General features: G+C 73.8%; 47 protein-coding genes (1 of these 47 only partly in view). 20 read left to right on the forward strand and 27 right to left on the reverse strand.

The features are described from left to right. The 4 genes from ROT00_RS05110 to ROT00_RS05125 all read right to left on the reverse strand — a co-directional run. Nucleotides 1-613 carry the 5' portion of a hypothetical protein gene (locus ROT00_RS05110; protein WP_404772876.1) on the reverse strand. The gene continues 134 nt to the left of window position 1, outside the view, so only the first 613 of its 747 coding nucleotides appear in the window; the start codon lies at nucleotides 611-613; its stop codon lies off the left edge, out of view. Between the two features lie 330 nt (nucleotides 614-943). Then, nucleotides 944-2,905, reverse strand: a complete 1,962-nt coding sequence (locus ROT00_RS05115) for a hypothetical protein (protein ID WP_404772877.1) — start codon at nucleotides 2,903-2,905, stop codon at nucleotides 944-946. 234 nt (nucleotides 2,906-3,139) lie between these two features. After that, nucleotides 3,140-3,799, reverse strand: a complete 660-nt coding sequence (locus ROT00_RS05120) for a DedA family protein (protein WP_404772878.1) — start codon at nucleotides 3,797-3,799, stop codon at nucleotides 3,140-3,142. Nucleotides 3,800-3,895: 96 nt separating this feature from the next. Continuing rightward, complete coding sequence (locus tag ROT00_RS05125) at nucleotides 3,896-4,678, reverse strand: IclR family transcriptional regulator (RefSeq protein WP_404772880.1); 783 nt, start codon at nucleotides 4,676-4,678, stop codon at nucleotides 3,896-3,898. Between the two features lie 159 nt (nucleotides 4,679-4,837). Between ROT00_RS05125 and hutH the strand changes: the two genes are divergently transcribed. Next, entirely contained in the window at nucleotides 4,838-6,406 is a 1,569-nt protein-coding gene (gene hutH, locus ROT00_RS05130; protein WP_404772882.1) for a histidine ammonia-lyase, read from the forward strand. Nucleotides 6,407-6,738: 332 nt separating this feature from the next. Here hutH and ROT00_RS05135 read toward each other — a convergent pair whose 3' ends face one another. Next, entirely contained in the window at nucleotides 6,739-7,170 is a 432-nt protein-coding gene (locus tag ROT00_RS05135; protein WP_404772883.1) for a hypothetical protein, read from the reverse strand. On the opposite strand from ROT00_RS05135, the gene ROT00_RS05140 reads away from it, so the two are divergent. Beyond that, entirely contained in the window at nucleotides 7,142-8,167 is a 1,026-nt protein-coding gene (locus tag ROT00_RS05140; protein WP_404772885.1) for a M23 family metallopeptidase, read from the forward strand. The two genes, ROT00_RS05135 and ROT00_RS05140, sit on opposite strands and share 29 nt — an antisense overlap. 86 nt (nucleotides 8,168-8,253) lie before the next feature. On the opposite strand, the gene ROT00_RS05145 is transcribed toward ROT00_RS05140, so the two are convergent. The 4 genes from ROT00_RS05145 to ROT00_RS05160 all read right to left on the reverse strand — a co-directional run bounded on the left by ROT00_RS05145 (nucleotide 8,254) and on the right by ROT00_RS05160 (nucleotide 11,976). Next, entirely contained in the window at nucleotides 8,254-9,126 is an 873-nt protein-coding gene (locus ROT00_RS05145) for a transporter substrate-binding domain-containing protein (RefSeq protein WP_404772887.1), read from the reverse strand. Between the two features lie 137 nt (nucleotides 9,127-9,263). Beyond that, a complete protein-coding gene (locus tag ROT00_RS05150; protein ID WP_404772889.1) occupies nucleotides 9,264-10,118 on the reverse strand; it encodes a helix-turn-helix domain-containing protein in 855 nt (284 codons plus the stop codon). Beyond that, nucleotides 10,115-11,053, reverse strand: a complete 939-nt coding sequence (locus tag ROT00_RS05155) for an amino acid ABC transporter ATP-binding protein (RefSeq protein ID WP_404772890.1) — start codon at nucleotides 11,051-11,053, stop codon at nucleotides 10,115-10,117. Before ROT00_RS05155 ends, ROT00_RS05150 begins: the two co-directional genes overlap by 4 nt. Beyond that, nucleotides 11,050-11,976: an amino acid ABC transporter permease gene (locus tag ROT00_RS05160; protein WP_404772892.1), complete on the reverse strand. Its 927-nt coding sequence runs from the start codon at nucleotides 11,974-11,976 to the stop codon at nucleotides 11,050-11,052. The genes ROT00_RS05155 and ROT00_RS05160 overlap by 4 nt, the downstream gene beginning before the upstream one ends. 332 nt (nucleotides 11,977-12,308) lie before the next feature. On the opposite strand from ROT00_RS05160, the gene ROT00_RS05165 reads away from it, so the two are divergent. The 3 genes from ROT00_RS05165 (at nucleotide 12,309) to hutI (ending at nucleotide 16,051) form a co-directional block, all read left to right on the forward strand. Beyond that, nucleotides 12,309-12,791, forward strand: a complete 483-nt coding sequence (locus ROT00_RS05165; protein WP_404772893.1) for a cupin domain-containing protein — start codon at nucleotides 12,309-12,311, stop codon at nucleotides 12,789-12,791. Nucleotides 12,792-12,965: 174 nt separating this feature from the next. Next, nucleotides 12,966-14,672, forward strand: coding sequence for a urocanate hydratase (gene hutU / locus ROT00_RS05170; protein ID WP_404772895.1), 1,707 nt, complete (start codon nucleotides 12,966-12,968; stop codon nucleotides 14,670-14,672). A gap of 14 nt (nucleotides 14,673-14,686) precedes the next feature. Next, nucleotides 14,687-16,051, forward strand: a complete 1,365-nt coding sequence (gene hutI, locus ROT00_RS05175; RefSeq protein ID WP_404772896.1) for an imidazolonepropionase — start codon at nucleotides 14,687-14,689, stop codon at nucleotides 16,049-16,051. 97 nt (nucleotides 16,052-16,148) lie between these two features. Here the strand turns inward: hutI and ROT00_RS05180 are convergent, their stop codons facing one another. Both ROT00_RS05180 and ROT00_RS05185 read right to left on the reverse strand, forming a co-directional pair. Continuing rightward, on the reverse strand, nucleotides 16,149-16,628 hold the full coding sequence (locus ROT00_RS05180; protein WP_404772898.1) for a SixA phosphatase family protein: 480 nt from the start codon (nucleotides 16,626-16,628) through the stop codon (nucleotides 16,149-16,151). A gap of 112 nt (nucleotides 16,629-16,740) precedes the next feature. Beyond that, nucleotides 16,741-17,682, reverse strand: coding sequence for an arginase family protein (locus ROT00_RS05185; protein WP_404772900.1), 942 nt, complete (start codon nucleotides 17,680-17,682; stop codon nucleotides 16,741-16,743). Between the two features lie 101 nt (nucleotides 17,683-17,783). On the opposite strand from ROT00_RS05185, the gene ROT00_RS05190 reads away from it, so the two are divergent. Then, nucleotides 17,784-18,602: a hypothetical protein gene (locus tag ROT00_RS05190; RefSeq protein ID WP_404772902.1), complete on the forward strand. Its 819-nt coding sequence runs from the start codon at nucleotides 17,784-17,786 to the stop codon at nucleotides 18,600-18,602. Nucleotides 18,603-18,785: 183 nt separating this feature from the next. On the opposite strand, the gene ROT00_RS05195 is transcribed toward ROT00_RS05190, so the two are convergent. Continuing rightward, complete coding sequence (locus ROT00_RS05195) at nucleotides 18,786-19,808, reverse strand: NAD-dependent epimerase/dehydratase family protein (RefSeq protein ID WP_404772903.1); 1,023 nt, start codon at nucleotides 19,806-19,808, stop codon at nucleotides 18,786-18,788. Nucleotides 19,809-20,163: 355 nt separating this feature from the next. On the opposite strand from ROT00_RS05195, the gene ROT00_RS05200 reads away from it, so the two are divergent. After that, on the forward strand, nucleotides 20,164-22,404 hold the full coding sequence (locus ROT00_RS05200; protein WP_404772968.1) for a copper-translocating P-type ATPase: 2,241 nt from the start codon (nucleotides 20,164-20,166) through the stop codon (nucleotides 22,402-22,404). Nucleotides 22,405-22,406: 2 nt separating this feature from the next. On the opposite strand, the gene ROT00_RS05205 is transcribed toward ROT00_RS05200, so the two are convergent. The 4 genes from ROT00_RS05205 to ROT00_RS05220 form a co-directional block, all read right to left on the reverse strand. Then, nucleotides 22,407-23,204, reverse strand: a complete 798-nt coding sequence (locus tag ROT00_RS05205; RefSeq protein WP_404772904.1) for a GntR family transcriptional regulator — start codon at nucleotides 23,202-23,204, stop codon at nucleotides 22,407-22,409. A gap of 252 nt (nucleotides 23,205-23,456) precedes the next feature. Continuing rightward, nucleotides 23,457-24,077 (reverse strand): DUF305 domain-containing protein, encoded by a 621-nt coding sequence (locus tag ROT00_RS05210; protein WP_404772906.1) that lies wholly within the window; start codon nucleotides 24,075-24,077, stop codon nucleotides 23,457-23,459. Between the two features lie 85 nt (nucleotides 24,078-24,162). Beyond that, on the reverse strand, nucleotides 24,163-24,732 hold the full coding sequence (locus ROT00_RS05215) for a hypothetical protein (protein WP_404772908.1): 570 nt from the start codon (nucleotides 24,730-24,732) through the stop codon (nucleotides 24,163-24,165). A 10-nt stretch (nucleotides 24,733-24,742) separates the two neighbouring features. After that, a complete protein-coding gene (locus ROT00_RS05220; RefSeq protein WP_404772910.1) occupies nucleotides 24,743-27,943 on the reverse strand; it encodes an efflux RND transporter permease subunit in 3,201 nt (1,066 codons plus the stop codon). A gap of 196 nt (nucleotides 27,944-28,139) precedes the next feature. On the opposite strand from ROT00_RS05220, the gene ROT00_RS05225 reads away from it, so the two are divergent. Then, a complete protein-coding gene (locus ROT00_RS05225) occupies nucleotides 28,140-29,285 on the forward strand; it encodes a hypothetical protein (RefSeq protein WP_404772911.1) in 1,146 nt (381 codons plus the stop codon). 110 nt (nucleotides 29,286-29,395) lie between these two features. Then, entirely contained in the window at nucleotides 29,396-30,796 is a 1,401-nt protein-coding gene (locus ROT00_RS05230) for a hypothetical protein (protein ID WP_404772912.1), read from the forward strand. 236 nt (nucleotides 30,797-31,032) lie between these two features. Here the strand turns inward: ROT00_RS05230 and ROT00_RS05235 are convergent, their stop codons facing one another. Further along, nucleotides 31,033-33,876 carry an esterase-like activity of phytase family protein gene (locus ROT00_RS05235; protein ID WP_404772913.1) on the reverse strand — a complete coding sequence of 948 codons (2,844 nt, stop codon included), beginning with the start codon at nucleotides 33,874-33,876 and terminating at the stop codon, nucleotides 31,033-31,035. Nucleotides 33,877-34,204: 328 nt separating this feature from the next. Here ROT00_RS05235 and ROT00_RS05240 point away from each other — a divergent pair, with 328 nt between their 5' ends. Next, a complete protein-coding gene (locus tag ROT00_RS05240; RefSeq protein ID WP_404772915.1) occupies nucleotides 34,205-35,068 on the forward strand; it encodes a hypothetical protein in 864 nt (287 codons plus the stop codon). Here ROT00_RS05240 and yczR read toward each other — a convergent pair. Continuing rightward, nucleotides 35,065-36,525: a MocR-like transcription factor YczR gene (gene yczR, locus ROT00_RS05245; protein ID WP_404772916.1), complete on the reverse strand. Its 1,461-nt coding sequence runs from the start codon at nucleotides 36,523-36,525 to the stop codon at nucleotides 35,065-35,067. The genes ROT00_RS05240 and yczR overlap by 4 nt on opposite strands. Before the next feature lie 63 nt (nucleotides 36,526-36,588). Here yczR and yczE point away from each other — a divergent pair, with 63 nt between their 5' ends. Then, nucleotides 36,589-37,260, forward strand: a complete 672-nt coding sequence (gene yczE, locus ROT00_RS05250) for a membrane protein YczE (RefSeq protein WP_404772969.1) — start codon at nucleotides 36,589-36,591, stop codon at nucleotides 37,258-37,260. Between the two features lie 326 nt (nucleotides 37,261-37,586). On the opposite strand, the gene ROT00_RS05255 is transcribed toward yczE, so the two are convergent. After that, nucleotides 37,587-38,345 carry a MerR family transcriptional regulator gene (locus ROT00_RS05255; RefSeq protein WP_404772918.1) on the reverse strand — a complete coding sequence of 253 codons (759 nt, stop codon included), beginning with the start codon at nucleotides 38,343-38,345 and terminating at the stop codon, nucleotides 37,587-37,589. Between the two features lie 183 nt (nucleotides 38,346-38,528). Here ROT00_RS05255 and ROT00_RS05260 point away from each other — a divergent pair, with 183 nt between their 5' ends. The 4 genes from ROT00_RS05260 (at nucleotide 38,529) to crcB (ending at nucleotide 40,995) form a co-directional block, all read left to right on the forward strand. Continuing rightward, entirely contained in the window at nucleotides 38,529-39,416 is an 888-nt protein-coding gene (locus ROT00_RS05260; protein ID WP_404772920.1) for a DUF4097 family beta strand repeat-containing protein, read from the forward strand. Further along, entirely contained in the window at nucleotides 39,413-40,027 is a 615-nt protein-coding gene (locus ROT00_RS05265) for a PadR family transcriptional regulator (protein WP_404772922.1), read from the forward strand. Before ROT00_RS05260 ends, ROT00_RS05265 begins: the two co-directional genes overlap by 4 nt. 174 nt (nucleotides 40,028-40,201) lie before the next feature. Continuing rightward, on the forward strand, nucleotides 40,202-40,621 hold the full coding sequence (locus tag ROT00_RS05270) for a fluoride efflux transporter FluC (protein ID WP_404772924.1): 420 nt from the start codon (nucleotides 40,202-40,204) through the stop codon (nucleotides 40,619-40,621). Beyond that, on the forward strand, nucleotides 40,618-40,995 hold the full coding sequence (gene crcB, locus ROT00_RS05275; RefSeq protein WP_404772925.1) for a fluoride efflux transporter CrcB: 378 nt from the start codon (nucleotides 40,618-40,620) through the stop codon (nucleotides 40,993-40,995). Before ROT00_RS05270 ends, crcB begins: the two co-directional genes overlap by 4 nt. Before the next feature lie 261 nt (nucleotides 40,996-41,256). On the opposite strand, the gene ROT00_RS05280 is transcribed toward crcB, so the two are convergent. Together ROT00_RS05280 and ROT00_RS05285 are read right to left on the reverse strand one after the other, a co-directional pair. Beyond that, entirely contained in the window at nucleotides 41,257-41,907 is a 651-nt protein-coding gene (locus ROT00_RS05280; RefSeq protein WP_404772927.1) for a copper resistance CopC family protein, read from the reverse strand. A 75-nt stretch (nucleotides 41,908-41,982) separates the two neighbouring features. Further along, nucleotides 41,983-42,612 carry a hypothetical protein gene (locus ROT00_RS05285; protein ID WP_404772929.1) on the reverse strand — a complete coding sequence of 210 codons (630 nt, stop codon included), beginning with the start codon at nucleotides 42,610-42,612 and terminating at the stop codon, nucleotides 41,983-41,985. 128 nt (nucleotides 42,613-42,740) lie between these two features. Here ROT00_RS05285 and ROT00_RS05290 point away from each other — a divergent pair, with 128 nt between their 5' ends. Continuing rightward, complete coding sequence (locus ROT00_RS05290) at nucleotides 42,741-44,840, forward strand: APC family permease (RefSeq protein WP_404772931.1); 2,100 nt, start codon at nucleotides 42,741-42,743, stop codon at nucleotides 44,838-44,840. A gap of 54 nt (nucleotides 44,841-44,894) precedes the next feature. Next, nucleotides 44,895-45,791, forward strand: a complete 897-nt coding sequence (locus ROT00_RS05295; protein ID WP_404772932.1) for an EamA family transporter — start codon at nucleotides 44,895-44,897, stop codon at nucleotides 45,789-45,791. A 3-nt stretch (nucleotides 45,792-45,794) separates the two neighbouring features. Here ROT00_RS05295 and ROT00_RS05300 read toward each other — a convergent pair whose 3' ends face one another. Beyond that, complete coding sequence (locus ROT00_RS05300; RefSeq protein ID WP_404772934.1) at nucleotides 45,795-46,979, reverse strand: NAD(P)-binding domain-containing protein; 1,185 nt, start codon at nucleotides 46,977-46,979, stop codon at nucleotides 45,795-45,797. 170 nt (nucleotides 46,980-47,149) lie between these two features. Here ROT00_RS05300 and ROT00_RS05305 point away from each other — a divergent pair, with 170 nt between their 5' ends. Beyond that, nucleotides 47,150-47,356, forward strand: a complete 207-nt coding sequence (locus ROT00_RS05305) for a DUF3073 domain-containing protein (protein ID WP_404772935.1) — start codon at nucleotides 47,150-47,152, stop codon at nucleotides 47,354-47,356. Between the two features lie 133 nt (nucleotides 47,357-47,489). Here the strand turns inward: ROT00_RS05305 and ROT00_RS05310 are convergent, their stop codons facing one another. From ROT00_RS05310 to ROT00_RS05320, 3 genes are read right to left on the reverse strand one after another with little or no spacing between them, the layout of a single operon-like run. Then, on the reverse strand, nucleotides 47,490-47,978 hold the full coding sequence (locus ROT00_RS05310; RefSeq protein WP_404772937.1) for a DUF3237 domain-containing protein: 489 nt from the start codon (nucleotides 47,976-47,978) through the stop codon (nucleotides 47,490-47,492). Then, a complete protein-coding gene (locus ROT00_RS05315; RefSeq protein ID WP_404772938.1) occupies nucleotides 47,975-48,481 on the reverse strand; it encodes a MarR family winged helix-turn-helix transcriptional regulator in 507 nt (168 codons plus the stop codon). Before ROT00_RS05315 ends, ROT00_RS05310 begins: the two co-directional genes overlap by 4 nt. A 50-nt stretch (nucleotides 48,482-48,531) precedes the next feature. Beyond that, nucleotides 48,532-49,866 carry a flavin-dependent oxidoreductase gene (locus ROT00_RS05320; protein ID WP_404772940.1) on the reverse strand — a complete coding sequence of 445 codons (1,335 nt, stop codon included), beginning with the start codon at nucleotides 49,864-49,866 and terminating at the stop codon, nucleotides 48,532-48,534. Between the two features lie 128 nt (nucleotides 49,867-49,994). Here ROT00_RS05320 and ROT00_RS05325 point away from each other — a divergent pair, with 128 nt between their 5' ends. Together ROT00_RS05325 and ROT00_RS05330 are read left to right on the forward strand one after the other, a co-directional pair. Then, a complete protein-coding gene (locus ROT00_RS05325; protein ID WP_404772942.1) occupies nucleotides 49,995-50,855 on the forward strand; it encodes an alpha/beta fold hydrolase in 861 nt (286 codons plus the stop codon). Then, a complete protein-coding gene (locus tag ROT00_RS05330) occupies nucleotides 50,852-51,322 on the forward strand; it encodes a GbsR/MarR family transcriptional regulator (RefSeq protein ID WP_404772943.1) in 471 nt (156 codons plus the stop codon). The genes ROT00_RS05325 and ROT00_RS05330 overlap by 4 nt, the downstream gene beginning before the upstream one ends. A 33-nt stretch (nucleotides 51,323-51,355) precedes the next feature. Here the strand turns inward: ROT00_RS05330 and ROT00_RS05335 are convergent, their stop codons facing one another. Beyond that, complete coding sequence (locus ROT00_RS05335; protein WP_404772944.1) at nucleotides 51,356-52,564, reverse strand: sensor histidine kinase; 1,209 nt, start codon at nucleotides 52,562-52,564, stop codon at nucleotides 51,356-51,358. Then, a complete protein-coding gene (locus ROT00_RS05340; RefSeq protein WP_404772945.1) occupies nucleotides 52,561-53,235 on the reverse strand; it encodes a response regulator in 675 nt (224 codons plus the stop codon). Before ROT00_RS05340 ends, ROT00_RS05335 begins: the two co-directional genes overlap by 4 nt. Nucleotides 53,236-53,500 lie beyond the last annotated feature (265 nt).

A 53,500-nucleotide genomic window follows, 5' to 3' on the forward strand; every position in this document is an offset into this window, starting at 1 on the left:
CCGACCGCGTGGCTGGTGAGGTGATCTCCCCTTCGACGTCTGCACTCCAGACGGCTTCTCCGCTTCGCAGATCGACGGACGCCAGTTGCGTCGTTCCCTGACCCGTGTACCGAAGGAACGCAGCGAACGGACCTCCCCCACATCCCGGATTGAAGTAGGCGAGGCTCTGGCCTCGCCCGAGATCGACGATGCTGCCAGAATCGAGGTCGACGACTGCTCCCCAACCACCTCCGAGGAAGCTGGCTTCATCGTTCGTAAATGAGCGTGGGCCGTATACGACGGCCAGAAAGCTCCCACTCGGATCGATGCAGCTGTTGGCCACCCACATATCCGAGTCACTCGACTTCGCCGGCAGGAGCGCGATGCTGCGCCAGGCATAGCCGTCGCTCGCATCCGCGCGCAGGATGGCGATACCGTCCGGGCCGGCCATGGTCGTATACGCCACATCAGTCTCGACGTCGCCGATCAGCTTCGGGCGATCCTCAGGCGGCACTCCCGTTTCCGGGATTTCCTTCGGATCCAGCTCGTCCGTTTGAGAATCCGGCGACGGCTTGGAAGCCGACGGGATCGTCGAGGCAGCGGCGCCTTGAGCAGTCCCTACGAGCAAGAGCATGGCAACAGCGCCTGACAACACTGCTCCAACCGACCCCGATGCCCTCCAACGTCCCATCTGCTGCCCCATCCCTTGGCGAACGCACGGTTAGGGCGACCGTAGCCAGGAGCATCGAGGCATCGGTATGGGCCGTTCGACCCATTCTCATTCACCGACACAACTCAGGAACATCCGGGGCTTCTGCACCCCGAGGCATCCGCCGATCCGCGGAGGCTCGGGCCTCGCCGGGTGCGACTTCCTGAGTTCTGAAGACGCGGGGTGAGGGAACCCGACGCCGCAAGCGCGAAGAGGGGCCCGGCTCTCGCCGGACCCCTCATCGAGCGGATGCCGCTACGCGCGCTTGCGACGCAGGATCAGCTGCACGGCGAGCGCGAGCGCCCCGGCCAGCACGAGGCCGCCCGCGACCGCGATCGCGGGGCCGCCGGCGAAGCCGGTGCTCGCGAGCCCCTGCCCGTCACCGTCGCCCGAGGCGACCGGAACCGGGGTGCCCGGGGTGCCTGCCGGCTTCGACGCGGGGCCGCAGCCGACGACGGCCGGCGGGTACTCGAGGTCGATCGACAGCTCGGGGTTCACCTCGATGAACGCCGAGGTGAGCGAGTGGGTCCACCCGAAGTTCTCCTCGGTGACGACCCAGCGACCGTTCGGCAGCTGCTTCCAGCCCGGCCACGCGGTCGGGGCGCCGGCCTCGTCGATCTCGGCGCCCGGCCAGAGCACGCGGCCGTCGATCGTGCCGTCCTCGCGGAGCGGGCCGAGCTCGACCTTCTCGGTGTTCGTGCCGTCGCTCAGCACGAGGTAGGCGGTGTGCCCGGTCGACTGCTCGTCGGGGTCGGTGAGGACGACGTCGAAGTCGATCCACGGCACGTTCGCGACGCAGAGCGCCGCGGCGCTCGAGCCGTCGAGCGTGGGCGTCACGCACTCGGTCTGGTCGAACTCGAAGACGAAGCGCTCGACCGTCTCGCCGCTCTCGAAGACGTGGCCCTCGGCAGCGGTCGCGACGGCGGTGGCGGTGCCGGTGCCGGCGTCGCCCTCGAGGGTCCAGCTCACGGTGTCGGTGTCGGCGGGCAGCACGACCTCGTCGCCATCGACGCCGCAGAGGTCGATCGCCGCGGGCTTCGCGGGCACCGGCAGCTCGATCGGGCAGGGCTCGTCGGTGAACGAGAGCTCGAAGCGGCGCTCGGTGGTGCCGTCCTCGAAGGTGTAGCCGTCCTTCGTCTCGACGACGGCGGTCGCGGAGCCGCTCGAGGGCTCGCCCTCGACGCGCCAGACCAGCTGCTCGGTCTCCTCGGGCAGCACGACGTCGTCACGGTCGACGGAGCAGAGGTCGACGATCTCCGGCGCGACCGGCTCGGGCACGATGACCGGGCAGGGCTCGTTCGTGAACGTGTACTCGTAGCGCTGCTCGGTCGCGCCGCCGGGGAAGGCGTGGTTCTTCGCCGCGGTGGCGACGGCGGTGGCGGCGCCCGTCTTCGGGTCGCCCTCGATCGTCCAGCTCACGGTGTCGGTGTCGTCCGGCAGCTCGATCGCGTCGCCGTCGACGCCGCAGACGTCGCTCGCGGCCGGCTTCGGCGGCACCGGGATCTCCACGATGCACGGGACGTTCGTGAATTCGAGGTCCCAGCTCTTCAGGGCCGTGCCGTCGGTGAACACGTAGCCGGGCTTCGCCGTGGCAGTGGCCTTCGCCTTCCCGTCGACGATCGGCGAGATCGACCAGCTGACCCCCTCGGCGGCGCGGGGCTCGACGACGTAGTCGCCCGAGGTGCCGCAGACGTCCACGATCGACGGCTGCACCGGCACCGGGATCTCCTTCGGCTTCGGAGCCGAGCAGTCGCCCTTCAGACCCTCGATGCGGCCGTCGGAGCCCTTGCCGAACCCGTCGCTCCAGCTGGTGTAGGCGTAGACCCAGGGGCCGCCGCCCTTCGTCGTGCCGGGCAGGCTCTCGGTGCCGAGCGTCAGGGTCGTGTTGCCCTTCGAGCTGATCGGGCCGCGGTCCATGCCGCTCGCGCTGTTCGGCGTGCCCTGGAACGAGGTGGTGCCGACGCGCCACTTCGTGGTGCCGGTCAGCCCGCTGCCGACGTTCGTGAGCTTCAGCGTGTACGTCACGTCGTACTCGCCGGTGGTGGTGTTGCACACCGCCTTCGCGAGCAGGTCGCCGGTGTGGGCGCTCGCGGGGGCGGCGGCGCCGACGACGGCGAGACCGGCGCCGAGCGCGAACGCGGCGACGGCCGCGAGGATGCGGCGCAGGGGTCGTTGACGGGAATTGGACAGCGCGGTGCGCGCACCGGAGCTCTTCATCGGGTCGGGATCTCCATCGGGTCCTCGGTGTGAGGCGGGCCCGATTCGGAAGCGCGCGGGTACGGCTTCGCACGGCCCAGCCGCGCGGGTCAGGCGCAGCGAGACCGGGGAGGTTCGGGTAATGCGTTCGGGTCCGCAGGTGCCCGGAGGGCACGAAGACTCAGCATGACGGCTCACTCCGTTTCATGTCCACACTTTGGAGGACACTTCTGGAAAATGACCCTCGAACGGGGGTCAGGCGTCGGTGGCGATCCGCTTCATCCGACGCGCCTCGCGGACGCGCCGCGCGATGAGCACGACGACGGCGATCGCGATCGCCGAGTAGACGACGAGGTCGAGGTACTCGAGCCACTGCTCCAGGAGGTGGTGCTGGGTGCCGAGCGCGGCCCCGACTCCGATCAGCAGCGTGTTCCAGAGCCCGGAGCCGAGCACGGTGAAGAGCGAGAACACGAGCAGCGGCATCCGGTCGGCGCCCGCCGGGAGCGAGATCAGGCTGCGCACGCCCGGGATGAGCCGCCCGACGAGCACCGACCACTTCCCGAACCGGTGGAACCAGTCGGCTCCGCGCTCGAGATCGGAGAGGCTGACGAGGCGGGTCCAGGCGATCCAGCGGATGGCCCGCTCGAGCCCGATCGCGGCGCCGAGGCCGTAGAGCACGAGCGCCCCGGCGAGCGAGGCGACGGTGCTCCAGACGATCAACCAGCCGAGATTCAGCTCGCCCGCCTGGCTGAGGTACCCCGCGAAGGGCAGGATCACCTCGCTCGGGATCGGCGGGATCAGCACCTCGAGGAACACGAGCACGCCGACGCCGATGTCGCCGAGGGCGTTCAGCACGTCGGCGGCGAATCCGGTGAGCCCGGTGAATCCGTGGTCGGCGGTCGTCAGGGCGGTCATGGCGGCTCCCGTCGTCGTGATCGTGCCCGGCGTTCGGCCACGCTACGCGGCCCGGATGAACGCGAGCTGGGACGGGTCAGCGCGAGCGGGGACGGGTCAGCGGGAGCGCGCGGCCCCGATCCGGCGGCCGAGCTCGGCCGCGGCGGCCGTCACCGCGGCGGCGAGCTCCGCTGCGGGCCGGGTGCCGGGCGAGTCATCCGGATAGGTGACGGCGATCGCCGCCGCCGGCCAGCCGACGTGATCGAGCACCGCGACGCCGACCGAGGCGAAGCCGGGGGTGATCTCGCCCGACTCGGCCGCCCAGCCGGTCTCGCGCACCTCGTGCAGCACCTGCTTCAGGCGCGAGGCGCGCCACTCGCCGGCTGCCTCCGGATCGCCCCGCCAGGCGAACGCCGCCCGGTCGGGGTAGAGCGCACGGAGCTGCGCCGGCGGGAGGGCGGCGAGCATCGCCCGCCCGGTGGCCGTGAGATGGGCGGGCAGGCGCACGCCGACGTCGGTCACGAGGGAGGGCCGCCGCGGCGCGCGCTCCTCGACGAGGTAGAGCACGTCGCGCCCGTGCAGCACCGCGAGATGCCCGCTCTCGCCGAGCCGGTCGACGAGGCCCGCGACGAGCGGACCGCCGAGGCGGGCGAGCGGCTGCTGGCGGCTGAAGCCGCTCGAGAGCTCGAAGGCCGCGACGCCGAGGCCGTAGCGGCGCTCCTCCGGCAGGTGCACGACGAAGCCGCGCTCCTGCATGACGGCGAGGAGGTGGTAGACGGTGGAGCGCGGCAATTCGAGCGCGGCGGCGATCGTCGCGGCCGGCACCGGCCCGCGCTGGTGCGCGAGGTGGCTGAGGATCGCGAGCGTCTGATCCGCCGCGGGGACCTTCGCTTTCGGCATCCGTCTCCTCCGTCTCCGCTGTCTTCGAGTTGCCCGAATTTCGGGAAAGTCGGGCGACTCGGCGCTTGGAGGCGAGCGTACCGCGCATCGTCTGGGATCGCAGACGGATGCCGCGCCGAGCGCCTCGCGGCGGGGCATCCGAGCCGCTGGAATCGAAGCATGAGCACGAGCGCGCCCACGAGCACCCCCGCCACGGTCACCGTCGGCATCGCCGGCCTCTCCATCGAGGAGGTCGTCGCCGTCGCGCGCCAGGGCGCCGCGGTCGTCCTCGACCCGACCGCCCTCGAGGAGGTCGAGCGCAGCCGCGCCATCGTCGACGGGCTCGCCGCCGACCCGCACCCGCACTACGGCATCTCCACCGGCTTCGGCGCGCTCGCGACCACCTTCATCGCCGCCGACCGGCGCGCCCAGCTCCAGGCGAGCCTCGTGCGCTCGCACGCCGCGGGCTCCGGCGCCGAGGTCGAGCGCGAGGTCGTGCGCGCGCTCATGCTGCTGCGCCTGTCGACCCTCATGACCGGCCGCACCGGCGTCCGCCGCGCCACCGTCGAGACCTACGCCGCGATCCTGAACGCGGGCATCACCCCCGTCGTGCGCGAGTACGGCTCGCTCGGCTGCTCCGGCGACCTCGCTCCGCTCGCGCACTGCGCGCTCGTCGCCATGGGCGAGGGCGAGGTGCGCACCGCCGACGGCGAGCTCGCGGATGCCGGGGCCGCCCTCGCCGCGGAGGGCATCGAGCCGCTGCAGCTCGGGGAGAAGGAGGGGCTCGCCCTCATCAACGGCACCGACGGGATGCTCGGCATGCTCGCCCTCGCGATCACCGACCTGCGCATGCTGCTCACGACCGCCGACATCGCCGCATCGATGAGCGTCGAGGGGCTCATGGGCACCGACGCCGTCTTCGCCGCCGATCTGCAGGCACTCCGCCCGCAGCGGGGGCAGGCGCTCGCCGCCGCGAACTTCCGGTCGGCGCTGGCCGGCTCGCCGATCGTCGCCAGCCACGCCGGGCCCGAGGACGGCCGCGTGCAGGATGCCTACTCGCTGCGCTGCGCCCCGCAGGTGCACGGCGCCGCCCGCGACACCGTCGCCCACGCGGCATCCGTCGCCGACGCCGAGCTCGCGAGCGCCGTCGACAACCCGGTGCTCACGACGGACGGCCGGGTCGAGTCGAACGGCAACTTCCACGGCGCGCCCGTCGCGTACGTGCTCGACTTCCTCGCGATCGCCGCAGCGGACGTCGCGTCGATGAGCGAGCGGCGCACCGACCGCTTCCTCGACCGGGCGCGCAACCAGGGCCTGCCGCCGTTCCTCGCCCACGAGGTCGGCGTCGACTCGGGCCTCATGATCGCCCAGTACACCGCGGCGGGCATCGTCTCCGAGCTGAAGCGGCTCGCCGTCCCCGCGTCGGTCGACTCGATCCCGTCCTCGGCGATGCAGGAGGACCACGTGTCCATGGGCTGGGCCGCGGCGCGGAAGCTCCGCCGGGCGATCGACGGCCTCGCCCGCGTGCTCGCGATCGAGATCATGACCGCCGGGCGGGGCCTGCAGCTCCGCGCCCCGCTGCAGCCCGGACCGGTCACCGGCGCGGTGGTCGAGCTCATCGCGGCCGAGGGCTCGGTGCCGGGCGAGGACCGCTTCCTCTCCCCCGAGATCGAGCGGCTCAGCGAGCTCGTCGCCTCCGGCGAGGTGCTCGCGCGGGCGTCGGCGGCAGCCGCCGCCCCGCTCGTCTGAGGGGCGCGCCGGGGTCCCGGCGGCGTTCGCCGAGATCGCCCGGCGCGGGCGGCTCGGCGCGGTCCGCATGGCTCCGACACGCCGGGCGCGGTCCGAAGTCCGCCCCGAAAAGGTGACAATAGCTCACTGGATGAGCGTTGTGCCCGCGCGGATGCGGTGCGAGACTGAGCCACGTCGGTACCCGAAACCGACACCCTTGGAATGTCGATGAAGCCATCAATGGACGAAGCGCCGCACCCTGGACGCCGGGCCCTGAGCCCCCGGCGCGCGGGATTCGCTGCGGCCACCGCCGTGACTGCCGTACTCCTCGGCGTCACCGGCGCCACGCCGGCCTATGCCGACGATGCCGCCCCGGTCGCCGACCCAGGCACCGACCCCGCCGCGGTCTCCGCGCCCGCTCCGGCCCCGGCCGACACGGACGCGAGCACGACGAGCGAACCTGCGCCGAGCGACCCGCCGCCGAGCGATCCCCCACCGGATCCGGGCGAGACCACCCCACCGGATCCGGGCACCGATCCGGGCACGGATCCAGGGACCGACCCGGGCACGGATCCCGGCACGGATCCGGGCACCGACCCGGGGACGACCCCGCCCACGACGCCGCCGGTGACGACTCCGCCGACCACACCGCCGACCACCACGCCGACCCCGACGACCCCGCCGACCACGACGCCGAAGCCCACCACGCCGAAGCCGACGACGCCGAAGCCCCAGGCCCCCGCGCCGAGCGGGAGTGTGACGAAGCCCGGGCCCCGGCCGCTCATGCTGAGCGGGGACATCCTCGCCACCGGATCGCGCGTCTCCGCGGAGATCCTGCAGGCGCAGCGGGTGCTCAGCGAGGCGACGGCCGCGCTCCGCGCCGCGCAGGACGAGCTCGCCGCGGCACGCGACACCCGCGACGCCGCCCGCTCGACCGCGATGGAGCTCGACGAGCTCGCGGCGACCGCGCGCGAGCAGGCCGACGAGGCGGCGCGCCTCTACATCGGCGCCGTCCGCGGTGACGGCGATGCCCTCGGCTCACTCGATGCCGCGGTGAAGCCCGGAGGCGACCTGCTCGCCGGGCTCGGCAGCATGCAGCGCGTCTCCGAGCTCACGGGCGACGTGCAGGGGCTCCGCGAGTCGGCCGACCGGCTCGACCGCGACGCCGACGCCGCCGAGGCGCGCGCCGAGGCCGCCTGGGCGAAGGTCGACGCGGTGCCGGTCGAGCGACTCCAGCAGAGGGTCGACGACGCCGAGGCCGCGGTCGCGAAGGCGCGCGACGCCCTCGCCGCCGTGCGCACCCAGCTCGCCGCGTCGAGCGTCACCGTCATCGAGAACCTGCCGACGGACTCCGGCCAGCTGAGCGATCAGGGCTGGTCGCTCCCGGTCGGCGGCCACCTCACCGACGGGTTCGGCCCCCGACCCGATAAGCCGGTCGCCGGGGTGAACGAGTTCCACCGCGGCACCGACCTCGCCGCGAGCTGCGGTTCGCCGGTGTTCGCCGCGACCGGCGGCACGGTCATCGAAGCCGGCCGCAACGGCAGCTACGGCAACTGGATCCTCATCGACCACGGTGACGGGGTCTCGACCGGCTACGCGCACCTCGTCGACGGCGGCATCCTCGTCTCGGTCGGCGACCGGGTCGAGGCCGGCGGGCTCATCGGCGCGGTCGGCTCGACCGGCGCCTCGACGGGCTGCCACCTCCACTACGAGGTCCGGCTCGGCGGCGTCGCGATCGACGCGGTGCCGTTCATGGCCTCGCGGGGCATCCGCCTCGGCTGAACGCCCGACCACCGACCGAGTCGCCCGACCGGCGACACCGAGTTGCCCGGCGTTGATGAACGTCGGGCAACTCGGTCGTTGGGCGCCTACTGCTGGAGGTTGATGCCCGGTGCGACGGGCTTCACGCCGTACTTCGCGAACAGCTCCTCGGTCGTGCCGTCCTCGTAGAGCGTCGTCATCGCGGCGAGCACGGCGTCGACGAGCTCGGGCTTCGCGGAGTTCATCAGGCTGCCCACGTAGAAGCCGCCGTCGAAGGGTTCGGCGACGATCTCGCGGTTCGCGCCCTGCTCGATCGCGTACGCGGCGCCGGCCTCGCTCTGGATGCCGAGCGCGGTGCGGCCCGACTCGAGGGCGAGCTCGGCATCCTGCTGCGTCGGGTACTCGGTGACCTGCATGCCGGGCTTCCCGGCCTCCTCGCACTCCGCGGTGAGGGCCTCGGCGTAGCTCACGTCGGTCGTGCCGCGGATCGTGGCGATCGTCTGGCCGCAGGCGTCGAGGCGGGTGGCGTACGCGCCGCCGTTGCCCGCGGTCGTGATGAGCGTGGCCTGCTCGGTCATGAAGTCGACGAAGGTGCCCGCCTGCTGGCGCTCGAGCGTGTCGTAGAGGCTGCCGCCGTAGATGTCGTAGCGCCCGGCGGCGACGCCCGTGATGCCGCCCTCCCACGCGACCGGGATGAACTCGATCTCGAGACCGAGCTCCGCGGCGACCGCGTCGAGGAGGTCCTTCGTGATGCCGGACTGCGGCACGTTGTCGGCATCGGGGATCATGTACGGCGCGTCGGGCAGGGTGACGCCGACGCTCAGCACGCCCGGCTTCACGAGGCCGTCGAGGCCCGCGGCGGCGCCGTCCGACGGGCCGGCGTCCGTGCCGGCGGCGTCGAAGGTGCAGGCCGAGAGGGCGAGGGCGGTGGCGGCGGCGAGCGCGAACGGCAACAGGCGTCGTCGGATGCTGCTGGTCATCGGGGGATCCTTCCGGTCGGGTGGGACGCCGGCACCGCCGGCTCCCCCGACGGTAGGAGCGGCGCCGGGCCGCCTCCAGGGACCGCTCGCGGCATCCGTTGCACTTTCCGCGGATGCCGCGAGCGGGGCATCCGCCGTCAGGCTGCGATGCCGAGCTGCGCCCGGCGGAACGCCGTCGGGGTGAGCCCGCACTCCCGCCGGAAGAAGCGCGAGAAGTACGAGGCGTCGTCGAAGCCGAGGCGGCCCGCGATCTGGGCGCAGCTCAGCTCGGTGCGCGCGAGCAGCCGCTGCGCCTCGCGCACGACCTCGGCGCGGATGAGCTCACCGGGGCTCCGCCCCGCGTGCTGGCCGACCGTCTCCGCGAGGTGCCCCGGGGTGATGCCGAGCGCCTTGGCGCACTCCGCGACGGTGAGCGTCGCGGAGGCGCGCTCGCGCACGAGCCGCTCGAACGAGGCCGACAGGCCGCGCGGCGGGCCGGCGGTCGGGTCCGGGGCGAGCCGCCGGAGCTGCAGGAGCAGCAGCGAGAGCAGCGTGCGGATCGCCCGCGCCTGCAGGGCGTCGGGCTGCTCGAGCTCCGCCCGCAGCTCGGCGAACACGCGCTCGAGCCGTCGCCGCTGGGCGTCGGTGGGACGGAGCCGCGCGCTCGACCAGCCGGGCAGCCCCGGTTCGGGGCCGCCCTCCCCCGTGAGGAAGTCCTCGCCGAACAGCACGATCGTGCCGGTCACGGGCGCCGTCTCCTCCCAGTGGTGCAGCTGCCCGGGCGCGATGAGGAACAGCTGCGGCGCGGCGATCGCGATCGACTCGGTGTCGATGTGGTGGAACCCCGCGCCGCCGGTGACGAGCACGAGCTCGACGAAGTCGTGCCGGTGCGGGCGCCCCGCCCACGGTCCCGGCCCGAGCGTCTCGAGCGGGCCGATCAGGAAGTCGCCGGCGAGGCTCGCGGGCGAGACGCTGATGCGGTGCGTCGGCGGCGCCGCGGGACGGACGCTCACGGCGCACCCGGCCCCGGCGCGGCCGCGGGCGGCTGCGCCTCCGCGGCATCCTGCGGGGCTGCCTGGTCGGCATCCCGTCCCGCATCCTGCGCGGCCGCATCCTGCTCGGCATCCCGCCCCGCGCCCTCGGCCCGCGCGCTCCCGCCGGCCCGCCGGAGGAACGCCGCCGTCCGCGGCGAGCGCGGCGCGTCGAAGAGCTGCGCCGGCGGGCCCTGCTCGACGACGACCCCGCCCTCCATGAAGACGACGGTGTCGGCGACCTCTCGGGCGAAGCCCATCTCGTGAGTGACGACGACCATCGTGGTGCCGCTCGCCGCGAGCGACTTCATGACCGCGAGCACCTCGCCGACGAGCTCGGGGTCGAGCGCGCTCGTCGGTTCGTCGAAGAGCAGGATCGCCGGTTCCATGGCGAGGGCGCGGGCGATCGCGACGCGCTGCTGCTGCCCGCCGGACAGCTGCCCGGGGTACTTCGCCGCGTGCTCGCCGAGGCCGACCGAGGCGAGCAGCTCGCGCGCCCGCCGCTCGGCGTCGGCCTTGCGGCGGCCGAGCACCTTCACCGGACCGATGGCGACGTTCTGCAGCGCGGTGAGGTGGCCGAAGAGGTTGAACTGCTGGAAGACCATGCCGAGGTTCCGCCGCACCCGGCTCGTCTCGCGGTCGCTCGCCTCGGTGAGGTGCCCGGCGTGGGCCGTGTAGCCCACGAGCTCGCCGTCGACCGCCACGACGCCGCCGTCGAGCGACTCCAGCTGGTTGATGCAGCGCAGGAGCGTCGACTTGCCGCCGCCGGAGGGGCCGACGAGGCAGACGACCTGCCCCGGCGCGACGTCGAGGTCGATGCCGCGGAGGATCTCGGTGCCGTGGAAGGACTTGCGCACGCCGCGCAGGGCGAGGGCGCCGCGCGCGGACGTGCGCGCCGCCGGGATCGCGGCGCTCACTGCGCCGCCTCCGTCCGGACGGTGCGTCGCCGGCTGCGGTCGAGGCTCCGCTCCAGGAAGTGCTGGCCGATGGTCGCGAGGGTCACGAGGGCGAGGTACCAGATCGAGGCCACGACGAGCATCGCGATCACCTGGTAGTTCTGGCCGTAGATCTGCTGCGCCATGGTCATCAGGTCGCCGCCGCCGATGACCGAGACGATCGCGGTGGCCTTCAGGATGTCGATGAACTGGTTGCCGAGGGGCGGCAGGATGACGCGGACCGCCTGCGGGATCACGATGAGCCGCTGCGCCTCGAGGCTCGTCATGCCGATCGCCTTCGCCGCGTCGGTCTGTCCCGGCGGCACGGCGAGGAAGCCGCTGCGGACGACCTCCGCCATGTAGGCGGCGGTGTGCAGCACGAGGCCGATGAGGGCCGCGAGGAAGGGGGTGACGAGCTCGTTCGTGCTGCCGCCGATGGTGAGGCCGAGGGCCGGGATGCGCACGCCGATCACGGGGAAGATCAGTGCGAGGTTGAACCAGAACACCAGCTGGACGAGGAGCGGCGTGCCGCGGAACAGCCAGATGTAGCCGTCGACGATGACGCGGAGCACGGGGTTGCCCGACTGGCGCATGACCTCGAGCACGATGCCGAGGAGCAGCCCGAGCACGAAGGTCAGCACCGTGAACAGGAGGGTCGTGCCGACGCCGGCGAGGATCCGCGGGCTGAACAGGTACTGCGCCACGACGGGCCAGTTCATCGCGGGCGCGGAGACGAAGGCCCAGCCGATCGCCGCGGCGAGCGCGCCGACGACCACGGCGGGCACCCAGCGGCTGAGGATGCGGGAGCGGCTCCGGAGCGGCAGCCCCGCGAGACGGCGCAGCGGATCGGCCGAGACGCCGGCCGCGGTGCCGGGCGGATCGGTGAGGAGAGGGGAGGAGGTCATGGGGTTCATTCCAGGAATCGGGGGTGCGGCCGGCAAGGTGTTCGCCGGCTCTGCTATCCGGTATCCCAGACCGCACCCGTTCCGGGAGCGATCGTGCGCCCTGGATCAAGGCCGGGGCGTTCCCGGTCAAGCCCCGCGGCGGCTCGCCCGGCCCCGCACCGCGACCACGGCGCGGCGACCGTGCGTCGGCGGTGCGTCGGCGGCGCACGGGGTATCCGCGAGGAGTCACAGCATCCCCGCCGCGCGTCCATCGACGCCGCGCCGGGGCATCCGTAGCGTCGCCAGCGGCCGGCGCACCGTCGGCCGACCGACGACGAACTGGAGGATGGCCGATGGCCGGAAAGTACGAGCACCTCTTCGTGCGACACATGGGCGACTCGAGCGCCGACCTCGTGAACGAGGGCGCCGTGGCGACGGGCGTGCCGCGCCCGGCGCACATCGGCGACGCCTTCGCCCTGATGCGGGCCGAGGACGTGCCCGAGTCGAAGATCCACATGACCTACTCGTGGATCGGGCCGACCGAGGAACCCTCGCACTGGGTGAACGAGCACGAGCACGACTACGACGAAGTGCTGATCTGGACGGGCTCCGACCCGGAGAACCCGCACGACCTCGGCGGCGAGATCCTCATCGACATCGAGGGCGAGACGTACAGCGTGACCACCTCGGGCGCGCTCTACATCCCCGCCGGCCTCCGGCACTGCCCGCTGGACTTCAAGCGGGTGACCCGGCCGATCCGCTTCAGCGCGCTGTCGCTCTCGGGCGACGGCGCGTACTCCTCGGACGAGGACGTCCCCCGCGAGGCCACCGCCTGAGCGCACCCCGCGCCGCGCGCGCGACGAGTTCGATCTCGACTTGCCCGACTTTCATCGAAGTCGGGCAAGTCGCGTTTCGGGGCGGCGGATGCCCCGGGCCGCATGTCCGGGATCGCAGACACGCGCCCCGCGGCATCCGTTGTCGCCGGCGCCCCGCTGCGCGAACCTGGGGACATGACCGATGCACCCTCCACCGAAGCGCGCGGCGCCCGCACCGTGCGCGCCGCCCGCGGCTCGAAGCTGAGCGCGAAGAGCTGGCAGACCGAGGCGCCCCTGCGCATGCTGATGAACAACCTCGACCCCGAGGTCGCCGAGCGCCCCGAGGACCTCATCGTCTACGGCGGCACGGGCAAGGCCGCCCGCAACTGGGAGTCGTTCGACGCGATCGTCGCGACGCTCGAGCGACTCGAGGACGACGAGACCCTCCTCGTGCAGTCGGGCAAGCCCGTCGGGGTGTTCCGCACGCACGCCTGGGCGCCGCGCGTGCTCATCGCGAACTCCAACCTCGTCGGCGACTGGGCGAACTGGCCCGAGTTCCGCCGCCTCGAGTCGCTCGGCCTGACCATGTACGGGCAGATGACCGCGGGCTCCTGGATCTACATCGGCTCGCAGGGCATCCTGCAGGGCACCTACGAGACCTTCGGCGCCGTCGCCCGCGTGCTCGCCGAGCGCCACGGCCGGACGCCCGACGAGGTCGCCCAGGCGAGCCTCGCCGGCACGCTGACCCTCACCGGCGGCTGCGGCGGCATGGGCGGCGCGCAGCCGCTCGCCGTCACCCTGAACGGCGGCGCCGTTCTCATCGTCGACGTCGACGAGACCCGCCTCGCCCGCCGCGTCGAGCACGGCTACCTCGACGAGTACCACCCCGATCTCGACACCGCGCTCGCCCGCGCCGTCGAGGCGAAGGAGGCCGGCATCGCCCGCAGCGTCGGCGTCGTGGGCAACGCCGCCACGATCTTCGCCGAGCTCCTCGACCGCGAGGCGCCCATCGACATCGTCACCGACCAGACGAGCGCCCACGACCCGCTCTCCTACCTGCCCGAGGGCATCTCGGTCGCCGAGTGGCACGAGCTGGCCGCCTCCGACGCCGAGGAGTTCACCCGGCTCGCCCGCGCCTCGATGGCGAAGCAGGTCGAGGCGATGGTCGGCTTCCAGTCGCGCGGGGCCGAGGTGTTCGACTACGGCAACTCGATCCGCCGCGAGGCGGAGCTCGGCGGCTACGCGCACGCCTTCGACTTCCCCGGCTTCGTGCCCGCGTACATCCGGCCGCTCTTCGCCGAGGGCAAGGGGCCGTTCCGCTGGGCGGCGCTGTCGGGCGACCCCGCCGACATCGCGGCCACCGACCGGGCCATCCTCGAGCTGTTCCCCGAGGACGAGCACCTGCGCCGCTGGATCACCCAGGCCGGCGAGAAGGTGCACTTCGAGGGCCTGCCCGCCCGCATCTGCTGGCTCGGCTACCAGGAGCGCCACCTCGCGGGCCTGAAGTTCAACGAGATGGTCGCTTCGGGCGAGCTCAGCGCGCCCATCGTCATCGGCCGCGACCACCTCGACTCGGGCAGCGTCGCGAGCCCGTACCGGGAGACCGAGGCGATGGCCGACGGCTCCGACGCGATCGCCGACTGGCCGCTCCTGAACGCCCTGCTGAACACGGCGTCGGGCGCGAGCTGGGTGTCGATCCACCACGGCGGCGGCGTCGGCATCGGCCGGTCGATCCACGCCGGGCAGGTCGTCGTCGCCGACGGCACCGAGCTCGCCGCCGAGAAGATCGCGCGAGTCCTCGTGAACGACCCCGGCACGGGCGTCATGCGGCACGTGGACGCGGGCTACGAGCGGGCGATCGAGGTGGCGCGCGAGCGCGGCCTCGACGTGCCGATGGCCTGAGCGGAGGGCAACGGATGCCTCGGACGATCCTCTTCACGAACATCGGCGAGCTGACCACGAACGACCCCGGGCCCGGTCGCGAGGGCGGCCCGCTCGGGATCGTCCGCGACGCGGCGCTCCTCGCCGTCGACGGGCGGGTCGCCTGGGTCGGAACGGCCGCCGCCGCGGCATCCGCCGCCGCGGCATCCGCCGCCGGGGCATCCGCCGCCGCGGGAGGAGATTCGCGCCCCGGGAGGGCGCCGCACGCCGCGGAGGCCTCCGACGGCGACGATCTCCTCCCCACCGGCACCCCCGAACCCGCGGGCACCCCCGTGCCCGTGCCCGCCGCCGCCCTCGCGCCGGACGAGGTGGTCGACCTCGGCGGCCGCGCCGTGATCCCGGGCTTCGTCGACTCGCACTCGCACCTCGTGTTCGGCGGCGACCGGGCCGAGGAGTTCGCCGCCCGCATGGCCGGCCGGGCGTACGAGGCGGGCGGCATCCGCTCCACCGTCCAGGCGACCCGCGCGGCGAGCGACGAGGAGCTGCGCGGCCGCCTCGCCGGCTTCGTCGACGAGCTGCACCGGCAGGGCACGACGACGTTCGAGATCAAGTCCGGCTACGGCCTCTCGGTCGAGGCCGAGGAGCGCCTCGTGCGCCTCGCGCGGGAGGTCACCGAAGAGGTCACCTTCCTCGGTGCGCACGTGGTGCCGTTCGAGTATCGCGAGCCCGACGGCCCCGGCGCCGACGCGTACGTGGAGCTCGTCACGGGCGAGATGCTCGCCGCCTGCGCCCCGCACTCGAAGTGGGTCGACGCGTTCTGCGAGCGCGGCGCGTTCACCGCGGAGCAGTCGCGGCGGGTGCTCGAGGCCGGGCGCGCGGCGGGCCTCGGCGTGCGCGTGCACGGCAACCAGCTCGGACCGGGCGAGGGGGTGCGCCTCGCGGTCGAGCTCGGCGCGGCATCCGTCGACCACTGCACCTATCTGAGCGACGAGGACGTGGCGGCGCTCGCCGACTCGGACACCGTCGCGACCCTGCTGCCCGGCGTCGAGTTCTCGACCCGCCAGCCGTACCCCGACGCCCGTCGCCTGCTCGACGCGGGCGCCACGGTCGCGATCGCGAGCGACTGCAATCCGGGGTCGAGCTTCACGAGCTCGATGCCGTTCTGCATCGCGGTCGCCGTGCGCGACATGCGGATGACTCCGGGCGAGGCCGTCTGGGCGGCGACCGCGGGCGGTGCCCGTGCCCTGCGCCGCGAGGACGTCGGCGCGCTCCGAGCGGGGAGCTCGGCCGATCTCGTCGAGCTCGAGGCGCCGAGCCACGTGCACCTCGCCTACCGGCCGGGCGTGCCGCTCGTGCGCCGGGTGTTCCGCGCGGCCGAGCAGCTCGCCGCCACGGCGTAGCGCTCGCTCGACCCGCTCCCGACAAGCGATTCCCGACTTGCCCGACTTCCAGGAAATTCGGGCAAGTCGGGGTGTGGAACCGTGTGGGGCCGGTCCGTCAGGCGTCGCGGGGCGTGCGGACGAGCTCGAGCCGGCCGAGCCCCTCGACGAGTTCGGCCCACGAGTCGACGTCGAGCGCGCACGTCACGACCGCGCACGTCGGCAGCTCGACGAACTCGCCGGTGAGCTCGGCGACCGCGTCGCTCATGCCGGGGTTGTGGCCGACGAGCATCGCGACGGATGCCTCGTCGGGCAGCGCGGCGGCGACTGCGAGGATGGCCCGGGCGGATGCCGCGTAGAGCTCCGGTCGCTCCACGAGCTCGACGCCGAACGCCGCGGCGTACTCGCGGGCGGTGGTGATGGCGCGGAGCGCCGGGCTCGACACGACGAGCTGCAGCCCGACGCCCTCGTCGTGGAGGCGGCGCGCCATCGCCGGCGCGTCCCGAAGCCCGCGCGCGTTCAGCGGCCGGTCGAAGTCGTCGAGTCCGGGGTCGCCCCAGTCGGACTTCGCATGCCGGGCGAGGAGGAGCGTCTTCATGCCCTCAGCCTCGCACCGTGGACGTCCGTGCGCGAGCGTCCGCGCGCGAGCATCCGGCGCGGATGCGGATGCGGATGGGGATGCGGGCGCCGCGCCCCGTCAGCCGCGCCCCTCAGCCGCGCTGCGGCCGGGCCGCGACGCCCGCGAGCACCTCGAGCACGCACAGGGCGGCGAGGCGCACGGTGCGTCCGTCCGGGGCATCCGCCGTGGCATCCACCTCGGCAAGGTCGACGCTCACGACTCGCGGGTCCGACGCCGCCGCCCGGGCGAAGGCGCGCAACTCCCACGCGGCGAGTCCCCCAGGCGTCGAGGCGGGGCATCCCGGGGCCACCGAGCGGTCGCAGACGTCGACGTCGAGGTCGAGGTGCACGGGCCCGCCCGCGGCGCCGGCGATCTCGAGGGCCTCGGCCATGACGTCCGCCGGGACCCGGCCGTGCAGCTCGTCTCGGTGGATGACCGTGATGCCGAGCTCCCGCGCCCGGCGGGCGTACTCCGCCGAGTTCGCGAAGTCGGCGATGCCGATCTGCACGATGCGCGCCGGGTCGAGTCCGGCCTCGATCAGCCGGCGCACCGGCGAGCCGTTCGAGACGCCCTCGCGCAGGTCGTAGTGCGCGTCGAGGGTGACGAGGCCGGCGCGGTCGAGGGCGCCGCCCCAGGCGCCGAGGGCGGTCGCGACCGTCAGGGAGTTGTCGCCGCCGATCGCGAGCACGACCTCGGCGAGCCCCCGGAGCCGGGCCACCTCGGTTATCGTGCGCGCCTCGCCCTCCGGGCCGTCGGGCTCGTCGAGGTCGCCGGCGTCGACGACCCGAGCGCCGTCGGCGTCGAGCGCCGTCTCGACACCGGTGCCGCGCCGATCGGGCACGAGCGCGGGGCTGTAGCGCCGCAGCGCCTCGCGCACCGCGGCCGGGGTCGCGTGGGCCCCGGTCGGCGAGAGCGAGGTGCGCCAGGCGGGGACGCCGAGGAGGGCGAGCGCCGCGCGCTCCCCCGATTCGAGGACGTCGGGGGCGGGCCAGGCTCCGGCGCGCGGCCAGAGCGGATCGTGCGAGAGCGCCATGCGCCCACGCTAGGCGGTGGCGCGCGCGAGCGCAGCGGGCGCGGATGCCTCGTCGTCTGCGATCCCGGACGGATGCCGCGCGCTCGCGTATCGTGGCTCGCATGCCCGAGCCCGACCGCCCCGGCCGTTCGCCCGCGTCATCCGCCCCGGGCCTCGCGACCCTCGCCGTCGTCCTCGCCGCGTTCGCCGTCGCGGTCGTGCCGCTCGGCCGGCAGCTGCAGATCGCCCTGATGCACGGGATCGGTCCGGCCCAGCTCGGTGCCGTCGGCGCCATGGCCCTCGGCACGGTCCTGCTCGTGATCGGAGCCGTCGCCGTGCGCGGCCGCACGCTCGTCGCGGTCGCCGGCGGGGTCGCGGCCGTGCACTTCCTCCTCCTCGCCGCCACGACGGTCGCGCGGCTCGGCTTCGGCGGGAGCCCGGGCGGCACCGTCGCCGACGTCGGCGGACTGCTCGCCCTCGCGATCGCGGCGACGTCCGCGGGGCTCGCGCTCGTCGGGGCACGCGCGATCGCGCCGGCCGCGGAACTCGGCATCCGCCGGGTCGCCCTCGTGCTCGCCGTCGGCGCGGCCGCGGTGCTCGCGCTCGCCGAGCTGCCCGGCCTCGTCGCCGCCTTCGGCTACGGCGCCGCCTCGGCGATCTCGACGGTCGTCGTGTGGACCCGGGTGCTCGTGATGGTGCTCGCAGTGCTGCTCGTCGCTCGCGCGGCGCGCGGCGGTCGGGGCGCGCGACCGGTCGGGGGCGTCGCCGCGCTCCTCGCGGGGCTGCTCGCGATCGAGGCGGCGCTCGGGGTGCGGGAGTGGAGCGGCCTCGCCTTCGCGGCGGCCGTCGTCGCGGCGCTCTGCTGGGCCGCGGTCGCGGTCATCGCGGTGCGGCTCGCGATCGTCGCCGGGCCGGCCGCCCGCGGCCGCACCCGCTCCTGAACGGCATCCGCGGTCGCATCCGCTCCCCGCTTCCCGCTTCCCGCTTCCCGCTCCCCGCCCAGCCCGCACCGCCCAGCCCGCACCGCCCAGCCCGCACCTCTCCGAGGGGGTCGATTTCCGACATCCGCTTCGTTTGAAGTCGCAGCGGATGTCGGAGATCGACCCCCTCGTGAGGGGTCGGCCTCACGAAGTGCGGGGCTCGTCGCGGGGCTCGTCGTGCGAGGCACGCAGCAACGCCACGAGTTCGCGCTCGCGCTCGGCCGTGAGCCCGGCGCGCCGCTCGCGATCGAGCCCCTGCTCCCGCTCCCAGGCGAGCACGTCGGCGAGCGTCTCCTCGATCGGGCGGGGCGCGAAGCCCTCGCGGCGCGCGGCCGCGTTCGAGCGGTCCTGGAACGCGCGCCAGCCCGGGTCGATGATCCAGAGCGGCAGGGAGTCCGGCCCGGCCCACTCCGCGACGCCCTGCTCCGCGAGCCAGGCCGGCTCCGCCTCGACCAGGTCGCCGCCGAAGCCGCCGACGGCGAGCGCGGCGTCGTGCACGGCGCCGAAGCTCGAACGGTCGCCGACGAGGTTGAACGCGCCGCCGAGGCCCCGCTCGACGGCGTCGATCGTCCAGGCGACGAGGTCGCGGACGTCGACGAGCTGGGCGGCGGCATCGCGGATGGCGGGCACCAGCATCGGCTCGTCGCCCCGCGCCGCCCGGGCCACCCAGTAGCCGCTGCGGCCGGAGGCGTCGCCCGGGCCGCCGATGAGTCCGGGTCGCACGAGCAGCGCCCGGTCGCCGAACGCCTCGCGATAGGCGAGCTCGATCGCGGACTTCGCCTCGCCGTAGCTCTCGGGATCGGACTCGTCGGATTCGAGGGGCGGCAGCAGCTCGGCCGACTCGTCGGCGCCGGGCTCGTCGTGGTGCGCGTAGACGTTGCCCGAGGAGATCACCACGGCGCGTTCGGCCGTTCCCGCGAGGGCCGCGGCCGCCCGGCGCGCGAACCCGGGCTGCCGCGTGACGTCGAGGACCGCGTCCCAGTGCTGCGCGGCGACGGCGTCGTAGGCATCGAGTCGCGAGCGGTCGGCGATCACCAGGCGCGCGCCCGGCGCGACCTCGCCGCCTTCGCCGCGGGCGAGGCACGTGACGGCGTGCCCGCGCCGGAGCGCCTCCCGCGCCAGTTCGCGACCGAGCCATTGGGTGCCGCCGAGGATGAGGATCTCCATCCGGCCATCCCAGCAGCATCGGCGGGCGGATGGCGAGGGTGTTCGCCGAGCGCGTCAACGAGCTCCCTTCGACGAGCTCCCTTCGACGAGCTCAGGGAACCAAGTGGCTCGCTGAGCTTGTCGAAGCGCGCCCCGGGAATAGGCGCCCTTCGACGAGCTCCCTTCGACGAGCTCAGGGAACCGAGTGGTTCGCTGAGCTTGTCGAAGCGCGCCCCGGGAATAGGCTCGCGGCGACACCGGTTCCCTTGCATATACCCCAGAGGGGTATTAATCTGGCGAGAGGACACAGGAGGGCGCGATGAACGCGAGCCAGCACGACCCGCACGCCGACCACCACGACCACGCGGGCCACGGGATGCCGCCGGGGCACGACGCGCACGCCGCGCACGCCGCGACCGCGGAGCAGGAGCCGGCAGGTGCGCACGCCGGCCACGACCCCCACGCCGGCCACGACCCCCACGCCGGCCACGACATGAGCGGCCACGGGGGTCACGCCGGCCACGACATGAGCGGCCACGGGGGTCACGCCGGCCACGACATGAGCGGCCACGGGGGTCACGCCGGCCACGACATGAGCGGCCACGGGGGTCACGCCGGCCACGGCGATCACGTCGGCCAGTTCCGCCGCCTCTTCTGGATCATGCTCGTCATCGCGGTGCCGACCGTCGCGCTCAGCCCGATGTTCGCCGGCCTCATCGGCTACCAGCTGCCCGACACCGGCATCGTGCCCTGGATCTCGCCGGTCCTCGGCACGGTCATGTACTTCTGGGGCGGCACGCCCTTCCTCACCGGCGCCTGGTCGGAGCTGAAGGCCCGCAAGCCCGGCATGATGCTGCTGATCGGCCTCGCCATCACGGTGGCCTACTTCGCGAGCCTCGCCGCGAGCTTCGGCCTCGTGAGCCACCACCTCGACTTCTGGTGGGAGCTCGCGCTCCTCATCGTGATCATGCTGCTCGGCCACTGGATCGAGATGAAGTCGATCGCCCAGGCCTCGAGCGCCCTCGACGCGCTCGCAGCCCTCCTCCCCGACGAGGCCGAGCGCGTCGTCGACGGCCCCGACGGGCAGACCGTCGAGACCGTGACGCCCGCGGAGCTCGCCCTCGGCGACGTCGTCATCGTCCGCCCGGGTGGGCGGGTGCCCGCCGACGGCGAGGTGGTCGACGGCACCGCCGACGTCGACGAGTCGATGATCACCGGCGAGTCCCGCCCCGTGCGCCGCGGCCCCGGCGACCACGTCGTCGCGGGCACCGTCGCGACCGACACCGCGATCCGGGTGCGCGTCGGCGCGGTCGGCGACGACACCGCGCTCGCCGGCATCCAGCGCCTCGTCGCCCAGGCCCAGGCCTCGAGCTCGCACGCGCAGCGCCTCGCCGACCGCGCGGCCGGCTGGCTGTTCTGGTTCGCGCTCGGCGCCGCCGTGCTCACCGCCATCGCCTGGACCCTGCTCGGCGACCCCGACGACGCCGTCGTCCGCACGATCACCGTGCTCGTGATCGCCTGCCCGCACGCCCTCGGCCTCGCCATCCCGCTCGTCGTGCAGATCGCGACCGAGCGCGCGGCGAAGGGCGGCGTGCTCATCACCGACCGGCTCGCGCTCGAGACGATGCGCACCGTCGGCGCCGTGCTCTTCGACAAGACCGGCACCCTCACGAAGGGCGAGCCGGCGGTGACGGATGCCGCGGCGGCGCCGGGCCGCGAACTCGACGAGGTGCTCGCGCTCGCGGCATCCGCCGAGGCCGACTCGGAGCACCCGCTCGCGAAGGCCATCGTGGCCGACGCCGAGCACCGCGGGCTCCGCCGCAGTCCCACGAGCGAGTTCGAGGCCTCCGCGGCGATCGGCGTGCGCGCCGTCGTCGGCGGCCGGGTCGTGCAGGTCGGCGGACCCGGGCTGCTGCAGCGCGAGGGCGTCGAGGCGCTCCCGGCGTCCGCGCCGTGGGCCGACGGCGGATCGACGGTGCTGCACGTGCTCGTCGACGGGCAGGTCGCCGGGGCCCTCGCCCTCGACGACGAGATCCGCCCGGAGTCCCGGGAGGCGGTCGACGCGCTGGACGCCCTCGACATCCAGGTCGTGATGATCACGGGCGATGCCGAGCCGGTCGCGCGCCGCGTCGCCGGCGAGCTCGGCATCGACCGCGTGTTCGCCGGGGTGCGTCCGGAGGACAAGGCGGCGAAGGTGCAGGAGCTCCAGCGCGAGCGGCTGAGCGTCGCGATGGTCGGCGACGGCGTGAACGACGCCCCGGCGCTCGCCCAGGCCGACGTCGGCATCGCGATCGGCGCCGGCACCGACGTCGCGATCGCCTCGGCGGGCGTCGTGCTCGCCTCGAGCGATCCGCGCTCGGTGCTGTCGGTGATCGAGCTGTCGCGGGCGAGCTACCGCAAGATGTCGCAGAACCTCTGGTGGGCGGCCGGGTACAACCTCCTCTCGGTGCCGCTCGCGGCGGGTGTGCTGGCCCCGATCGGCTTCGTGCTGCCCATGTCGATCGGCGCCATCCTGATGAGCCTCTCGACCGTGATCGTGGCGCTCAACGCGCAGCTGCTGCGCCGGCTCGATCTGCGTCCGGAGGCCTCGGCGAGGGCCGTGCTCGACCGGCGCTGAGCTCAGTCGAGCGAGCGCACCTCGATCGGGCTCGCGGCGGTCGTGCCGGCTTCGAGTCCCGCGAAGCCGGCGGCCGCGTTGTCGATGCGGAACGTCGCGAACTCCGAGCGGTACCGCGCCTCCGCGTACTCGACGGCGCGGCCGGTCGCGTCGCGCGAGAGCCGGCGCTCCCGGAGCAGGGCGGATGCCGCGGGGATGCCGAGCGCCTCGCCGTCGAGCGGGTTCGCCGCGACGGCATCGATCGTGTGCCTCGCGCGGACGAGCCCGAAGCCGTGCTTGGCGAGCTCGGCGGAGACCGAGGCGTGGTCGAGGTCGAGGCCGAAGAGCGTCCGGCCGACGTCGGGCACGAAGCTCGCCCGCTCGATCATGATCGGCACCTCGTCGAGGAGGCGCACACGGATGAGCTCGACGACGACGGCGCCCTCGTCGAGCTCGAGGAGCCCCGCGACGGCGGATGCCGCGTGCCGCCGTTCGAGCGAGAGGGTCCGGGTGCCCGGGGTCTTCCCCTCGGCCCGGGCCCAGTCGGTGAAGGAGCGGAACGTCGCGAGCGACTGCGCGGGCACCACCTTGCCGACGACGGGCGGCTTGCCGCGGCCGCCGACGATGAACCCCTCGGCCCGGAGCGCCGCGAGCGCCCGCCGCACCGGCCCCCGGGAGGTGCCGAACTCCCGGCAGAGCGCGGCCTCGCTCGGCAGCGCCATCCCGGCCGTCCAGACGCCGCGCTCGATGCGCGTGCGCAGCTCGGCCCGCACGCGGTGCGAGACGGGGGACCGACGGCCCGACGGTGCGCTGATGACCATGCCCACGACCCTAGAGAGCGCGGTGTCCCCCGAACCGGGCACCCGGCGACGCCGAGGTGAACACTGCGTGAACTCGGGCGGCGTGCGCGCCCCGGCGCCGGGCCGGCGGGCACCGGGCACCGGGCACCCGGCCACCGGGCACCGGGCACCGGGCACCGGGCACCGGGCCACCGTCCGCGCCACTTCCGCGTCGACGCGCCACCCGGAGTGGCGCAACGCGCAGGAAGTGGCGCAGCCGGTGGGGTGCGCTTGCTACTGGCCGAGCAGCTCGCGCATCTCGGCGATCTCGGCGGTCTGATCGGCGACGACGGCCTCGGCGAGCTCGCGCACATCGGCGTTCTCGCCCGCGGCGAGCACTTCCTCCGCCATCGCGACCGCGCCCTCGTGGTGCACGATCATCTGCTCGAGGAACAGCGGCCCGGCCTCGGCACCGCTCGCCGCTTCGAGGGCGGCGAGGTCGTCGGCCGACATCATCGTGCTGTGGTCCATCCCGGCCATGCCGCCGCCGGACTGGCCCCAGTCCTCGAGCCAGCCCTGCATGCGGTCGATCTCGGGCTGCTGCGCCGCCTTGATCCGCTCGGCGAGCGCCGCGACCTCCGGGTCGAGGCCCTCCTTCGCGAGCACCAGATCGGACATCTCGATGGCCTGCTCGTGGTGCATGATCATGCCGGCCGTGAACGCCACATCGGCCTCGTTCGCAGCGGCGAGCTCGCTCGCCGACTGGCTGGGGTCGCCACCGGTTCCGGAGTGGTCCATGCCCTCCATCCCGCCCCCGCCGGCGGCGGCGCAGCCGCTCAGGACGAGGAGGCCGGCGGCGGCCGCGGCGACGGTGGCGAGGCGCACGGAGGCGCGGGGGGTCAGCTGAATCTTCATGGGGTGCTCTTTCCGTTCGTGATCGACGCGCCGCCGGGCGGCGGCGCGTGCTGCGCCTGCGTCGCGAGAACGACGCGGGTGCGGATCACGTCCGGCTGATCGAGAGCTGCAGCAGCGAGGGCGAGGGGCGACGACCGGCGCGCGCGAGCCGAGCGGAGACCGTCACGAGCCGCATCGCGCCGGGGAGCCGGAGCGGAGCGGTGGCCGCCCCGAGGAGCAGGACGGCGAGGAGCGCGAGGACGCAGACGATCGCGGCGAGGTCGGCGTCTCCGCGTTCGGCGGCCGCCGGGGTCGCAGCGGCGTCGCTCGTAGCGGGCGCGAACGCCGCGGCGCGCGCTCCACCGGCGGATACCGCGGCGCGCGCGGCACCGGCGGATGCCTCAGCGCCCGCTGCGTGAACGGATGCCTCAGCGCCCGCTGCGTGAGCGGATGCCGCGGCGCCCGCAGCACCGGCGGATGCCCCACCGCTCGCCCCGTGCATGGCGGCCCGGCCGGTCGCCGCGGGCACGGATGCCTCGACCTCTGCGAGGTGCCCCACGGGCATCGCGTGCCCGCCGTCGTGGCCGGCGGGACCGCCGAGCGCGTGCATCGCGAGCAGGCCGAGGAGGATGGCGGGCACGGCGAGCAGCGCGAGGAGCGCCCGCCTGATACCCATACCCCCTATCCTAGGGTGCGGTGACCTCCGGCGCACCCGGCGCGGCATCCGGCGCATCCGGCGCATCCGCCCCGCTCGCCCGGCCCTCGCGCTTCGCCCGGCGACGCTCCCGGCCGCCCTCGACGAGGTCGTACAGCACGGGCAGCACGACGAGCGTGAGGGCGGTCGACGAGATCAGGCCGCCGATCACGACCACCGCGAGCGGCTGCGAGATGAAGCCCGAGTGCCCGGTGATGCCGAGCGCCATCGGCAGCAGCGCGAAGATCGTCGCGAGCGCGGTCATGAGGATCGGCCGGAGTCGCCGGGAGGCGCCGTGCAGCAGCGCCTCGCGCACGGTCATGCCGCGGTCGCGGTACTGGTTCACGAGATCCACGAGCACGATCGCGTTCGTCACCACGATGCCGACGAGCATCAGCACGCCGACGAGCGAGGCCACGCCGAGCGGGATGCCGCTCAGGATCTGCAGCACGATCGCGCCGGTCGCCGCGAACGGCACGGAGACGAGCAGCAGCAGCGGCTGCAGCAGCGAGCGGAACGTCGCCACCATCACGACGTACACGATGAGGATGGCCGCGAGGAGCGCGAGGCCGAGCTGAGAGAACGACTCCGCCTGGTCGGCCGTGACGCCGCCCACCGACGCCGAGGTGCCGTCGGGCAGCTTCACCTCGGCGAGCGCCTGCGAGACCGCGCCGCTCGCGGTGCCGAGGTCGTCGCCGGAGGGCGTCGCCGAGACGGTCGCGCTGCGCAGGCCGCGGACGGTCGTGACCGTCGCCGGGCCGTCGACCTGCGCGACGGTGGCGAGCGAGTCGAGGCGCACCGGCCCGGCGGCCGTCGGCACCTGCAGCTCCTGGAGCGCCGCGATCGTCGTCGGCGGCTCCTCCGAGTCGAGGTAGATCGTCAGCGTCTTCTCGTCGATGACGATCGAGCCGGCGCTCTGCGGCTGCATCGCCGCCGAGACGAGGCCGCCGAGCGCGACCTCGGAGTAGCCGGCCGCTGCCGCCGCGGAGCGGTCGACCTCGACGGCGATGTACGGCCGCCCCTCCGAGAGGTTCGAGGTGACCTGGGCGAGGGAGTCGATGCCGTCGAGCTCCTTCACGACGGCGTCGGTCGCCGTGCGCAGGTCCTCGGCGTTCGAGGCGGTGATGTCGACCTCGATGTCGTTCGAGGCGCCGAAGCCGCTCGCCGCCGACAGCGTGACCTCGCCGACGTCGTCCAGCCCGTCGAGCTCGTCGCGCACGGTGGCCTGCAGCGCGTCCTGGTCGGCCGACTCGTCGGTCGTCACCGAGTAGGTGACCGTCGCCGCACCGCCGCCGAGGAGCGCCGAGAGGCCGCGCCCGCCGGAGCCGATCGAGGTCTGCACGGTGTCGACGCCCGCGGTGTCGAGCAGCGCCTGCTCGACGGGCCCCGAGGCGACGTCGAGCGCGTCGAGGCTGGTGCCGACCGGCAGCTCCTGGGTGACCTGGAAGGTGTTCTGCCCCGAGGAGCCGAGGAAGTTCGTCTTCATCAGCGGGGTGAGTGCGATCGTGCCGCCGAGCACGAGGACGGCCAGGAGGATGGTCGTGACGCCGTGCTTCAGCGTCCAGTGGATGATCGGCAGGTAGCCGCGCTGCAGGCGCGAGGGGTGCTCCAGCTCGTCGGGGCCCGCGGCCGAGCCTGCGGCGGATGCCTCGTCGATGAACGCCGCGGCCGAGGCATCCGAGCCGTCGTGCTTGTGCACCTTCGCCGGCTTCAGGAACCAGTACGCGAGCACCGGCACGATCGTGAGCGCCACGAGGAGCGAAGCGAGCAGCGCGATCGTGACGGTGAGCGAGAACGGCCGGAAGAGCTCGCCGGTGACGCCCTCGACGAGCGCCATCGGCAGGAACACCGCGACGGTCGTGATCGTCGACGCGGTGATCGCGCCGGCCACCTCGCGGACGGCGCGCACGATCGTCGCGGCCTTGTCGACGCCGGCGACGAGGTGCCGCTTGATGTTCTCGATGACGACGATCGAGTCGTCGACGACGCGGCCGATCGCGATGGTGAGGGCGCCGAGCGTCAGGATGTTCAGCGTGTAGTCGGCCGCCTGCAGGCCGATGAAGGTGATCAGCACCGAGGTGGGGATGGAGATCGCGGTGACGAGCGTCGCCCGCACCGAGAGCAGGAACACGAGGATGACGATGACGGCGAAGACGAGGCCGAGCAGCCCCTCGGTCGCGAGCGACTCGATCGACTGCTCGATGTAGGGCGCCTGGTCGAAGACGACCGTGAAGGTCGCCCCGGGGTTCGTCGTGTCGAGCGAGGACTCGAGGTCGGGCACCAGGGCCTTCACCGCGTTCGACACCTCGACGGTGTTCGCGGCGGGCAGCTTCGTGACGGAGATCGTGAGGGCGGGCTCGCCGTTCACCCGGGAGATGCTCGTCACCGGGTTCTCGGCGAGGGCGACGGTCGCGACGTCGCCGATCGTGGGCGGCGTGCCGCCGGCGCCGGGCTGGCCGACGAGCGGCAGGGCGGCGAGGTCGTCGACGCTGCCGAGGCGGGTGCCCGACTGCACGGCGAAGGTGCGGTCGTCCTCGGTGATCGTGCCGGCGGGGATGAGCACGCCGTTCTGCGAGAGGGCGTCGCGGATCGCCTGGGCCGTGAGGCCGCGGGCGGCGAGCGCGGCGGGGTCGGGGGTGATGTTCACCCGCTGGCCGACGTCGCCGACGAGGGTCGCGTCGCGCACGCCGTCGACGTCGGTGATCTCGCCGAGGGTGGTGCGGCTGATCTCGTCGGAGAGGGCGGCCGTGTCGTCCGCGCCGGTGACGGCGAGCTGCACGACGGGGAAGTCGTCGAGGGAGAGCGCGACGACCTGCGGATCGACGTCGTCGGGCAGGGACTGCTGGATGCGGTTCACCGCGGAGAGCAGCTTCTGCTCGGCGAAGGCGAGGTCGGTGCCGTAGGTGAAGCTCGCCGTGACCCGGGAGAGTCCGGTCGAGCTCGTGGTCGAGGTCGACTCGAGCCCGGTGATGCCCTGGATCGCGGTCTCGATCGGCGTGGACACGTCGGCGTCGACGACGTCCGGCGAGGCGCCCGGGTAGCTCGTCACGATGGAGAGCTGCGGGAAGGCGATGGAGGGGGCCAGCTCCTGCTTCAGGCTCGTGAGCGAGAGGGCGCCGAAGATCGCCACCACGATCGTGACGAGGGCGATGAGCGCACGGTTGCGCATGCTGAGCTTCGCGAGCAGGTGCATGGGGACGATTCTCGCAGTCAGATCGGATCGGAGAGGTCACAGTTCGTTGAAGAGCCGCGACCGCGCCGATTCCCGATGGATCCGACACCCGTTCAGGGGGGCATTTCGCACCCCGGAGGAACGGCGTGCCCCCCGCACGGGGGTTGCTTGAGGCATCCTCAGGGCGTATCTTCGGCTGCACCGGGGGGTGATCGAAATGAGCGACCTGGTCGTCGCACGGCGAACGCCGTTGCCGCGCCCTGCGCTCAGAATCGCCCTCGCGGGCGCGGCCGTCTCGGCCGCGTGGCTCGCGATCTCGCTCTTCACCGGTGCCGGCAGTGCCTCCGCCGATGAGCCGAACGCCCCCGCCGGGAGCTCGTCGTCGAGCTCGAGCGGCTCGGGACTGCTCGGCGCGGTCGGCTCGGTGCTCGGCACCGTCGGCGGCGTCACGGACGCCGTCGGCGACACGCTCGACCAGGTCGTCGAGACCGTCACGACCCCCGTCAACCAGGTCGTCGAGCCCGTCGTCGACGTGGCCCCGGCCCCCGTGGCCGAGGTCGTCGAGGAGGTTCCGGCCGTCGTGGACACGGTCACGGATGCCGCGAACGGAGCCGTCGACGCCGTCGACGAGACCGTGACGGGCACCGTCGGCACGGTCGGCGGCGCGGTCTCCGGCATCGCCGGCGGCGGCACCGTCAGCGGTGTGGTGACGCCGGTCGCCGACGCGGTGGACCACCTCGTCGGGACGCTGCCCGTGGTCGGCGGCCTGCTCGGAACCGCGCCGGTCGGCGGCGTCCTCGGCCCCGTGGCCGGAGCGGTGGACGACACGCTCGGCGGACTCGTCGGCACCGTCGGCCCGCTGCCCGAGGGCGGCGTGCTGCCGCAGCTGCCGAACGTCCCCGTGCTGCCGGGAACCCCCGGCGAGCCGGGCGGGCCTGGCACTCCCGGCGGCCCGGGAACTCCCGGAGACCCGGGCACCCCGGGGATCGTCGTGCACCCCGCCGCGCCCGCCGCGCCGGCGCCCGGGACCTCGACCACTGCGAGCGGGTCCGCCGATCGCCCGCCCGGCACTCGGGGCGATGCTCCGCCCTGGGCGGCGGACGGCGGCTCGAACGCCGGACTCAGCGCCCAGCACGACTCCTCCCCGCCGAACGCGCCCCTGCAGGGCTCCCCCGCCGCGCCCGCGGCCGGCGGGGCCGGGAACGGCGGCTCGGCGGGCTCCGGCTCGGCCGGGGCATCCACGACCTCCGACGCGGCGTCCGCCGCGTTCGGACACGAGGCGAGCGCCTCGCGCGCACTCGGCACCGTGAACGACGAGCTGCCCTCGTCGCCGGTGTTCGAGGCCGACACCACTCCTGACTGACGGGAACCGCCGTCCGTTCGGCCGCGCAGCAGTGCGCCCGGCGGACACACGGTCACTCCGCGCCGGCATGCGCCGACGCGTCGATTCCCATCCAGTCAGGAGAACGCATCATGAATCTCAAGCGACTCGCCGTGCGGGCGCTCTACGCGACGCTCGTCACCGGGGGGCTCACGCTCCTCGGCGCCGGCGTCGCGCACGCGGCCGACACCAGCGGCGACGACGGCATCCTGTCCGGCTCCCAGGCCGGCATCTCGATCGACCTCCCGATCACGCTCGGCGGCAACGCCATCAGCGTGCTCGGCGATTCGAGCTCCAGCGACGCGACGACCGAGGTGGCCCCGGCCGCCGAGCAGGCGCCCGCCGCGGAAGACACGGCCGCTCCGGCTCCGGCTCCCGAGGCCACCACCTCGGGCGACGACGGGGTCGGTTCGGGCACGCAGGCGCTCGTCGATGTCAACGTGCCGATCACGATCGGCGGGAACGCGATCAGCGTCCTCGGCGACAGCGAGACCAGTGAGCCGACGACCGCCGTCGCACCGACCGGGACCTCGGGGGGCGCGGGCAGCGCACCGGCCGAGACCTCGGGCGACGACGGCATCCTCGGCGGCACGCAGGGCCTCATCGATGTCGGCGTGCCGGTCACGGTCGGCGGCAACGCCATCTCGGTGCTCGGCGACAGCTCCTCGGACGGCGCCGGCACGACGGTCGCGGACGGCGCGGGCAGCGCACCGGCCGCGGGCGGCGGCACGACCTCGGGCGACGACTCGATCCTCGGCGGCACGCAGGTGCTCGGCGGGGCGGGCGTGCCGGTCACGGTCGGTGGCAACGCGATCAGCGTCGTCGGCGACAGCGAGTCGACGGATGCCTCGACCGAGGTGACCGGCGGCACGGGCTCCGGCAGCGGGGCCGAGACCAGCGGCGACGACGGCGTCCTGGGCGGCACGCAGCTGCTGCCCTCGGTCGGGGTTCCGGTGACGGTCGGCGGCAACGCCGTCTCCGTGGTCGGCGACAGCACCTCGACGGATGCCGCCACCGAGGTGACGGACGGCAGCGGCCCGGGCAGCGGGCCGGCCGTGACCAGCGGCCTCGGCGGACTGCTCGGCGGCACGCAGCTCGTGCCCGGGCTCTCGCTGCCGGTGACGATCGGCGGGAACGCCATCTCGGTGATCGGGGACAGCGAGACGGACGGACCGACGACCATCGTCGACCCGACCGACCCGACCGACCCGACGGACCCCACCGACCCGACGGATCCCACGGATCCCACCGACCCGACGGACCCGACGGACCCGACGGACCCGACCACGCCGACCACCCCGACGACGCCGACCACCCCGTCGACGCCGGCCGGGAACGGCGGCGGTGACGGCGGAGGCGCGACGATGGCCGCCGCCGAGGGCACCGCGGGGCTCGCCAGCACCGGTGTCGACGGCTCGATCCTGTGGGCCGCGCTCGCGCTGCTCGCGCTCGGCCTGATGCTCGTCGGACGGCGCCGCATCGCCCGCAACTGAACCCGTGGGGCCCGGGCTCCGGCCCGGGCCCCGAAACCCCCAGCTCCCGGTCGGCCGGACGGCCGACCGGGCCGGCCGGATCCGTCCGGCCGGAGTCGGGGCGGTGACATCCCCCCGTCGCCGCCCCGCACTCCCCTGCCCGCGGCGCCCCGCTCACCCCACCCCGAGTTGCCCGACTTCCATGGAAATCGGGCAACTCGGGGTGGGGTGGATCGAGCGGCGCGGGGTGGCTCGGCTCAGACCTCGCGGCGACGACGGCGCGCCACGACGAGCGCGGTGCCGCCGCCGAGCAGCACGAGGAGCGCCGCCCCGGCGAGCCAGCCGCCGTCGAAGCCGGTGTGCGCGAGCGAGCCGTCGCCCGAACCGTCGGCGCCGCCGGTCGACCCGTCGGTACCGCCTCCGTCGGTGCCGCCGCCGTCGCCCCCGCCAGGCGCCGCGGTGACGGTGAGCTCGGCCTGGACCTCGCTGCCGTCCGCGGCGATCGCGACGAGGTGGTGCACGCCGGGCGCGGTCGTCGCGGGGATCTTCGCCGCGAAGGCGAGCGCCCCCGCCTCGTCGGCCTCGGCCGAGCCGAGCGCGACCGGCGTGCTGCGCAGCTCGAAGCGCACCGTGTCGCCGGGCTCGAATCCGGTGCCGGTCACGCTCACGGTGCCGCCCGCGGCGACCTTCGATGCACCGAGCACGAGGCTCGCCTCACCGGGCTGCGGCTCCTCGTCCCCGGGGAAGACCTCGTCGGCCTGCCCGAGCCGCAGGAACACCGTCTCGCCCGTGGCATCCTTCAGCCCGTCGTTGTCGGTGACCGCGTAGAGCGCGCCGTCGGCCGCCTTCGCGAAACCCTCGAGCTTCTCCTGCGTCCAGCCGCCCGTGGCGCGGAGCGCCGGCAGCACGTCGACCGCCGTGGACTTCTCGAGGATCGGCAGCTCGCCGGCGAGGCCCGCGAGGCCCGCGGCATCCGCCGGGACGTCCACGCGGGTGACCCGCTTCACCTGGGCGGCCGGGCCGTTGAGCTTGTCGCGCTCGATGATCGCGAAGGTGTCGTCGTCGATCGCGGTGATCTCCGAGAGGCCGAGCCAGTCGCCCGCGACGGCGCTGCGCTCGAGCCGGTAGCCGAACCAGTCCCACGCCCCGGTGGCCGGGTCGAGCCGGCCGATGCGGGCCACGTCGTCGCCCTCGACCGCGCCCGCGGCGGGGTTCGCCGGGTCGGTCCACAGCGGACGCTGCAGCACCGCCCAGACCCGGAGGTCCGCGCCGGCGCCGGTCGTCGTGACGCCCTCGAAGCCCCACTTGCCGACGTGCGCCGCGATCTCGGCGGGCAGCGGGAAGCTGTCGACGACGGCGCCCGAGGCATCCGTGCGCTTCAGCACGTTGCCCGCGCCGTTCGCGCCCTCGACCGCGAGCCAGAAGCCGCCGCCCTCGGCGACCGCGAGGCCCTCGACGTCGAGCGCGGCGGGTGCGCCGCCCTCGGTGATCGCGAGCGAGCCGGTGATCCGGGCCGGCGTCTGCGAGACATCCACCGTGAACACCGTCGCGGGCGAGAGCACCGAATCGCTCGCCGCGTAGACGCGGGCGGCGTCCGTCGGGTGGCCGGCGAGCGCGCCGAGCGCCGACCAGCCGATCGGCGCGCCGCCCACGATGTCGGAGACGATGCTCGGCTGTGCCGCGGCACCGGCGGGCGCCTGCACAGCCGCGTCGCCGAAGGCGTACAGGTTCACCGAGGCGCGCACGCCGACCGCGGCGGCGTCGGTCTCGCTCGAGACGACGAGCAGATCGCGCTCGGGCACCGGCAGGATGCCCTCCGGCCCGTTGGTCGAGAACAGCAGCTGCTGGAAGGCGGGGGATGCCGGGTCGCTCACGTCGTACACGGCGACGAAGTTCGAGCGCTCGCTCGCGACGAAGGCGTAGGGCACGCCGTCGAACTCGGCGACCGCGATGCCCTCGGGCTCCGCGCCCTTCTTCGCGGCGCGGTCCTCGTTGTGCAGGCCGTGCTGCACCGCGAGGTTCGCGAAGGTGTTGCCGGCGTCCCAGACCACGGCGCCGTCCGCCGCGTCGAAGACGGTCCAGCCGCGGGTGCCGCCCTTCCAGTCGCCCTCGTTCGCCGTCGCGAGGCGGTCGTCGCCGATCCACGCGATGGCGTCGGGCTCGCGCGGGGTCGCCGGGATCGAGCCCGAGAGGTCGATGCGGCCGTCCTTCGCCACGTCGATGCCGCTGACCGAAACCGAGCCCGCGGAGAAGGCCCGCGTGACCTCGAGCGTCGGCAGGTCGATGATCGCGATGCCGTTGTTCTCCTGCAGCGTCACCGCGAGCTCGTTGCGCGAGTTGATGGTGACGTACTCGGGCTCGGGATCCTGCGGGGTGTCGAGGCCGGCCGCGGCCAGCACCGGGATCGGCGCGCCGGTCTCGTCGACGAACGGCACCGCGTCGACCGTCCACGCCGCGGGGTCGGCCGCGTCGACGAGGCCGAGCACCTGCACGAAGCCGGCGGGCAGCTGCGGGAGGTCCCCCTTCTTGCCGCCCGCGGGCTTGAACTCCTCGTCGCGCTGGTTCTCCATCGCGATGGCGGCGTAGGCGCCGTCCTTCGAGATCGCGATGGAGTCGGGCTGGCCGCCGAGGTCGATCGAGCGCACCAGCGTGCGGTCGCTCGCGCGGAGCACGTCGACGCGGCCCTTCGGGTTCACGAAGTCGCCGCCGGTCTCGTCGACGACGACGAGGACGAAGTCGCCGTACGCGGCGACCGACGTCGGCTGGTCGTCGGCGTCGCCGAGCTCGGCGAGCTCGACGGTGCCGCGGCCCACCGGGTTCGCCGGGTCGCTCACGTCGAGGAAGCCGATGCGCTTGCCGAGCGCGTCGGTGTAGACGACGGTGCCGTCGTCGGTGATCGTCGAGATCTCGGCGACCGTGGCGGCGGCCGGGTCGATCCCGGCGGGCACGTTCTGGAAGACCGGGTACGTCGCGGTGCGGACGAAGGCGCCGGCGGGCGCGGGGGCCGCGGCGGCGGCGAGTGCGCCGCTCGACACGAGCCCGGCGGACGCCACGCAGGCCACGGCGAGCGCGGCGACGGACAGGGGACGACGAGCGGGCATGCGGGCACTCCAGTGGGTCGCGACGAGCGGGGTCGGCGCCAGCGTGCTGGGGTCCGGTGGCCCCGGAGTGCCCGGTGGATGTCCCGCGGGCATCCGGCGGGTGTCCGCTCGGTGAACCGGGGCGGGGCGGGGCTGCGTGCGCGCCCGATGCCGATGCAGGGACGCCGGGCTTCGTCGTTCCAGTTCGGGCGACCAGAAAGTGCCGATTTGACCCCCATTTTTCAGGACTCTAGACGGATTTTGCGTGGTAGCGTCGTCGCCTGGGCTACCACCCTGGGTGCGCACGAGAGCGGTTCGGAGCGCGCCGACACCCGACGGGAGGACAGCGATGAACGATCGGTCTGCGGCGCACGCGCCCGCCCGGCGAACGAGGAGACGGTCATGGCGGGCGGCCATCGCGCTCGCCGTCGGACTCGCCATGTGGTTCGGCTCGGGAGGTGCCGCCTTCGCATTCGACGGCACGAACCGTGCCGCGTCCCCGCACCCCTCGGCCGCGCGCCCCGCGTCCCTGACCGAGCCGGGGCCACCGGCTCCCTATCTCGTCGATCCGGACGGGGTCACCGACCCCGCGATCGTCGCCGCGTTCGTCGCCCTGCAGACGGTCCCGGACGGGCACGTGCTCCGCTCGGTCGGCATCTACCCGAAGGCGGACGGCTCCGAGGGCTACTCGACGGAGGTGTGCTTCGCACGCGGTCGACTCTTCGGATGCCTCATCGGAACGTGGGTGGGTCCGGAGGTCGTCGAGCCGGTGGACCCGGTCGAGCCGGTGGACCCGGTCGAGCCGGTGGAGCCGGTGGAGCCGGTGGAGCCCTTCGAGCCGGTCGAGCCGGTGGAGCCCTTCGAGCCCGTGGACCCGGTCGATCCCGTCGAGCCCACCGAGCTCACCGAGCCGGTCGAGCCCGTCGAGCCAGTCGAGCCGGCGGATCCGGTCGCCCCCGTCATCCCGGTCGCCCCCATCGACCCCGCGACGCAGCGCAGCATCGGCGACGGCATCGACGCCGGCATCCCCGCCGACGCTCCGCCTGCCTCGAACGCGGCCCCCGCATCCTCCGCGGACGCCTCGCCCGCGAGGCTCGCGGAGACCGGCATCGACGTCGGATCGGCGCTCGCCGCCGCGGCCGTCCCGCTCCTCGCCGGCGGGGTGCTGCTGGCCCGGCGCGGGCTGCGCGCGACGCGCGGGGACGCGCGCTAGACGACCTCGGCGAGGAGCCCCGCCTCCGGCGCCGCCGCACCCGGCAGGGCGAGCCAGGCCCGCGAGAGCGCCTGCACCGCCTCGTCGATCGTCTCGGGCGGCAGGCAGATCGGCAGCCGCAGGTAGCGCTCGAACGCGCCGTCGATGCCGAAGCGCGGCCCGGCGGCGATCAGGAGGCCCTGCGCCCGGGCGGCGAGCGCGAGCTGCGAGCTGACCGGCGCACCGAGCCCGATCCACGTCGCGATGCCGCCGTCGACGTGCGGCACGTGCCAGCCCGGGAACGCCTCGGCCAGCCGGGCCTCGAGGAGGTCGCGGCCCTGGCGGAGCTCGGCCCGGCGGAGGGCGAGGACCTCGTCCATTCGCCGCACCAGCCGCGTCGCGATGAGCTGCTCGAGGATCGGCGTGCCGAGGTCGCCGGGCGCGCGGATCGCGACGAGGCGGCGGATGAGCGCCGGCTCGGCCCGGATCCAGCCGACGCGGATGCCGCCCCACGCCGTCTTCCCGAGCGATCCGACGAGCACCGCGGCGCCGACCGGGCCGTACGCCGCGAACGGACGGAGCGTGGCCTCGCGATCGATGTCGAGCTCGGCGGTGGTCTCGTCGGCGACGATCACGGCCCCCTGACGGGCGGCGGCGTCGAGGACCCGCTCCCGCGCGTCCTCGTCGAGGGAACGACCCGTGGGGTTCTGGAAGTCGGGCATGAGGTACGCCGTCGAGGGGTTGGCGTGGCCGAAGGCACGGACGAGCCCGCCGACCTCGTCGTCGACGTCGAGGCCGCCGGCGTCGTGCGGCGCGACCGGCACGGGCACGAGCCGGGCGCCCGCGGCGCGCAGCGCCTCGTAGGCGTGCGGGTACGTCGGCGCTTCGATGACCGCGCGGTCGCCCCGACCGACGAGCACTTTGGCGAGCAGGCCGATCGCGTGCTGGGCGCCGATCGTCACCATCACCTGCTCGGGCTCGGTGGGCAGGCCGCGCGCGGTGTACCGCTCGGCGATCGCGAGGCGCAGCTCGGGCAGCCCGACCGGGTCGAAGCCGGAGCCGCTGAGCTGGGCGGGCAGCTCCTCGACGGCCTCGCGGGCGACGTCGGCGAGCCAGGGCAGGGCGGGAGGTGCGGCCTTCGAGAGGTCGAGGTGCTCGGCGGCGGGCGGCAGGGGCAGTACCGCGGGCGCGCCGGGCAGGCGGGTGACGCTGCCCGAGCCGCGGATGCTCCGGAGCAGGTCCTGCTCGCGCAGCCGCCGGTACGCGGCGGCCACGGTCGTGCGGCTCGCACCGAGACGGTCGGCGAGCTCGCGTTCCGCGGGGAGCCGCGTGCCGACGCTCACCCGGCCGTCAAGCACGAGGAGGCGCACCCGATCGGCGAGCGCCACGTAGGCGGGCCCAGCCGGTCCGCGACCGCCGTCGCGCCAGTCGCCGAGCAGGGTCACGAGCGCACGTGCGCTGATCGAGGCATCCGCCATGCAATCCACTCTAGGAGAATTGGCATCTTGTCGACAGTCCAATTCTGGAATTGGATGGCTCTCATGCTCCGCCGGATCCCTCAGCTGCTCATCGGCCTCGTCCTCTACGGGATCGCCGACGCGATGATGATCCGCGCCGCCCTCGGCGTCGACCCCTGGACGGTCTTCGCCCAGGGCCTCTCCCACCTCACGGGCATCGGGATCGGCTGGCTCACGAACATCGTCGGGCTCCTCGTGCTGCTGCTGTGGATCCCGCTCCGGCAGCGGCCGGGGCTCGGCACGGTGCTGAACATCCTCCTCATCGGCCCGAGCATCGAGCTGGGACTCTGGCTCATCCAGACTCCGCCGGAGCTCTGGCAGCGCATCCTGCTCTTCACGGGCGGCCTGCTCCTCCTCGCCGTCGCGAGCGGCCTCTACATCGGCAGCCGCTTCGGCCCCGGCCCGCGCGACGGCCTGATGACGGGCATCCACGCGCGCACCGGCTGGCCGATCTGGGTCGGCCGCACGATCGTCGAGGTCACCGTGCTCGGCGTCGGCTGGCTGCTCGGCGGCGACGTCGGCTTCGGCACCGTCGCGTTCGCCGTGCTCATCGGCCCGCTCTGCGGCGTCACGCTGCCGCTCCTCGCGGTGCGCGAGCGACGCCCGGCGGCGGCCTCGCCGGAGGACGGCTCTCCGGAGGATGCCTCGCCGCAGACGGCCGCGCCGACGCATCCCACCGCCGCCGCGCCGCACTGAGCGGCGCCCACCGACCGCTGCGGCCCCGAGGCCGGGACACCTCCGGGGCCGCAGCGCACCAGCCCATCCGCTCCGCGCCAGCCCATCCGCCCGCTCCGCACCAGCCCATCCGCCCGCTCCGGAACTCAACTCCTCGCCGCTCCGGAACTCAACTCCTCCCCACTCCGGCGGGAGGAGTTCGTCACCGAGGGAGGACCCTGCACGGGGATTCATCCTCCCGCCACGCGAATCCCCTCCGGCCCGGCACTGGGCACCCGGGCCGTGCCCCAGGCGCCCACGAGTTGCCCGACTTCCATGGAAATCGGGCAACTCGGGAGGAGCGCGGGCTAGAGCTCGCGCTCGGCGTAGGCGCGCAGCGCGTCGCGGACGAACTCCGCTCCGGCCTGGCCGCCGTAGTTCGCGCCGAAGCGCGGATCCGCGACGTACATCTCGCCGAGCCCGACGACGTACCCCTTGACGTCACCGCCGGGGACCGCCGCGGGCGTGCCGGGCACGCCGGTCAGCCACGCGACGTGCCGCTTCGCGAGCGCCTGCGCCTCGGGGCCGTCGGGCGCGACGCCGGACTCCGCCGCCGCGATCCAGTCGCGGGACAGCTCCGCCGTGCGGGTCTTCCACTCGCGCTGACCGTCGTCGCCGAGGCCGCGCCACCAGCGGTCGCCAGCGGCGTACGCCTCGGCGCCCCAGCGCTCCTCGACCTCCGCCTTGTGGACGGTGTGGTCGAATCCATCGAACATGTCATCTGCCATGAGTCGTTCACCTCCTTCCAATGCCGTGATCGTCTTCTCGACCGACGCGATCTGCCGCGCCAGCCGGTGCTGCTCCTGCCTGAGCCAGCCGAGGTGGGCCCCGAGCGCGCGCGCCTCATCGGCGTCGCCCTCGAGCACCTCGGCGATGGCGGGCAGGCCGAGCCCGAGCTCGCGCAACAGCAGGATCCGTTGCAGCCGCACGAGCGCGCGCTCGTCGTAGTGGCGGTAGCCGTTGCCGGCGACCCTCGTGGGCGCGAGCAGGCCGATGTCGTCGTAGTGCCGCAGGGTGCGGCTCGTCGTCCCGGCGAGCTTCGCGATCTCTTGAATCGACCAGTCCACGTCTCAACCTCCGAGATTCACCGTAGAACTTGACGTTACGTCAAGGTCAAGCGGTGCTGCCTGAGTTTTCCCCGACACCCCTTGCACGAGCCCGAGACGCGATATATCGTGTCCTACGTAAACGCGATATATCGCGTCGTGACCAGTATCGTGACCGGCGTCACGACCCAGCAAGGAGCCGCAATGTCCATCGAGAAGTGGGTGATCGCCCCCGGCGAATCCCGGATCATCGACCTCGAACTCGTCCGCAAGCTCAAGGTGAGCCTCATCGGCGGCAAGGTCGACGTCATCGCGCACGACGAGCCCGGCGCGCGCGTCGAGGTCTCCACCGTGACCGGCAAGGAGCTCGCCGTCTCCATCGACGGCGACGTGCTCGAGATCGACCACCCCCAGCTGCGCTGGGACAACTTCATCGAGGCTTTCAAGGGCTGGGCGGGCAACGCCAAGGCCGAGGTCTCGATCCTCGCCCCGCGCCACGTCGTGCTGCAGCTCGGCGTCGTCTCCGGCGACGCGCTCGTCTCGGGCTTCGATGGCGACGCGAAGCTCAGCACCGTCTCGGGCGAGCTCGTCATCGACAACCACGACGGCGACCTCGAGCTCTCGGGCGTCTCCGGCGAGATCTCGGTCGGCAACCACGTCGGCCGCATCACCGCCCACACCGTGTCCGGCGACATCATCGCGACCGGTGAGATCACGAGCTTCAACGCCGACTCCGTCTCGGGCAACATGATCGTCGACGCGCACGGCACCCCCGACCGCATCGACACGAACACCGTCTCCGGCGACCTCACCGTGCGCTTCGCCGGCGGAGCCGGCGCCCGCTACCGCATCAACACCGTCGCGGGCACGCTCGTGCTCGACGACATCACCGTCAAGGGCATGCGGGGCAAGGGCTTCGAGCGCGTCGTCGGCGAGCTCGCCGGCACCTGGCTCGACCTCGGCGCGAACAGCGTCTCGGGCAACATCTCGGTGCTCCGCCGCAGCGTCGCCGAGCCGGCGGATGCCTCGTCCGCGGCATCCTCGTCCTCGGCATCCTCCTCGTCCTCCCCCTCCGACGAGGCATCCCGATGACCCCGCCGGTCTTCGCCCACGGGAGCCTCCGCCTCTACCTGCTCGCGCTCCTCGAGGAGCGGCCGCGCCACGGCTACGAGCTCATCCAGGCCCTGTCGGAGCGCTTCGGCGGCACCTACTCGCCGAGCGCCGGCACCATCTACCCGCGCCTCGCGAAGCTCGAGGAGGAGGGGCTCGTCACGAAGACGAGCGACGGCCGCAAGTCGGTCTACGAGATCACCGACGCCGGCCGCGCCGAGCTCGACGCCCGTCGGCACGAGCTCGACGACATCGAGAACGACGTCACCGACTCGGTGCGCCGCCTCGCGCAGGACGTGCGGCAGAACGTCGACGACGCGATGCGCTCGCTCCGCGCCGAGCTCGCGAGCGCCGCCCGCGAGGCGAAGCGCGCTGCGACGAGCGTGCGCGGCGAGACCGTGAACCTGCACACCGACTCGAACCGCGCCGTGCACGAGGCCGACGTGGTGCTGAACGAGTTCCGCCAGCAGCTGCGCACGGAGCTCCGCCGTCAGGCGAGCCGCGGCCGGGTCTCCCCCGCCACGGTCGACCTCCTGCGCGCGCGGCTCGCCGAGGTCCGCGCCGAGGTCCTGGGCAGCCTCGCCGAGCGCTGATCGTTCCCTGCGCCCGATCCTGGTCCCCTGAGCCTGTCGAAGGGTCGAAGGGAGCCCGATCCTGGTTCCCTGAGCCCGCCTGCCCTGAGCTTGTCGAAGGGTCGAAGGGAGCCCGACCCTGGCTCCCTGAGCCTGTCGAAGGGCCGAAGGCACCCCGGGCGCTACCCTCGACACGTGCGCAACATCCTCGCGGTCGCCGTCGGCGGGCTCCTCGGCACCGGACTGCGCCTCGTCTTCGACCTCGCGTTCCCGCACGCCGATCATGAGTTCCCGCTCGAGACGCTGCTCGTCAACCTCGCGGGCGCCTTCGCGCTCGGCTGGCTCGCCGGCGGGCTCTGGCGACGGCCGTCGACCCCGCCCTGGCTGAAGGCCGGGGTCGGCTCGGGTGTACTCGGCTCCTTCACGACGCTGTCGGCGGTGATGGCCTCGCTCGTCGTGCTCGAGCGCGAGGGGCAGCACCTGACCGCCGCCCTCTACCTCGCGGTGTCGGTGATCGCCGGCCTCGCGGCGGCGGCGGCCGGGCTCTGGCTCGGCTCGCGGATCGGCCGGCGGCGGATGCCGGACACCATCACCGACTCGGGGGAGACGCTGTGACCGCACTCAGCCCGCTCGTCATCGCGACCGTGCTCGTCGCGGGCAGCCTCGGCGCCGTCATCCGCTATCTGCTCTCGCGCCTCTACCCGGTGCGGCCGGGCCACCTGCCGGGCGGCATCCTGATCGTGAACGTCGTGGGCTCCGCGGTCGCGGGCGTCATCCTCGGGCTCGCGGAACGCGCCGCGGTCTCGGCCGATTGGCGGCTCATCCTCGTGACCGGATTCTGCGGCGGCCTCACCACGTTCAGCACGTGGAGCGTCGAGACGATCGAGCTCGTCGACGGCGGGCGCTGGCGCGCGGCGCTGCTGAACGTGTTCGTGACCCTCGTGCTCGGCTTCGCGGCCGCGGGCGCCGGCTACCTCCTCGCCCGCTGACCGCCCGCCCCGCCTGCCTGCCCGCCCGCCTGCCCTGCCCGCCCGCCCGCGCGCCCGCACTGCCCCACTCTGCCCCCCGCTCTACTCCACGCTCACCATGTGCGAGTTGCACGACGATCCGAGCGGCGCGCGGCGCACGGCCGGCGCGCCGCCGATACCGTCGTGCAACTCGCCGAGCCTGGGGGCGGGTGCGGGCGGGCGGGCAGGTCAGGGGCAGGGCAGGCGGGTCAGGCAGGCAGGGCGGGCAGGCGGGGGCGGCTGTCAGGCCTTGGGGTCGCGGCGGCGGGCGCGGGCGAAGACGACGAGCGCGGCGGCGAGCGCGGCGACACCCAGGATGCCGCCGGCGATGCCCGCGATCGCCCAGCCGTCGGGACCGGCGGATGCCTCGTCGTGCCCGGCCTCGGCCGAGTCGTCGTGCCCGTCGTCGCTCGCGGCGGCGTCGTCGTGCGGCGCCTCCTCGGTCCAGGTGCCGGTCGCGCCGGCCCCGACGCCGAAGTCGATGGTGCCGTCGATGACGTGGCCGTCGCTCGACACGGCGCGCCAGCGCACCTGGTACTCGCCGGAGAGGTCGGCCGGCAGCGTCGCGGTGACGTCGGGGCCGGCGACGACGGCCTCGCCCGAGTCGATCGTCTCGCCGTGGTGGTCGACGACCTCGATCGCGGTGCCGACGGGGATGATGTCGTCGGAGAAGGTCAGCTTCACCTCGGCGGGCGAGGTCTCGAGCACCTGGCCGGGCTCGGGGCTCGAGGCGATGAGCTCGTCGTGGGCGGACGCCGACTGGGCGTTCGCGAGGCCGAGCCAGGCGCCCGCGGCGAGCGCGATCGCGCCGAGGGCGAGCAGTCGGCGACGCGGGGCGGCGGCGACCGCGGCGGCGGGGGTGGTGGTGGGGCTGGTGGTGGGGGTGCGGTGCATGGGGAATCCCGTCTTCGTGCGTCCGGCGTGCGACTGGCCGCGGACGCGGGTGGTGGCCGCGGAGGCGGCCGGTGTTCAGGCGAAGGCGGGGTGCGCGGGCGGCCCGCGGTGCCGGAGCTGTGCGACGAGCTGGCGGCCGCGCAGGCGTGCGCGGTCGCGGGCCTGCGGGCGGGCGCGGCGGACGGCCGGCGCCGGCACCGCGGCGAGGGCGGATGCCTCGTCGACGGCCCGTACGAGCACGGCGCGGGCGGCCCGGCGGAGGGAGCGCCAGGCGGCGGCCTCGACGGCGAGCAGGTACCCGACGGTCGCGAGCCAGGCGAGCACGTGGCCGGCGAGCATCGCGGCATCCGTGTGGCCGTGCGCGGCGGCGCCGAGGGGCGCTGCGGCATCCGGCAGCGCCGTCACGACGGGGTGGTGGGCGTCGCCCGCGACGCGGAGCAGCGATCCGGCGCCGTCGGCCCCGACGCCGACCGAGAAGAGCAGGTGGAAGACGAGCTGGCTGCCGGCCGTCGCGAGCACCACGCGGGTGGGCGAGCTGCGCCGCCCGACGAGCGCGACCGACACGGCGAGGGCGACGAACAAGGAGAGCGCGAGGCCCGGCCATCCGGGTGCCTCGCCCGCGGCGACGCCGTGCGAGAACGCCGCGAGGAACAGGGCCACCGCTGCGGCGGCGGCTCCGCGCGCGAGCTGCGTCGCACGGTTCACGTCTCGGTCCGATCTCGGGCGTCTCGACCCGCCGCTGCTGGGCGGGATCCCCCGCCGTCCGGCGGGAACGCGGTCAAGGGTAGCAAGCCGACTTGACAGCCGCCGCAGCGGGTGTAGTGTCGTCCGCCGTGACGAATGAGGCGGGGGAACCGCCCGCAGAACTGAAGTCGCCGAAGCATTGGATCATCGGCGACCCGCTCCCCACGGAACGGCTCGAGGGACAACTCCTCCCGAAGCGGGTCGCGCTGCCCGTGTTCGCGAGCGACGCGCTCTCCTCGGTGGCGTACGCCCCGCAGGAGCTCCTCATGGTGCTCACGGCCGGCGGGCTCGCGTTCCTGGCGTTCGCGCCGTGGGTCGCTGCGGTCGTCGTCCTGCTCCTCGCGACCGTCGCGCTGAGCTACCGGCAGCTGATCCGCGCGTACCCCTCGGGCGGCGGCGACTACGAGGTGGCGCACAAGAACCTCGGTGAGAAGGCCGGCGTGCTCGTGGCATCCGCCCTCCTCGTCGACTACGTGATGACCGTCGTCGTCTCGGTCGCCTCGGGCGTCGACAACATCATCTCCGCGTTCCCCGAGCTGAACCCGTGGCGGGTCGAGCTCGCCGTGCTCTTCGTCGTGCTGCTCGCGGCGGTGAACCTCCGGGGCGTGAGCGAGTCGGGCAAGGCGTTCGCCGTGCCGACGTACCTCTTCGCGGCGAGCGTGCTGCTCCTCATCGGCACGGGCCTCGTGCAGATCATCATGGGCAACCCGCCGGTGGCGGAGTCCGCCGCCTACCAGGTGGAGGGCGAGCAGCTCGCGCAGGCGGCCTTCGTCCTCCTGCTGCTGCGTTCCTTCGCGAGCGGATGCTCCGCCCTCACCGGCGTCGAGGCGGTCGCGAACGGCGTGCCCGCGTTCCGTCGGCCGAAGGTGCGGAACGCGCAGAAGACGCTCATGCTGATGGCCGGGCTCGCGATCGTGCTGTTCGTCGGCCTCACGACCCTCGCCCTCGTGTCCGGCGTGCACTACGCCGAGGACCCCTGCAGCCTGATCGGTTGGGAGGAGTGCGCGACCGCGCCGCAGCCGAGCCTCATCGCGCAGATCGCCGCCGCGGTGTTCGGCAACGGCTCCATCCTCTTCTTCGTCATCCAGGCGGCCGCCGCCCTCGTGCTGCTCCTCGCCGCGAACACGGCGTTCAACGGCTTCCCGCTGCTCGGCTCGGTGCTCGCCCGCGACGGCTACGCCCCGAAGTCGCTCTCGACGCGCGGCGACCGGCTGATCTACTCCAACGGCGTCATCATCCTCGCGACGGCCGCGGCCGTCATCCTGGTGATCTTCCAGGCGAACCTGACGCTCCTCATCCAGCTCTACATCATCGGCGTCTTCGTGTCGTTCACGCTCGGCCAGTCGGGCATGGTGCGGCACTGGCTCCGCCTGCTGCGCCAGCCGCGCACGACCCACCAGAAGCGGGGCCGGCCGGGTCCGGCCGCCGACGACGACCGGCCGATGACGCGCGGGGCGATGATCCGCTCCCTCTGCATCAACGCCTTCGGCGCGAGCCTCACCGCGGTGGTGCTCATCGTCGTCACGATCACGAAGTTCACCCACGGCGCGTGGATGGTCTTCCTGATGATGCCGATCCTGTTCCTCCTGATGCTCGGCGTGCACCGGTACTACCGCGACGTCGAGAAGGAGATCGAGGTCGACGCGACGACCACCTTCGGCTCGGCGGGCGACCACGCGATCGTGCTCGTCGGACGGATGCAGAAGCCGACCCTGAAGGCGCTCGACTACGCGATCGCCGCGAAGCACGACTCGCTCGAGGCGGTGCACGTCTCGATCGACGAGGAGCAGACGAAGCAGCTGAAGCGCGACTGGGTGAAGCAGAACATCCACGTGAAGCTCCGCATCCTCGCGTCGCCGTACCGCGACCTCAGCTACCCGCTGATCAAGTACATCAAGCAGCACCGCGAGGAGCACGGCTCGGAGGTCGTGACGGTCTACATGCCGCAGTACATCGTCGGGCACTGGTGGGAGAACATCCTGCACAACCACAAGGCCCGGCGGATCCGGCAGAAGCTCCTCCTGGTGCACGGCGTCACGGTGGCGCTCGTGCCGTGGCTGCTCGACTCGAGCGACATGATCTACGGCCGCCGCTCGCGTCCGCTGCCCGGCCAGGACCGGCGCGGCGAGCCCGTGCGCCCGGTGTCGCGGCGCCCGGTCCCGGGCCCGACGACGAAGCGCTCGCGGTAGGCTCGCGCCCATGACCACGGATCGCTCGGCGCGCGACCGCCGCGACGGCGAGGCGTGACGGCGACCCCGGCGGCGCGCGGCGGGGCCGTCGCCGCCACCTCCCTCGTCGTGCTCGGGCTCGCCTGCCAGGAGGTCGGGGCGGCGATCGCCGTCATCCTGTTCCCCACGGTCGGACCGCTCGGCATGGTGAGCCTCCGGCTCGTGTTCTCCGCCGTCATCCTGCTCGCGATCGCCCGGCCGCGCCTCCGCGGCCGGAGCGGCGCCGACTGGCTGACCGTCGCGGGCTTCGGGCTCGTGCTCGCGCTCATGAACGCGCTGTTCTACCTCTCGCTCGAACGCATCCCGCTCGGCGCCGCCGTCACGATCGAGGTGCTCGGGCCGCTCGCGCTCTCGGTGATCACGGGGCGCCGGGCCTCCTCGTGGCTCTGGGCCGGACTCGCCGCCGTCGGCGTGGTGCTGCTCGGGCAGGGCAGCTTCGGCCACCTCGATCCCCCCGGCGTCGTGTTCGCGGCGGGCGCCGGGGCGACGTGGGCGGGCTACATCCTGCTGTCGGCGCGCACCGGGCAGCGCTTCCCACGCTTCGAGGGGCTCGCCCTGGCGATGGCGATCGGAGCGATCGCGGTGCTGCCGTTCGGCATCGCAGGCTCGGGCGCGGTGCTGCTGCGGCCGGAGGTGCTCGGTCTCGGCGCCGCGGTCGCGGTGCTGTCGTCCACGATCCCGTACGCGCTCGAGCTCGCCGCACTCCGCCGGCTGCGGGCGGGCGCCTTCGCGGTGCTGATGAGCCTCGCCCCGGCGATCGCGACGCTCACGGGGCTCGTGCTGCTCGGCCAGCACTTCACCTGGGTCGGCGGGCTCGCGGTCGCGCTCGTGATCGCGGCCTCCGTCGGCGCGGTGCGCCAGGCGCAGGGGCCGCCGGCGCCGCCGGTTCCGCCCGCGGCATCCGCCGGCTGACGCTTAGAGCATCGCCATGATCTGCCGGGCGATCATCCGCCCGGCGCGATTCGCGCCGATGGTCGAGGCCTGCGGGCCGTACCCGGCGAGGAACACCCGGGGATCGCCCCACGACGCGCCCTGGCCGACCGTGACGCCGCCCGTCTTCTCGCGGAGCTTCAGCGGCGCGAGGTGGCGGAGCTCCGGCCGGAACCCCGTCGCCCAGATGATGACGTCGGCGCGCGCCTCGGTGCCGTCGTCCCAGACGACCCGGTCCTCCTCGATGCGGTCGAACATGGGCTTCGCGACGAGCAGGCCCCGCTCGATGCCCGCGGCGATGCGCCGGCTCTTCGGCACCCCCGTGCCGCTCACGATCGAGGGCAGCGCACGGCCCGACCGGGCCGCCTCGTCCTGCGCGGCCACGGCGGCGGAGGCGCCCTCCAGGTCGAGCTCCTGCCGGTCGAGCCAGTCGATCGGCCGGCGGGAGACCCAGGTGAGGGATGCCGCGACGTCCTCAAGCTCGAGCATGAAGCCGATCGCCGAGGTGCCGCCGCCGACCACGACGACGTGCTGGTCGCGCAGCGACTCCGCGTCGGTGAAGTCGGAGGTGTGCAGGTGGCGGCCGCGGAAGTCGGTCATGCCCGGGTAGTACGGCACGAAGGGCGAGCCCCAGGTGCCGGTCGCGTTCACCAGGATCTGGGTGTCGAGGGTGCCGCCCGGCTGCTTCGGCGCGGCCGGCACGGCGAAGGTCTTGCGGCGGCGGCCGAAGAAGCCGCGCACCTGCTGCTCCTCGGGCGCGGGCGCCGGCTCGTCGGGGGTGCGCAGGTCGCGGTACGCGATGCGGAGGTCGGCCCCCTCGTTCGAGACCCGGCGCACCTCGATCGGGCGGTGCACGCGGAGCTCGTAGTGCTCCTCGAAGCGTCGGTAGTAGTCGGCGACGATCTCGCGGGCCGGCAGGGCCCGGTCGGCGGTCTCGAAGCTGAGGCCCATCTCGGCCATGCCGGGGAGGTCGTTGACCTTGTGCGCGGTGCCGAGCTTCAGCGACGACCAGCGGTGCTGCCAGGCCCCGCCCGGGCCCGGAGCCCGGTCGAGCACGACGAAGTCCTCGTCGGCGACGAGCTCGAAGCGGCGCAGGTAGTACGCCACGGAGAGCCCCGCCTGACCCGCGCCGATCACCGCGACTTTGACGCGGCTGGGCAGGGAAGACATCACCCCTCCATCTCAGCATGGATCGAGCGCTCCGTGCAGCAGCATCAGGGGGTTCGCAGCCGAGAAGGCGAGCGTTCGTCGGTGCTAAACTTACGGCACGAACTATTTCCGCCAAGAACGAGCCGGGCGAAGCACATTCCGCCCGGCCAGAAGCCGTAAGGGGGTCACGCATGGGGCGCGGCCGTCAGAAAGCCAAGCACACCAAGGTCGCACGGGAGCTGAAGTACTTCAGCCCCGACACCGACTACAACGCGCTTGAGCGCGAGCTCGCGGGCTCGGACGATGACAAGTACGAAGAAGATCTGTCGAAGTGGTCGGAGTATGCCGACGACGGCAGTGACCGCTACGTCCCCGGCGACGGCTCCCAGCGGGCCTGAGTCCGGTTCCCTCGCGACGCACGGCTGACGTTCCGACGTTCGGCTGACACCCCGGCCTCGCCGGGGTCTTCTGCGTGCGCGCGGGTGGAGCCGTGCGTGCACGGCCAGTGCGGCTCGTGCCGGCGGAGCCGGCTCAGACGAGACGGAAGACGCGGATGACGACGTGCCCGGGCTCGGGCCGCGCGTAGCCGACGAACTGCGACTCGACGAGCCATCCGAGTTCCGGATGCTCGGTGCGGAATCGGAACGCCGTGCGGTAATAGAGCTCGCGCTCGCCCACCTCCTCGCCGGCGACGAGGCGTGCGTAGCTCGCCTCGTCGGTGCGCCAGACGCCGCGGTTGACGACTTCGACGCCGGCCGTGCCGTCCGTCACCTCCGCCTCGATCACGTAGCGGGCGTCGAGTTCGACCGTGAGCCCGCGTGCGACCCACCAGTCGCCGCCGCTGTTCAGCACCCGGCCCCGGAGCCTCGGCCCGTCGAAGTCGCCGCCGGAGACGCGGGCGAAGTGCAGGCCCTCCTCCGGCTCGGAACCGCCGAGCGGGATCGCCTCGTCGACGCGGCATCGCAGTTCGAAGCAGTACTCGAAGGCGGGTTCCATCAGGGGGTCGTTCCGTTCGCTCATGGGCGGGTCCGCGCCGCCGAGGCCCTGCTCGCCTCGCTCTGAGCCTCGACGAGCCCGCGTAGGCGCTCGAGGGCGGGGACGGCGGCCAGGAGCGCCGCGCGCTCGTCCGCGGCGAGTCCGGCGACGGCGTCGCCGAGCAGGAGCCCGCTCGCCCGGTCGAAGCGATCGAGGAGGTCGAGCGCCCGCTCGCTCGCCCGCACCACGACGCGGCGGCCGTCGCCGTCCTGCGACGCCCGCGCGACGAGCCCGGCGTGCTCCAGCTGCTTCAGCAGGTTGCTGACGGTGGAGCGGCTGAGTCCGAGCTCCGTCGCGAGCTCGCCCGGCGACTTCTGCACGCCGCGCGGCACGGCGCGCAGCAGCTCGATCTGGGCGTCGGGGATGTCGGGGAGCTCCGCCGCGGCGCGCGCGCCCTTGAGGAGCGCCCGCCGCAGCGGGGAGACGAGGAGGTTCAACCGGGAAAGCTCGGCCGAGCCATCCGCCGATCCCGCGCTCACCGTTGCCATGCCCTCAGTGTGCCAGTCGCGCCGTCGCCCCGGGCCCGTGGCCGCTCCGGTCATCCCTCGACGCTCGCCGGGGAGAGCGAGGCGCGCGCACTGAGCGCGGCGGGGTGGAAGCCGGCGGCGCGCTTGTAGGCGTCGGCGATCTCGCGCAGCTCCGCCTCGGGGATGACGTCGTGGATGTCGGCGAAGCCCTGCGGTGCGCGCTCGTAGGCGAGCTGCATGACCTTCTCGGGCCCGAGCTGCCGGGTCATCGCGAGCAGTGCGGCGGTGGCCGGGCGGCGGTCGGCCTCGTAGACGTCGAGCGCCGCGCGCACCGCGGTCGCCGTCGCGGCGTGATCCGCGGACTCGTCGAGCCCGCGGACGGCGCCCGCGAGGTGGAACGCGAGCGTCCGGGCGTCGAGGATGGCCTGCGAGGAGCCGTTCGAGCCGTTCGGGTACATCGCGTGCGCGGCGTCGCCGAGCAGTGTCGAGCTGCCTGCGCGCCAGTGCGGCAGCGGTTCGCGGTCGACCATCGGGTACTCGAGGATCTCCTCGGCCGCCGCGATCGCGCCCGGCACGTCGAGCCAGTCGAAGCGCCATGCGGCGAAGCGCTCGACGATGGGCGCCGGGTCGATCGGCAGGTTCCAGTCGGCGAGCTCGCCCGCGCCCTCGGGCGCCCGCCGCTCGGCGATGAAGTTGACGCGCGTCATCCCGGGCTCGTTGGTCGCGCCCGTCTCGCCCGTCTCGCCCGTCTCGCCGGCGAGCGGGTAGGCGACGAACTTCTGCTCGCCGTCGCCCGCCATGATCATCGTGCGCCCGTCGAGGTACCTCGGGATCGTGGCGGTGCCCCGCCAGAGGATGAGCCCGTTCCAGACGGGGGCGCCGTCGCCGGGGTGCTCCTGCGCGCGGAGCGCGGAGTGGATGCCATCAGCGCCGATGACGAGCTCGGCCTCGACCTCGTGGGCGGTGCCGTCGGGCCGTTCGAAGCGCGCGCGCTCCACGTGCTCGCCGTGCGCGACCGACACCAGCCGGTGGCCGGTGCGGATGGCGCCCGGCCCGAGCCGGCGGGCGACCTCGGCGGCGAGCAGCAGCTGGAACTCGCCGCGGTGCACTGAGAGCTGCGGCCAGGCGTAACCGGCCTCGAGCCCGCGCGGCTCCGACCAGATCAGTTGCCCGAGGCGGTTGAAGTACGAGAGGCGACTGGGGGCCACGCCGAGCTCGGCGACCGCCTCGCCGAGCCCGAGCTCCGTGAGCTCGCGCACGGCGTGCGGCAGCAGGTTGATGCCGACGCCGAGGGGCCGCAGTTCCGCGGCCCGTTCGTACACCGCGATGTCGCGGAATCCCGCCCGGTGCAGGCTCAGGGCGGCGGCAAGCCCGCCGATGCCGGCACCCGCGATGACGATCCTCATCGTGTCCTCCTCGTCAGATGATGATGCAGATAGTTTTGTTGCAAAAGCATCCCGCGTCAACCACCTCGCACGACGTGCCCGACTTCCATGAAAGCTCGGCGCATCGCACCGTGGGCTATATTCAGAGAATGGTGAATATAATCGGATCGCTCGTCCGCCCCGGGGCCGAGCTCGGCTACGAGCTCGCCGAGGGCGAGGCCGGCGCCGACGCCGCCGGCACGGCTCCCGTCTCCGTCGTGCTCACCCACGGCGCCGGCATGGACCGCACCATGTACGACGCCCAGTTCGCGGCGCTCGCGACGGCTGGGCACCGCACCGTGCGGTGGGACCTCCGCGGGCACGGCGGCTCCCGGCTCGACGCCGGCACGCGCTTCACCGCCGCCGACGCGCTCGACGATCTCGCGGCGCTCATCGACGCGCTCGGACTCGACCGCCCCGCGCTCGTCGGGCACTCCCTCGGCGGCAACCTCGTCCAGGCCTTCGCCCGCGCGCACCCCGAGCGCGTCGCCGGGCTCGTCGTGCTCGACTCCACGTGGAACGCCGGCCCGCTCTCCGCCGGCGAGCGCCTCGCACTCCGGCTCGCGGCGCCGATGCTCGCCCTCGTCCCCGCCGGACGGTTGCCCGGTCTGATGGCGCGGGCGTCTGCGGTCACCCCGGAGGCGATCGCCCGCACCGAGGCGATGTTCGCGCGGATGCCGAAGGCCGTGTTCCTCGACGTGTGGCGCGCGACCGTCTCGCTCGTCGCCCCCGAGCCCGGCTTCCGCAGCCCGGTGCCGCTCGCGCTCGTCCGCGGCGCCGAGGACCGCACCGGGAACATCGCCACCGCGATGCCCCGCTGGGCCGCGGCGGAGGGCGTCGCCGAGCACGTCGTGCCGGATGCCGGGCACATCGTCACGCTCGACGCCCCCGACGCCGTGAGCGCGCTGCTGCGCGAGGTGGTGCGAGGATGGCACGGCCGGACGCCGAGCGAGGGAGGGAGCACCGCATGAGCACCGCCGACGCGAGCACCCGCGATCCGAGGGCCGCCGAGGAGCAGCGCTTCATCGACGTCATGGGCGAGACCCTCGCCTCCTGGCAGCTCGCCCGCGCGACCGGCCGGGTCTACGGCTTCCTGCTGCTCCGGGCGGAGCCCTCCTCGTCCGAGCTCCTCCGCGAGGCGCTCGGGCTGAGCGCCGGCGCCGTGAGCCAGGCGATGCGCGAGCTCGTCGCCTGGGGGCTCGCCCGCACCATCCCGCAACCGGGCAGCCGCCGGCTCCTGATCGAGGCCGCCGGCGGCTTCGAACAGCTCCTCGCCGCGAGCCACCAGCGTTCCCGGGCGTTCATCCGGGCGCTCGAGGCCGCGGAGCCGCTCACCGACGACGCGCAGGCGGCCGAGCGGCTGCGCGCGGTCACCGGCCTGTTCAGCGCCTACGTCGACGCCGGGGAGCAGATGCTGCGCTCCCGCACCGCGCACTGAACGCCGCGACGAGGCATCCCTCGCCCGACCGCGTCACCGTGCGACCGCCGCACCGACCTCGACCGCGAGGCGGGCCCCGCCGAGCTCGGACGGGGTGAGCTCGACGCTGCCGCCGCGCATCCCGAGCCGCTCCGAGGTGCGGGCGAGACCGTTCCAGCGCGGGGAGTCGGGCAGCCCCACGCCGTCGTCCTCGACGGTGGCGCGCACCCGCGGGGAGGCGTCGCCGCCGGTCACCCCCACCGTCACGCGGATCGTCGTGGCGGCCCCGTGCCGGAGCGCGTTCGTGATGCCCTCCTCGACGCCCCGCACCACGGCGATGCGCTGCGCGAGGGCACCGTCTCCGCTGCGGTCGAGCACGACGTCGGCCTCGGGCGCCACCTCGGCGGTGATGTCGATCTCGGCGGGCACCCGGCGCACGAGCGCGCGGACGGCGTGCGCGAGACTGACATCCACGCCGACCGGGTAGAGCAGGTTGCTGAGCTCGCGCACGTCGTGCTCCCGCATCCGCTCGAGATCGCGGCGGAGCCCGGCGAGCTGCTCGAGCGCGGCCTCGCTCCAGCCCTCCTCGGCGCCGCGGCGCTGGATCGCGTCGACCGCGGCCTGGCTCAGCACCAGGCGCCCCTGCAGCGTCCCGTGCAGGCCGTCGGCGACCTCGCGCCGCACCCGCATCTCCTCCGCGGCGAGCTCCGCGAGCGCCGTCGAGGCCCGCAGCCGGTGCTCGGCCTCGGCGCGCTCGTGCTCGCGCAGCCGCACACGGGTGCGCACCTGCGCGAGCGCGAGGCCCAGCGCCACCACGATGACGACGGTCACCGAGCCCACCTCGACGAGGCTGACGTCGAGCTCGGGGGCGACGTAGATGCCGAGCAGGAGCTGCAGCCCGTGCCGCGCCAGCGCGACCGGCAGGGCGATCGCGAGCACCGCGCCCGCCGCGGCGAGCGGCCGCCGTTCCTCGAGCCGGACGAACGCCGCGAGCAGGAGCGCGATCGCGACGGTCACGAGGTTCGTCATCAACCGATCGGGCAGCTGCGGGGACTCCGCGATGAGCTCCGCCGTGGCGATCCGCTCCGGTCGGTAGATGAAGACGGTCTGCAGGGTCGAGCCGATCGCGAACGCCGTGAGCAGCACGCCCGCCGTGAACAGCAGCACCCGCCGGTCGTCGTCGCGGTCGCGCACCTCCAGCGCGCTCGACGCGACCGTCGGCGTCGACGCGGTCGGCGGCCCGCTGCGTGCGCGCGGACTCATGCGCCGGCCCCGCCCGGGGCGCCGTCGCGTACGAGGTGCAGGGCCGCCGCGACCCGGCTGTTGAGGTCGCCGTCGTCGCGCACGCCGAGCGTCGAGTAGACGGCGTTCAGCAGGTTGTCGACCGAGTGGCTGGAGATGCCCATGTCGCGCGCGATCGCCGCGTTCGACAGTCCCTCCGCGAGGAGCCGGAGGGCGTGCAGCTGGCGCGGGGTGAGCCCGGCGAGCGCACTGCCGCGCCTCGGGCGGAGGCGGCCGAGGAGCTCGGGATCGAGCATGCTCGCACCGCGCGCACTCACCCGGAGCGCGCGGAGCAGCGTCTCCCGCGAGGTGGACGAGACCTTCGAGAGGTAGCTCCAGCCGGCGCGCTCGCCGTCCGGGAGGGCGAGGAGCAGCTCCATGACGTCGTGACTGGAGAGCAGCACGACCCCGAGTCCGGGCTGCTCGCGCCGGAGCACCCGGCCGAGCTCGAAGCCGCTGCCGTCCGGCAGTTCGATGTCGAGCAGCAGCACGTCGACCCCGGCGCTCGCGACGAGCGTCCGTGCCTCGGCGATGCCGCCGGCCGCGCCGACGAGCTCGAAGCCGGGCTCTGCGCGCACGAGGTCGCTCAGCAGAGAACGGAACAGCGCCTGATCCTCGACGAGGACGACTCGGATGGCTGGCTCGGCACTCATGACTCGTCGAGAGTCTACCGGGGCGGGGCATGGGGGTGGGGGGGGGGGGGGGGCCCCCCCCCCCCCCCCCCCCCCCCGGGGGGGGGGGCGCCCCGCGGGGGCCCCCCCCCCCCGCGGCGCCCGGGGTTTTTAATTTTTAAAAATACGCCGCCGCCGAGCACAACACCCCCCCCCCCCCGGGAATTAATCAAAAAAAAACAAATAAAAAAAAAAAAAAACAAAAAAATTGTTTTTTTTTTTTTTTTTGTTTAAAATTTGGGGGGGG

The organism is Agromyces mediolanus, from assembly GCF_044917495.1.
GTDB lineage: Bacteria > Actinomycetota > Actinomycetes > Actinomycetales > Microbacteriaceae > Agromyces > Agromyces mediolanus_B.

Coding starts and splice junctions, on each gene's coding strand:
- ROT00_RS05115 (WP_404772877.1), bottom strand. CDS start 2,905: ATGAAGAGCTCCGGTGCGCGCACCGCGCTGTCCAATTCCCGTCAACGA.
- ROT00_RS05120 (WP_404772878.1), bottom strand. CDS start 3,799: ATGACCGCCCTGACGACCGCCGACCACGGATTCACCGGGCTCACCGGA.
- ROT00_RS05125 (WP_404772880.1), bottom strand. CDS start 4,678: ATGCCGAAAGCGAAGGTCCCCGCGGCGGATCAGACGCTCGCGATCCTC.
- hutH (WP_404772882.1), top strand. CDS start 4,838: ATGAGCACGAGCGCGCCCACGAGCACCCCCGCCACGGTCACCGTCGGC.
- ROT00_RS05135 (WP_404772883.1), bottom strand. CDS start 7,170: ATGAGCGGCCGGGGCCCGGGCTTCGTCACACTCCCGCTCGGCGCGGGG.
- ROT00_RS05145 (WP_404772887.1), bottom strand. CDS start 9,126: ATGACCAGCAGCATCCGACGACGCCTGTTGCCGTTCGCGCTCGCCGCC.
- ROT00_RS05160 (WP_404772892.1), bottom strand. CDS start 11,976: ATGACCTCCTCCCCTCTCCTCACCGATCCGCCCGGCACCGCGGCCGGC.
- ROT00_RS05165 (WP_404772893.1), top strand. CDS start 12,309: ATGGCCGGAAAGTACGAGCACCTCTTCGTGCGACACATGGGCGACTCG.
- hutU (WP_404772895.1), top strand. CDS start 12,966: ATGACCGATGCACCCTCCACCGAAGCGCGCGGCGCCCGCACCGTGCGC.
- hutI (WP_404772896.1), top strand. CDS start 14,687: ATGCCTCGGACGATCCTCTTCACGAACATCGGCGAGCTGACCACGAAC.
- ROT00_RS05180 (WP_404772898.1), bottom strand. CDS start 16,628: ATGAAGACGCTCCTCCTCGCCCGGCATGCGAAGTCCGACTGGGGCGAC.
- ROT00_RS05185 (WP_404772900.1), bottom strand. CDS start 17,682: ATGGCGCTCTCGCACGATCCGCTCTGGCCGCGCGCCGGAGCCTGGCCC.
- ROT00_RS05190 (WP_404772902.1), top strand. CDS start 17,784: ATGCCCGAGCCCGACCGCCCCGGCCGTTCGCCCGCGTCATCCGCCCCG.
- ROT00_RS05195 (WP_404772903.1), bottom strand. CDS start 19,808: ATGGAGATCCTCATCCTCGGCGGCACCCAATGGCTCGGTCGCGAACTG.
- ROT00_RS05200 (WP_404772968.1), top strand. CDS start 20,164: ATGCCGCCGGGGCACGACGCGCACGCCGCGCACGCCGCGACCGCGGAG.
- ROT00_RS05205 (WP_404772904.1), bottom strand. CDS start 23,204: ATGGTCATCAGCGCACCGTCGGGCCGTCGGTCCCCCGTCTCGCACCGC.
- ROT00_RS05210 (WP_404772906.1), bottom strand. CDS start 24,077: ATGAAGATTCAGCTGACCCCCCGCGCCTCCGTGCGCCTCGCCACCGTC.
- ROT00_RS05215 (WP_404772908.1), bottom strand. CDS start 24,732: ATGGGTATCAGGCGGGCGCTCCTCGCGCTGCTCGCCGTGCCCGCCATC.
- ROT00_RS05220 (WP_404772910.1), bottom strand. CDS start 27,943: ATGCACCTGCTCGCGAAGCTCAGCATGCGCAACCGTGCGCTCATCGCC.
- ROT00_RS05225 (WP_404772911.1), top strand. CDS start 28,140: ATGAGCGACCTGGTCGTCGCACGGCGAACGCCGTTGCCGCGCCCTGCG.
- ROT00_RS05230 (WP_404772912.1), top strand. CDS start 29,396: ATGAATCTCAAGCGACTCGCCGTGCGGGCGCTCTACGCGACGCTCGTC.
- ROT00_RS05235 (WP_404772913.1), bottom strand. CDS start 33,876: ATGCCCGCTCGTCGTCCCCTGTCCGTCGCCGCGCTCGCCGTGGCCTGC.
- ROT00_RS05240 (WP_404772915.1), top strand. CDS start 34,205: ATGAACGATCGGTCTGCGGCGCACGCGCCCGCCCGGCGAACGAGGAGA.
- yczR (WP_404772916.1), bottom strand. CDS start 36,525: ATGGCGGATGCCTCGATCAGCGCACGTGCGCTCGTGACCCTGCTCGGC.
- yczE (WP_404772969.1), top strand. CDS start 36,589: ATGCTCCGCCGGATCCCTCAGCTGCTCATCGGCCTCGTCCTCTACGGG.
- ROT00_RS05260 (WP_404772920.1), top strand. CDS start 38,529: ATGTCCATCGAGAAGTGGGTGATCGCCCCCGGCGAATCCCGGATCATC.
- ROT00_RS05265 (WP_404772922.1), top strand. CDS start 39,413: ATGACCCCGCCGGTCTTCGCCCACGGGAGCCTCCGCCTCTACCTGCTC.
- ROT00_RS05280 (WP_404772927.1), bottom strand. CDS start 41,907: ATGCACCGCACCCCCACCACCAGCCCCACCACCACCCCCGCCGCCGCG.
- ROT00_RS05300 (WP_404772934.1), bottom strand. CDS start 46,979: ATGTCTTCCCTGCCCAGCCGCGTCAAAGTCGCGGTGATCGGCGCGGGT.
- ROT00_RS05305 (WP_404772935.1), top strand. CDS start 47,150: ATGGGGCGCGGCCGTCAGAAAGCCAAGCACACCAAGGTCGCACGGGAG.
- ROT00_RS05310 (WP_404772937.1), bottom strand. CDS start 47,978: ATGAGCGAACGGAACGACCCCCTGATGGAACCCGCCTTCGAGTACTGC.
- ROT00_RS05315 (WP_404772938.1), bottom strand. CDS start 48,481: ATGGCAACGGTGAGCGCGGGATCGGCGGATGGCTCGGCCGAGCTTTCC.
- ROT00_RS05320 (WP_404772940.1), bottom strand. CDS start 49,866: ATGAGGATCGTCATCGCGGGTGCCGGCATCGGCGGGCTTGCCGCCGCC.
- ROT00_RS05325 (WP_404772942.1), top strand. CDS start 49,995: ATGGTGAATATAATCGGATCGCTCGTCCGCCCCGGGGCCGAGCTCGGC.
- ROT00_RS05330 (WP_404772943.1), top strand. CDS start 50,852: ATGAGCACCGCCGACGCGAGCACCCGCGATCCGAGGGCCGCCGAGGAG.
- ROT00_RS05335 (WP_404772944.1), bottom strand. CDS start 52,564: ATGAGTCCGCGCGCACGCAGCGGGCCGCCGACCGCGTCGACGCCGACG.
- ROT00_RS05340 (WP_404772945.1), bottom strand. CDS start 53,235: ATGAGTGCCGAGCCAGCCATCCGAGTCGTCCTCGTCGAGGATCAGGCG.